Raw genomic sequence first — 45,956 nt, 5'->3', positions numbered from 1 at the left:
GAGCACGGGTGTCGAGCCGGTCCAGGATCGCCGCGACCGTGCCCGCATCGGCCGTCAAGCTCAGACACCCCATCCCGTCACCGACCATCCGCCCGAACACCCCACGCCGCGCTTTCGCGTGCGCCCGCCGCTCCTCCGCGCCCCTGGTGTCCACCGACGCGATGGCGCGAGTCAACCGGGTCGTGAAGCTCCGCTGCCCCACCACCCGCCCGTCCCGCGACGGAGCCAGCACCGACTCCTCCACCACCGCGACATCCACTTCCGACAGCTGAACCGTGTCGCAGGCGAGCTGCACCGCCCGGTACAGCGACGTGCCACCGGCCCGCAACGCGGCCAGTACGCGCCGGTGCCGCCGCGGCGCCGTCGCCAACGCCAGCCGCCGCGACACCTCACCGACCCCGACCCCGGTCGCCAGCGCGATCTCCTCCGCGACGACCCGCTCCGACGAGGCCAGTGCCGCCATCCGCACGGCACTCCCACCGGCTGGCAAGGCGGCGACCTGCTGGGCCTCGATGGTGTGCAACGCCCCGTACGCAGCGAGCAGGTCGGCCTCGACCCGCGCCTTCGCCACCTCGAGCGCCTCGACCTGCGCCATCACCCGCTCACCCGCCCGCAGCAGTCCCTCGGTCACCTCGACCGAACGAGCCCGGTCGGCCTGCTCACGGACCTCAGAGCGCGCCGCAAGGATCGACTCGAGGGTCCGCGCGAGCTCGGCCGGGTCATCGGCACGACTCACCCGCAGCAGGCGGAAGGGTCCGAGCAGGTCAGCGCGGGAGAGCTCGCTCGACGGCGCGATGTACGGCATACGACCCCTCCCCTCGGCGCTGCTTCGTCTACCTTCAGTAGAACATTTGTGCTACTACTGTGCAAGGGGTGGGGCGAATCTGTGGACAATGAATCAGGCTGTCACACAAGGCATCTCACCGCGAGAAGGACATCGACTCGGTGACGTCGCCGCGCAGCATGTCTCGCCGATCCAGCAGGTAGTTCTGGCGCATCAGCCATGGCGCAGCATCGCCCTGTTGCGGCAGCTCCCCCACCGCACGCTCGACGTAGCCCGACCGCAGCGGCAGCAGAGGCCGTCCGGACATCCCCTCCGGCGCCCGCGGGACGGCCACACGCCACCCGTTCTGCTCCATGTGGTTCAGCAGGCGACAGACATACCGGCTCGCGAGGTCGGCCCGCAGCGTCCACGACGCGTTGACGTAGCCGATGGTGACGGCGAGGTTCGGCACGCCCCCGAACATCGTCCCGCGGTAGACCGTGAGCTCGCCGGTGGGCCGGCGCTCCCCGTCGACGGTGAACTCGATGCCGCCGGCGACCTTGATGCGCAGGCCGGTTGCCGTCACCACGACGTCTGCGGGCAGCTCGCGACCCGACCCCAGGCGTATGCCGTCGGGCGTGAAGGTCTCGATCGTGTCGGTCACGACCTCAGCCCGCTCCGAGCGCACCGCCTCGAACAGGTCGCCGTCGGGCACGACACAGAGTCGCTGGTCCCACGGGTCGTAGGTCGGCGTGAAGTGGTCGTTCACCATCGCCGTCGACCCGAGCGATCGCGCAGCACCCTTTGACAGCAAGGCCTTTGCCACAGAGGGGCGTCGCCGGCTCAGCTCGTAGAAGGCCGTCGTCGCCAGGACGTTCTTGTAGCGGGAGACGACGCCTCCGGCGCGTGACGGCAGGACGCGCTGCACGACGTCGCGCACGCGGTCGCGCCGTGGCAGCGGGGTGACCCAGGTCGGCGTGCGCTGGAGCATCGTCACGGCTGCCCCGAGGTCGGCGAGGGCTGGCACCAGGGTCACGGCCGTGGCACCGCTGCCGATCACGACGACCCTGCGCCCGGCGACCGACACGTCCTCGGGCCAGAACTGCGGGTGCACCACGTCACCCGAGAACGCACCGATCCCCGGCAGCTCGGGGTCGTGCGGCCGGTCGTAGTCGTAGTAGCCGCTGCACAGCTGCAGGAAGTCGCAGGTGAGCTGCTCACGCAGGCCGCCCGCGCGCTCGACCGTCACCGTCCACCTGGTGTCAGCCGTGCACCACGAAGCCGCGACGACCTTCATCCCGAAGCGGATCTGTCGGTCGATGCCGTACTTGCGAGCCGTGTCTTCGAGGTAGGACAGGATCTTCGGGCCGTCGGCGATGGCGTCGGGGTCCGTCCACGGCTCGAAGGGGAACCCGAGCGTCATCATGTCGGAGTCGGAGCGGACGCCGGGGTAGCGGAAGAGGTCCCACGTGCCGCCGAGCGAGTCACGCGCCTCGAGGATCGCGTACGACCGGGTCGGGGCCTCGGTCTGCAGCCGGTAGGCGGCCCCGATCCCGGAGAGGCCGGCGCCGACGACGAGGACGTCCACGTGCTCGATCTGGCTCACCCCGCCATTGTGACCCACGCCGCGCTCACCTTACCCACCGGTAACCGAGCGGCTACGCTCGACCGCGTGACGGCAACCTCCACGACCTCCACGGCCTACCCCCACCTGCTCGAGCCGCTCGACCTCGGCTTCACGACGCTGCGCAACCGCGTCGTCATGGGCTCCATGCACACCGGGCTCGAGGACAAGGCCAAGGACTTCGACCGCCTCGCCGCCTACTACGCCGAGCGGGCGCGCGGCGGTGTCGGCCTCATCGTCACCGGCGGTTTCGCCCCGAACCTCGCGGGCGCCCTCTACCCCGGTGGCTCCGTGCTCGTCACCGAGCGCCAGGCCCGCCGTCACGAGGTCATCACCAACGCCGTGCACCGCGAGGGCGGCAAGATCGCGCTGCAGATCCTCCACGCCGGCCGGTACGCGTACCACCCCCTGGCCGTGTCGGCGTCGCGCACCAAGGCCCCCATCTCCCGCTTCACCGCCCGCGCCCTCACCGTGCGGGGCATCCGGAGCACCATCGACGCGTACGCCCGGTGTGCCCGCCTCGCGAAGCAGGCCGGCTACGACGGTGTCGAGATCATGGCGTCGGAGGGCTACCTGCTCAACCAGTTCCTCGCGCCGCGCACCAACCACCGCACCGACGAGTGGGGCGGCTCCCCCGAGAACCGCCGTCGCCTCGCCGTCGAGGTCGTCCGCGCCGTCCGTGAGGCAGCCGGTCCCGACTTCGTCATCGTCTACCGCCTCTCGATGCTCGACCTCGTGCCCGACGGCCAGACCTGGGACGAGATCGTCTCTCTCGCGAAGGAGGTCGAGGCAGCAGGCGCGACGATCATCAACACCGGCATCGGCTGGCACGAGGCCCGCGTCCCGACCATCGTCACGTCCGTCCCGCGCGGCGCCTTCACCCGTGTCACCGCCAAGCTGCGCCCCGAGGTCACGGTGCCGGTCGTCACGAGCAACCGCATCTCGATGCCCGAGCTCGCCGAGCAGGTCATCGCCGACGGCACCGCCGACCTCGTCTCGATGGCGCGCCCGTTCCTCGCCGACCCCGACTGGGTGACCAAGGCTGCAGGCGACCGCGCCGACGAGATCAACACCTGCATCGCCTGCAACCAGGCCTGTCTCGACCACACGTTCGCGAAGAAGACGGCGACCTGCCTCGTCAACCCGCGCGCCGTCCGCGAGACCACCCTCGTGCTCGCGCCGAGCCGTCGGAGCAAGCACGTCGCCGTCGTCGGCGCGGGCCCGGCCGGGCTCGCCGCGGCGGCGGCCCTGACCGAGCGTGGCCACCGGGTCGAGCTCTTCGAGGCGTCGGACGGCCTGGGCGGCCAGTTCGCGATCGCGATGCGCATCCCCGGCAAGGAGGAGTTCGCCGAGACGATCCGCTACTACCGGCGCCGACTGGACCTCGGCGACGTCAAGGTGCACCTCGGTCGCCGCGCGGCCGTCGACGACCTCACCGACTTCGACGAGGTCGTCGTCGCCACCGGCGCCGAGCCGCGCATCCCCGACATCCCGGGCATCGATAACCCGAAGGTCATCACGTATGCCGCTGCCGTCCGCGGGGAGGCGCCGCTCGGTGACCGGGTGGCCGTCATGGGCGCCGGCGGCATCGGCGTCGACGTCTCCGAGTTCCTCACCCACGTCGAGTCACCGATGACTGTCGACGAGTGGATGGCCGAGTGGGGCGTCGGCTCGCCCGACTCCTCACGCGGCGGGCTCGTGCCAGCGGCCCCGACGCCGTCGCCGCGCGAGGTGCACCTGCTCCAGCGCAAGGCCACCCCGATCGGCAAGGGACTCGGCAAGACGACCGGCTGGGTGCACCGAGCTGCGTTGAAGGCCAAGGGAGTCCACCACCACGTCGGAGTCAACTACGAGCGCATCGACGATGCCGGCCTGCACATCACGCACGGCGAGGAGCGCACGGACCCGCAGGTGCTCGACGTCGACACCATCGTCGTGTGCACCGGCCAGGAGTCGGTCAACACACTGGGACCCGAGCTGTCCGCGGCCGGCGTGAAGGTGCACGTCATCGGCGGGGCCGACGTCGCTGCCGAGCTGGACGCGAAGCGCGCCATCCGCCAGGCGACCGAGCTGGCCGCGACGATCTGACCTCGCGGTCCGGCGCGTGGAGCCTCCCCGACACACGAACTGCCGCCAGCCCGGTTCAGCCACGCGTGAGCCGAGCCCCTCTGCGGGACTTCGTGTGTTCGCGGGTCCGCGTCAGGGTCCGCCGAGATACGTGTCCACGAGCCGCGCCGCGTCGCCGGCGCCGTCCTCGGCCCGCACCCGTTCGCCGAGGACGTATGCCGCCCGGCGGGCCTGCGCGGACAGTGCGACCTCGAGCGCCTCGCGCAGTCGTGAGGGCGTGAGGTCCTTGCGCGCGATCGGTGGCGCCGCGACGCCGAGGTCGGCCATCCGTCGTCCCCAGTACGGCTGGTCCGCCGCGTGCGGGACGACCACCTGCGGCACTCCGGCACGCACGGCGGCCGCGGTCGTGCCGGCACCGCCGTGGTGCACGACGACCGAGCACCGAGGGAACAGCTCGCCGTGGCGCGTCACACCAACGCCGACCACGTCTGGCGGCAGGCCCCGACCGAGACGATCGAGCGACAGCCCGCCGAGTCCCTCGCTGACGATCCCGCGCACCCCCAGCGAGGCCAGCACCTCGACGACGCCGTGCACGACGGCGTCGGGGTCGGGCGTCGGCATCGACCCGAAGCCGACGTAGACAGGCGGCGCTCCCCGGGCGAGGAAGTCTTCGATCTCGTCACCGAGGCGCGACCGGTCCCCAACCGGCATCGGGTCGCCGTCGAACGCCTCCTCCCGGAACCAGAAGCCCGTCTGCCTCAGCGCCCGCGGCCAGTCGCGAGCACGCGGCACGACCCACGGGCTGGCACCGAGAAGGGTCGGCGTGCTGCTCGCGGCAGCGGAGTAGGACCGGAACGTGCGGCGCGGCAGGCCTTTTCGAGCCCGCACCAGATCGCCGGCGGGTCGGAACAGGTCGAGCGCCACGCGACCCGCGAGGCTGCTCCACCACAGATTGAGGGGTGACCGGTGGTGCGGCAGGAGCCCGAGCGCCACCGACTGGCCGTGGGCGCTCGGCCAGACCGGCGCGAAGATCGCGTAGACGTGTGGCTTCGGCGACCCGACCAGGAGGGCGTCGACGAGGTCGAAGGTCAGCGCTCCCGACACCACGGCGTCGGCCTGCTCGACGAGCCGCGTCACGTCGTCGGCGAGCGCCCCGGCCCGCTCGGCCATCACCTGGCGCATCAGCCTCGCCTCACGCACCTGGTGCGTCGCAGACCCGCGCAGGGACTCGCGACCGAGGCCGTCGCGCAAGGGCCCCTCGAGGTCGAACGAGAACGGCTCGAAGTCCACCCCGTTCCCGGTCACGACGTGACCGAGGTCGGCGGGCGCGGCGAGCGAGACGGCATACCCACGCCGCCGCAGGCGCTCCCCCAGCGCTACGAGGGGCTGCACGTCGCCGCGCGACCCCATGCCGAGGAGGAGCACCCTCACGTCAGGCCTCGCGGAGCATCGCGCGGACGCGCGGCACGACCTCCTCGGCGTAGAGGCGGATGCACTCCATCCGCTTGTCGTGCGGCAGGGTGCCCATGGAGTACTTGAGCTGGAAGCGGGAGACGCCGAGCACCTGGACGGTGTCGACGATCTTGGCCGCGACGGTCTCGGGCGAGCCGCAGTAGACGGCGCCGTCGGGACCGAGCTGGGCGAGCGCCTGCTCGTTCGTCATCGGCGCCCAGCGACGCTCGCGGCCGATCTTGTTCATGTAGGGCACGAAGTGCGGCATGAACTCGTCGATGGCCTGCTCGTCGGTCGCGGCGACGTAGCCGGGCGAGTGCACGCCGACCGGGAGCTCGGACTTGCCCATCTGCGTGAGGGCCTGGCGGTAGAGGTCGGCGAGCGGCGCGAACTGCCGCGAGGCCCCGCCGATGATGGCGATGACGACCGGGAAGCCGTAGTGCGCGGCACGGACGACCGACTGCGGCGTGCCGCCGACGCCGACCCACACCGGCAGGTGCCCGGATTCCGTTGCAGGCATGACCTGCTCGACGTTGACCGGCGGACGGATCGACCCCTCCCACCGCACGGGCTTCTCCGCGACGACGGCCGCCAGGAGGTCGAGCTTCTCCTCGAAGAGCGTCTCGTAGTCCGAGAGGTCGAGCCCGAAGAGCGGGAACGACTCGACGAACGACCCTCTGCCGACAGTGATCTCGGCGCGGCCGTTGCTGATCGCGTCGACCGTCGAGAAGCGCTGGAAGACGCGAATGGGGTCGTCGCTGCTCAGCACCGTCACCGACGTGCCGAGGCGGATGCGCTCGGTGCGGGCGGCGAGACCGGCGAGCAGCACGTCGGGCGCGCTGACGGCGTAGTCGTCACGGTGGTGCTCGCCGACGCCGAAGAAGTCGAGGCCGAGCCGGTCGGCCAGCTCGCCCTCGGCGAGCACCTCGCGCAGCACCGTTGCCGGGTGCAGCGGCGACCCGTCCGGCCCGAGCGCGATGTCGCCGAACGTGTCGAGGCCGAGCTCCAGGCTGTCCAGGGGTCCGAGAGTCATGCGCCCATCGTAGGTATGCCGTCGACGCGCCACGTGCGCGCGGCCAGCGGGTCCCAACGGCGCACCGACTCGACCGCGCCCTCCAGCTGCGGAACGCGACCCAGCACCTCGAGCGCCTCGCCGACCTGCGCGGCACGCAGCCCGCGCCCGAGGGTGACGTGCGGCACCCACCGGCCGACCTGCACCCGCTCCGGCACGTCGGTTGCGCCGACCATGGTCTCGGCGACCGATGCGTGGAGGCGGAGCAGGGCCTCGCTGGGCAGCACGAGGCGCGCCAGCACGAGGTGCCGCGAGCCGAGCACGGGGAGGGAGCCGAGGCGTACGGGCACCGGCGCGAAGCCCTCCAGCGCCCGCGCCAGACCGGCGTCGACGGCCTCGGGCACGCTGGCGGCGGCTGACAACGTCAGGTGAGGCGCGTTCGAATCGCCCCGGTGGTCGGCCTGGCTCGGCAGGCCGGCGTCGGCCAGCAGGGCCCACTCGCGGCGGACCTGCGCGTCGGTGGCCTCGTCGAGCACCCCCTCCACCGACTGCAGGGCCACGTCAGGCGACCTGGCTCGGCTCGGGCCATCCGTCGAGCTGCAGGTGCTCGGAGAGGAACGTGCGGACCTGCTCGAGCCTCGCCGCGCCACCGCGCGCGTGGTCGGCGTCGACGGGCACGACGAGGGTTGGCAGGTCGAGGGTCCCGATGAGGTCGAGCTCCATGGCTCGTCGGTGTCGCATGAAGTCGACGTAGCCCTCGAACCCGCGCAGGCCCATGCGACGCCCCAGGCCCTGCCCCGTGTGGTACTCCACGACCGCCTCGACCCACCCGGCCGCGCGTTCCGCCGCGACGGTCTCGAGGACGCGCAGCGGGTCGCCCGCGTCGAGGTAGACGAGCGCCGGACGGTGCTCCCGGACGGCCTCGACGAGACCGGAGACGTGGGCGGCGAGCACGGGTGCGGGCTGGTCACCGCGGGCCACGAGGGCGCAGCCGGGGTTCTGCAGCAGCACGCACTCCCAGACCTGGACCGGACCGGACACCGGCCGCGTCCGACCGAAGGCGCGCCAGCTCTCGGTGAGGACGCGCGCGTGCGCGTCGGGGGCCACCGAGCCGTCGTACGCGTCGTGCTCCCTGAGCCGCTCGACGAGGGACGAGGGCAGGGACGGGTGGAGGGCGTGGCGCACGAGCCACTCGTCACCGTGGCGCTCGGCGGCGGTGAGCAGGGCCGACGACGACTGCGGCTCAGACTCGGACGACTCGGCGGCGATCGCGAGCACCTGCTCGGTGCTGAGGACCGCGACCTGCTCGAAGTCGACGGGGTGGTCGACCCGACCCTCGGGCCAGTGCTCGGCAGGCACTCCCTGGCCGGCGAGCCAGCTCGCGATGTCCGAGGCCGTGGTGCTCTTGCCCGAACCGGGCAGCCCCTCGACGAGCACGAGTCCAGTCACGCCGTCACCCACAGCTTCCGTTCGCTCCGTCGCGAATCCCCACAGCCTCGCGCTCCGCCCGGTGGGCGGAAGCGCAGTCTAGAACGCAGCAGGGTGGTGCTGTCACCTCGAGGAACGGTCGTCGAGGCGCGCGAGAACGCCTGCGAGGGAGACGCGCTCGCGGTCGGTCAAGCCTCCGAAGAACTCCGCGGCACCCTCGCGCCGGGCGGCGTCGACCTGCGCGAGCACCTCCGCTCCCCGCGGGGTCAGCGACACGGTCATCGCCCGGCGGTCGGCCGGGTCGGGGGCGCGAGCGACCAGCCCCCGGGACTCGAGGCGGTCGACGACGTCCGTCGCCGACCGGGGGGCGATGCGCAGGTGGTCGGCGACGACACCGAGACGGGTCGGGCCATGGTGGCCGATCACCCGCAGGGCGCGCGCGTCGTGGGGCGACAGGTCGGGTCCGAGGCCGCTCGCCCAGCGACGACGCAGGGCACGGGCCGCGCCGAGCAGCAGCTCGTCGAGCGACGGCTCGTCGACCGAGGTCTCGCTGAGCGGCGCTTTGTCGGAAGGGGGGGCCGACGGGGACGGCCGGTGGACTGGGCACATGCCCGGCAGCATACGCGAGTTTGGCACTTGCCTCATAGTGAGGTAACCTCAGCATCATGATTCGGAGTCCACGAATGGAGTAGCTCTTGAACGACACCACCCACACCACCCGCGGCGGAGGCGGCCGCAACGGCATGCGCCCCGAGAAGATCGACGCGAACGACCGCGCCCAGCTGGCCGAGTCCCCCGTCTCCATGGCCCGCGTCGCGCGCCTGTTCCGACCGCACTCGCGCGTCGTCGCCGTCGTCACCGCGATCATCCTCGCCACCTCGGTCATCTCGATGGCCCAGCCGTTCCTGCTGCGCGCCGTCATCGACGAGGCCCTGCCCCACCAGGACGTGCGCCTGCTCCTCTGGGCCGTGGGCGGCATGCTGGCCGTCACGGTCGTGACGCAGCTGCTCGGCGTCGTCCAGACCTGGCTGACCACGACCGTCGGCCAGCGCGTCATGCACGGGCTGCGCGCCGACGTCTTCCGCCACCTGCAGCGCCAGTCCGTCGCCTTCTTCACCCGCACCCGCAGCGGCGAGGTGCAGTCCCGCCTCACGCACGACATCAGCGGCATGCAGTCGGTGATCACCTCGACCGCGACCGGGATCGCGAGCAACGTGACGACCGCCGTCGCGACGGCGATCGCGATGGTCGCGCTCAGCCCGCGCCTCTCGCTGCTCTCCCTGCTCGTCATCCCGCCGGCCGTCGTGCTGACCCGCCGCGTGGCCCTGCTCCGCCGTGACATCACGACCCAGCGCCAGCGCCGTCTCGCCGACCTGCACAGCCAGGTGGAGGAGGGGCTCACCGTCAGCGGCGCGACGCTCATCAAGACGCTCGGTGCGGGCGAGGCCACGGCCGACCGCTTCACCGCGACGTCCACCGACCTCATCGACCTCGAGCTGCGCTCGCAGCTCGCCGGCCGGTGGCGCATGGCGACGATGCAGATCGTCTTCGCCGCCATCCCGGCCCTCATCTACCTCGCCGCCGGCTTCCCCGCGACCTCCGGGGCATGACCATCGGCACGCTCATCGCCTTCACGACCCTGCAGGGCTCGATCTTCCGCCCCCTCATGGGGCTGCTCGACGTCGGCGCCCAGTGGGTCACCTCGATGGCCCTCTTCAGCCGGATCTTCGGCTACCTCGACCTTCCCGTCGACATCGCGGCACCCGCGAATCCCGTTGCGGTGCAGCATGACCAGATCCGTGGCGAGGTCCGCTTCGAGCGCGTCAGCCTGAGTCACGAGCCCACCGCCACCGAGCCGACGTATGCCGTCGACGACGTCACGCTGCACCTTCCCGCGGGCACGACCCTGGCGCTCGTCGGCGAGACCGGTTCGGGCAAGTCGAGCCTCGCCGGCCTGCTCGCGCGGCTGCACGACCCCCAGAGTGGTCGCGTCACCATCGACGGCATCGACCTGCGCGACCTCGACCCCGACGACCTCGCGGGCATGGTCGGCGTCGTCTCCCAGGACACCTACCTCGTCCACGCATCGATCCGTGACAACCTCCTGCTCGCCGCACCAGCCGCGACGGACGACGAGCTGTGGCGGGCCCTCGAGACCGCGCAGGTGGCGACGCTCGTCGCCGGACTGCCCGGCGGCCTCGACACCGTCGTCGGCGCCCGGGGCCACCGCTTCTCGGGCGGAGAGAAGCAGCGCCTCGCGATCGCGCGCACGCTGCTGCGCAACCCCCGCATCCTCGTGCTCGACGAGGCGACGAGCGCCCTCGACAACGAGACCGAGCGTGGGCTCCAGACCGCGATCGACCGGCTCATGGCCGGCCGCACGACGCTGACCATCGCGCACCGACTCTCAACCGTGCGCGACGCCGAGCAGATCGCGGTGCTCGACCACGGCCGAGTCGCCGAGATCGGCGACCACGAGACGCTGCTCGCCGCCGGAGGTCGCTACGCCCAGCTGGTGGAGGCCCGCGCGGACCTCGCGCCGGAGCCTCTCGCCGCCTGACCCCGGACGTGTGACACCGTGGGGCCCGTGGAGGCAACCGACCTGGACGAGGGCGCCCGCGGCGTGCTGCGCGAACCCGCCGAGCGTGTCTCGCGCCGAGCCGTCCTGATGTGGACCATCGAGTCGCTCTTCGTCGCCGCGGTGCTGCTCGCCGGACAGGTCGCGTGGTGGCTCATCGACTCGTCGACGTCGCGCACCGCCCACTGGGTCGTCTTCGTCTTCTGGTTGGTCGTTGCCGCCGGCTATGCAGCCGTCATGCCGCGCTGGCGCTACCGCGTCCACCGGTGGGAGGCCACGGGCCGGGCGGTCTACACCCAGACCGGGTGGCTCTGGCAGGAGCGCCGCATCGCCCCGCTCAGCCGTGTGCAGACCGTCGACCTGGAGCGCGGTCCGGTCGCCCAGCTGCTCGGGCTGGCCTCGGTCACGGTCACGACGGCCTCCGCTGCCGGTCCCGTCCGCATCCACGGCCTCGACCTGCCCGTCGCCACGACCCTGGTGCAGGCGCTCACCGCGGCGACCGCCGCCGAGACGGACGACGCCACGTGACCGAACCGACCGGGAGCGAACCCGTCGGCTCGTGGCGCCGGCTCGACGCGCGCATGCTCCTCATCCACCCGCTCGAGACGCTCGTCCGCTTCCTCCCGGCGCTCCTCGCGATCTTCGTCGCCCGCCTCGGCTCGCAGGGCGACGACCGGTGGGAGCTGGTCGCGCTGCCGGCGATCCTCGCGTTCGGCGTGCTGCGCTGGGCCACCACCCGCTACCGCATCGACGAGGGGCAGATCGAGCTGCGACGTGGGCTGCTCAACAAGCAGACCACCACGGCGCGGCTCGACAAGGTGCGCGCCGTCGACCTCACCGCGAAGGTGCACCACCGGGTGCTCGGCCTCGCCAAGGTCGAGATCTCGACCGCCGGCAGCGGCCACGACCACCTCGTGCTGGACTCGCTCGGCATCGACGCGGCGCGCGCCCTCCGGGCCGAGCTGCTGCACCGGGTCGAGGCGGTCGACCCGTCGGTGGCCGCTCTGCCCACCCCCACCGGCACGCCCGTGCCGATGGGCGAGGTGCCCGCCGATGCGCCAGGGTCGCCCGAGCCCGTCGACGAGCTCCTCGTGCAGCTCGACCCGGCGTGGGTGCGCTTCGCACCGTTCACGGTCACCGGGCTCGCGGGCGCGGCCGCCGTCGTCGCCTTCGTCTCGCAGGTGCTCACGCGCTACTCCGAGGAACGCACGACCTTCCGCGACGGCGCCCGGTGGATCGCGGGCCTGAGCTGGTGGGTCGACGTGCTCATCGTGCTGGTCATCGTGTCGTTCCTCGCCGTCGTGGGCTACCTGCTGACGTTCTGGGGCTTCCGCCTGACCCGCAACCGGCGCGGCACCCTGCACACCCGTCGCGGCCTCCTCACCAGCCGCGAGACGAGCATCGACGCCTCCCGCATCCGCGGCATCCGCCTCGACGAGCCCCTCGGCCTGCGTCTCGCCGGGGCCCGCCGGCTGAAGGTCGTCACGACCGGCCTGGCCCACGAGCAGGGCGGCGGGGGCGGGGGCGCGGACTGGCTGTGCCCGCCAGCCCCAGCCGCCGTGGTCACGCCGCTCGCCGCACTCATCCGGCCCGACGAGGCGGCCGTCACCGGGCCCGTCGTCGGGCACGGCCCGGCTGCGCGGCGCCGGAGGTTGACCCGGGCGCTCGTGCCCGCGGCCGTCCTGGCCGTCGCCCTCGTGCTCGCGTTGCGCGTGGGGGACTGGAATCCCGCGTTCCTCGTCCTCGTGCCGCTGCTGCTGGTCGCCGCCACTGCCCTCGGGCTGGACCGTTCGCGGGCGCTCGGGCACGCCGTCACCCCCGCGCACGTCGTGACGCGCCACGGGTCCCTCGACCGGCAGCGCGTCGTGCTCGACCGTCCCGGCATCATCGGGTGGACGGTCCAGCAGTCGCCCTTCCAGCGTCGAGCCGGCGTCGCCACGCTGGTCGCCACGACCGCTGCGGGCGCCCAGCACTACGACATCGTCGACGTCCCCGTCGAGCGGGCGTATGCCGTGCTGGCCGAGGTCAGCCCCGAGCTGGTGCGCGAGTTCACCTGACCGGCAAGCGGTTTCGGGCAAGCGCCGTCGGCTGCTCAGTCCTCGAAGACGCGCCAGCAGATGTCGTTGCGGCGCGCCTGGTCCTCCAGCACGAGAGCCCTGACCCTCGGGTGGAGCTGGTCGCGCTGCCAGTCGCGTTCGCGTCGTCCCGCCTCGATGTCGCGCTGGTCCGCTGCCTGGGCGGCCTTGATCGCGTAGGCCGCGGCGCCGAGGTCATGCTCCGGCACGTGGCCCACGCACGCGGCCTGTCCGGCGGCATACGCGGCGAATCGTGCAGCCCCTCGAAGGGGGCGGGCAGCGCCCATGGCGTGCCCACCGAGGGCGCGCGCATCCATCATCTTCAGGTCACCCGCCGCCCAGGCTCGCGCGGCCTCGACCGCCTCTCGCGGCCGGGGGTCCGACGGCTCCTCCTGCTCGAACAGGTGCAGCACGTGCTCGGCGCACGAGGCCGCCCACAGCGCCAGCAGCTGGTGGTCGGCGTCCGTGAGCGTGCCGCCGCGGCGGATCGTGACCAACCGCGGGTCACGCACGTCAGGCAGGATCACGCCGGCTGCTCGAGCATCCGGGCGATGGCGGCATACCCCTTGGGTGCGCGCGTGCTCGAGCGCGGTCACCCCCTCCTTGTCGGCGATGGAGCGGTCGGCCCCGGCGTCGAGCAGGATGCGGACGATCTGCTGGTGACGGGACCCGCCGTCGCCGAGGACCACCGCCTCGAGGAGGGCCGTCCAGCCGAGGTCGTTGACGTGGTTCACGTCGATGCCCGTCTTCACGACGCGACGCACGTAGTCGACGTGCCCACGCTCGCTCGCCGGGATGACCGACACACCGCCGTAGCGGTTGCGGATCGTCAGGTCGGGCCCGGCGGGCAGCAGCGCCTCGAGCATCGGCACGCTGCCCGTCACACCGGTGACGAGCCACGGGGTGTCGTGCCGGTCGTCGAGCGCGTCGGGGTCGGCACCCATCGCGACGAGCACCCTTGCGACGTCGACGTGGTCGCCGGTGACCGCCAGCAGCAGCGCGGTGCGACGGTTCCCGTCGCGGGCCTCGAGGTCGGCGCCCGCGCGCAACGCCGAGGCGACCGCGTCGGCGTCACCGCGCGCGGCTGCCGAGAGCAGCGCGGTGTCGGGGTCGGCGATGGGCTTGGCGGTGGTCGCCTTCACGAGAGCTCCTGTCAGTCGGTCGAACCCGCGCTCGCGGGCCATCTGCAACGGGGTGAGGTGTTCGCTCCCGGAGGCCCGGGTCAGCTCGACGCCGCCCGCGACGAGGACCCGGACAGTGTCGAGGTAGGTCGTCGTGTCGTGCCCGAGCCACACTGCCTCGTGGATCGCCTGGTAGCCGATGCGGTTCACGTGGTTGCGGTCGATGCACGCCTGCAGCAGCTCGCCGACGACGAGGCCGTGGCCCCGCTCCGCAGCGCGGATGAAGCCGGTGCCGTTCCAGCTGTCCTTGTCGTCGACCTTCGCGCCGTTCGCGAGGGCGAGTCGCAGCAGCGCGAGTCGTCCTTCGCTCGTCGCCACCAGGTATGCCGACTGCTGCGTCTCATCCTTGGCGTTGACGTCGGCTCCCCTGGCGACCAGAGCCTTCGCCCGAGCCAGGTCGTCCTTCCACGCGGCGTCGCGCAGGTCTGCGTCGAGCCGGGCCCGCTCGGCCGCCGTCGGCTTCGTCGGGGCGGTCGACGTGATCGGGCGGGACGTCGAGTTCACGGGGGTCTGCTCCGGTGTCGAGGCGGTCGTCGAGGTCGGTGTGGAGGGCGATGGCGCTTTCGGGGGCGCGGGCGAGGAGCAGGCGGCGACCGCGACGAGGGCGAGGGCCGCCGTCGCGACCCTCGCCACCTGCGTGCGCCGCATACGGCTCATCGTGCCACTGGGTCGGTGACGACCTCGTAGGGCGGGGCGGCCACGGTCTCGTCGAACTTGCTGTCCACGTAGAGGATCCGACCGCGCAGCACCTTCGCCGTCGTCAGCACCCGCGTCGGGCCGGTGGCCACCTGCGAGACGGGTCGCGCCGTGCGGCCGTCGGCCGAGAGCCTGAGCGTCGCGATCGAGCGGGCGAAGTTGCGCACGACGGTCAGCCGGGAGCCTTTGCGCACGAGGCCGTCGGCGTCGGTGAGGGCGACGTCACCGCTGGCGACGCGCGTGACCTCCTTCGTCTCGAGGTCGAAGCGCCACAGGATGCCGAGGTTGCCCTGGGCGACGACGAGGGCCGAGCGGTCGGCGGTGACGACGATGCCGCCGAGGTTGAAGCCGGCTGCCTGCGGGATGGTGCCGGTCGCGTCGGCCCAGAGGGTCGCCGACCAGTCGCCGCCGTCGAGGGCGACGCGGAAGACCTGCGGGGCGTTGGAGTTCGTGAAGTAGGCGGCGCCGTCGGGTCCGATGGCGACGTCGTTGAGGAAGACGTTGTCGCCGGGCGCGCGCAGTGCGGCCAGCAGCTCACCGCGAGCCGAGTAGACCCACAGGTCGGGACGCCCGGTGCCGATGCCGTTCGGGCCACCGGCGATGTAGACGCGTCCCGCCGCGTCGGTCGTGATGCCGCGCGCCGTGAAGCGGCCGTCGGTGCCGTCACCGGCGAGCCATTGGCGCGTCTGCGAATCGCGGGCCGTGCCGCGGTGGATCTCGCCGCCCGTCACCTCGCTGACGTAGAACACGCCGCGGCGCTCGTCGGCGCCGATCCCCTCGAACTTCGAGCCACCCGGGTCCCCCTCCACCTGGTACGCCGTGGGCCGCCCCGAGTGCGCCGAGTGGCCCGAGGCGGTGGCGGCCGGGCCGGCGACGAGCGGCAGCGTGGCGGCGACAGCGAGGGTGGCGAGTGCGGCGATGGTGCGCTTCATGGTGGTCTCCCTGTGGTGGTCTGGGGTGGTCGACGCTGGTCTCCACCACTGTCGCCTCGCGACGCACCCGCCCGCGTCGGGCGACCGGCCACACCCGGATAGCCGATCGGATGATGCCGCCCGGCCCCGTCCGTGCCTACGCTGCCCTCGTGCAGGAGGGCATCCTCGCTCCGGTGGCACGCCTCGACCGCTGGCTCGACGGCGTGCTGCTCGTGCTGCTCGTGACCTGCTCTGTGCGCTACCTGCTGCGCCACGACCTCGACCTCACGGCAGTGCTCGTCCTCGGCGGCGCACTGGTCCTCGGCGCGGCCTACTCGACGCGTCGCCTCGTCGCCGACCAGCACGTCTGGCCGACGGTCTGGATCGGCATGGTCGTCGTGCTGTGGGTGGCGCTGACGCTCGTCGCGCCGTCATTCGCGTGGACGGCGGTGCCCGTGGCCTTCGCAGTGCTCCAGGTGCTCCCCTTCGCGTATGCCGTCACGGTCGTCGTCGTGATGACTGTGGTCGTCAGCGTGGCCTGGAGCCGCATCACCGACGACGTCGACCCGACCGTCTTCGTGGGCCCGGTGGGCATCGCTCTCGTGACGGTGCTGTCCTACCGGGCGCTCGAGCGAGAGGCCCGCACCCGTCAGGCCCTGATCGACGAGCTCACCGAGGCGCAGGCCGATCTCTCTTCAGCACAACGACGTTCGGGCGCGCTGTCTGAGCGCACCCGGCTGTCGAGGGAGATCCATGACTCCGTGGGCCAAGGGCTCTCGAGCATCACGCTGCTGCTCGGTGCGGCCGAGCAGGACTGGGCGCGACGCCCTGACGTGGCCCGCGAGCACGTCACGGCCGCGGGGAGCGCAGCCCGCGAGGGGCTCGACGAGGTGCGCCAGATCGTCCGCGACCTCGCGCCGGCAGATCTCGAGGACGACGAGACCGGAGAGGCCCTCCCCGCCGCGCTGCGACGCGTCGCGGCCATCGGGGCGCACGGCCTGGACGTGCAGGTGCGTGTCCACGGCGACCCGGTCGGCGTTCCGCCCGCGGTCGCGATCGCGCTCGTGCGGTCCGCGCGCGGGGCCCTCGCCAACGTCGTCGAGCACGCGGAGCGCGACGCACCGTCGTCAGCCTCACCTACCTGTCGGACGAGGTGCTCCTCGACGTCCGCGACGACGGCCGGGGCTTCGACCCGACGCAGCTGAACCGACCGGGGGCCGACGTCGGCCGCGCCGACCGCGGGAGGGGGCTGGACGGCATACGTCATCGGGCCTCTGACCTGGGCGGGAGCGCCGACGTCGAGAGCGCGCCCGGCGAGGGCACGACGGTGTCGGTGCGCTTCCCCCTCGACGGGCAGGGGGCCTGGCATGACTGACGGGGCGTCGGTGCGCGTGGTCCTCGTCGACGACCACTCCGTGGTGCGGGCCGGGCTGCGGGCGCTCGTCGACGGGCAGGACGGCATCGAGGTCGTCGGTGAGGCGAACGACCTCGCGAGCGCCGAACAGGTCGTCGCCGCCGAGCGACCCGACGTGGTACTCATGGACCTCAACCTCGGCGACGGCGCGGGCGGCGTCGAGGTGACGACGCGCCTGAGGGGGCTGCCCCACGCGCCCAACGTGCTCGTGCTGACGACGTACGACACCGAGGCCGACATCCTGCGGGCGCTCGACGCGGGGGCGGTCGGCTACCTGCTCAAGGACGCGCCGCCCGACCAGCTCTTCGCCGGCATCCGAGCCACGGCCCGTGGCGAGACCGTGCTCGCGCCCTCCGTGGCGGCGAGGCTCGTCCGGCGCACGGCCTCACCGGGCCCGGTCGTCACGGAGCGCGAGGTCGAGGTGCTCGAGCTGCTGTCGCGCGGTCTCGGCAACCGCGAGCTTGCACGCGAGCTGCTCGTGTCGGAGGCGACGGTGAAGTCGCACCTGTCGCACATCTACACCAAGCTCGCCGTCGACACCCGCGCCGGCGCCGTCGCCGCAGCGATCGAGCGCCGCATCATCCGCCCGGGCGGCTGACGAGAGCAGGGGAACGCAGTCGTGCGCCCCACCCGCGAACGGGGGGACGCACGACGTGCGGAGGGGACGAGGGTCAGAGCCGCATCGAGGCGCCGACCTTCTCGGTGTGCTCGGTGACCTCGCGGGAGCCGCCGTCCGCGGAATCGTCCGAGGACTCGACCGGCGCGACCGGCTGGACGGACTCGACCGGGTCGGTCGGCACCATCTCGCCGACGCCCTCTCCGGGCGCGGTCTCCTGGACGGTGAGCGAGAAGTCGTCACCGTGCTCGCTGACGCCCGCGACGACGGCGTGCTCGACGGCCGCGACGGCATACTGGCGCCGGACGACCTGCGGGTCGCGCGAGAGGTCCTTCACGAGCGCGACGGCCAGCCCGACCATGATCACGAGGAACGGCAGGGCGGCGACGATCGTGACGTTCTGGAGGCCTGACAACGCGTCCTCACCGCCGATGAGCAGCATGATCGCGGCGACCGCACCGGTGGCGGCGCCCCAGAAGATGACGGTCTTCTTCGACGGCTCGAGCGTGCCCTTCTCAGAGAGCGTGCCCATGACGATCGAGGCTGCGTCGGCACCCGACACGAAGAAGATCGCGACGAGGAGCATGACGACGATCGCGGTGACCGTCGGCCAGGGCAGGTTGCCGAGCATCGCGAAGAGCGAGCCCTCGGGCGTCGACTGGCCGGCGATGTCCTGGCCACCCTGCTGCTGCGAGATGCCGGCGCCACCGAAGATGGCGAACCAGATGAGCGAGACGACCGACGGCACGAGCAGCACGCCCGAGACGAACTGGCGGATCGTGCGGCCGCGCGAGATGCGGGCGATGAACATGCCGACGAACGGCGTCCAGCTGACCCACCAGGCCCAGTAGAAGATGGTCCAGCCGGCGAGCCAGTCCTTCATGCCGTCTCCGCCCGCGGCATCGGTGCGCGCCGACATCATCGCGAGGTCCTTGAGGTAGGAGCCGATGGTGGTCGGGACGAGGTTGAGGATGAAGATCGTCGGGCCGACGACGAAGACGAAGAACGCCAGGGCGAGCGCGAGCACCATGTTGATGTTCGAGAGCCACTGGATGCCCTTCTCGATGCCGCTGACGGCCGAGAGGATGAAGCAGATCGTCAGCACGACGATGATGCCGATGAGCACGCCGTTTCCGACCTTGCCGATGCCGCCGACGATCTCGAGGCCGGAGCCGATCTGCAGGGCGCCGAGGCCGAGCGACGTGGCCGAGCCGAAGAGCGTCGCGAAGATCGCGAAGATGTCGATGACCTTGCCGGCCGGGCCGTTGGCGCGCTTCTCGCCGAACAGCGGCGCGAACGCCGAGCTGATGAGCAGCGAGCGGCCCTTGCGGAAGACGCCGTACGCGACGGCGAGGCCGACGACGGCGTAGATGGCCCACGGGTGCAGCGACCAGTGGAACATCGTCGTGGCCATCGCGGTCTGGACGGCCTCCGGGTTGCCCGCCGCGCCCGTGCCGGGCGGCGGCTTCACGAGGTGCGTGAGCGGCTCGGTGACGCCGTAGAACATCAGGCCGATGCCCATGCCGGCGGAGAACATCATCGCCACCCACGACGACGTGCGGAACTCGGGAGCCTCGCCGTCGCCACCGAGCGGGATGTTGCCGTACTTGCTCGCCGCGAGCCAGATGACGAAGGCGACGAAGCCGGAGGCGACGAGCGAGAACAGCCAGCCCGTGTTGTGCACGACGAACTCGAGGCCGCTCGAGGCGCTCGTGCTGAGGCTCTCGGTGCCGAGCGCGCCCCACAGCACGAAGCCGATGGCCACGGCTGCGGCGACGCCGAACACGACCTTGTCGACGCGGGAGGGCGCGGCCTCCTCGTGGTTCACCGGTGGCGGCTCGAGCGCCGGGTGCAGCGCTTCGTCGGAAGTCCTGGTCAGTTCACTCATGCATCATGACGGCCCCCCGACGAAGGGCGCCGTCTTCTCCTCACGTTGCGTGTCACAGATGTCTCGTTGAACCCGCAACCTTGCCCCCTTGGGCCGCCGAGAGGCAAAACGAGGGGCGTAAGTCAACGTGGGGCGTACCACAGAGGTTCCCGAAACCCCTTGCGTGGCAGTGGTTCCCGTGCCGGGCCCGTGCGGGGGTGAGATGGGACACGAGACGCCGCGACCCGGCATACCTCCTCGGTATGCCGGGTCGCGGCGTTGGTGCGGATGGTGCCGTCGCGCTCAGCGGCCGCCGACGAGCTCCGGCTCGCGCTGCGGGGCGTCGAGGTCGGAGGGCACGGTGTCGTGGCCGGCGTCGAGCATGCTCGACTCGTCGAAGCGGTCCTGGCCCGACAGCACCCGGGCCGCCTTGTCGCGGTCGATCTCGCCGACCCAGGTGCCGATGATGACCGTCGCGATGGCGTTGCCGGCGAAGTTCGTCAGGGCGCGCGCCTCGCTCATGAGGCGGTCGATGCCGACGATGAAGCCGACGCCCGGCACGAGGTCGGGGCGGTGCGACTGGAGGCCGCCGGCGAGGGTCGCGAGGCCCGCACCGCTGACACCAGCGGCACCCTTGCTCGCGATGATCATGAAGACGAGCAGGCCGATCTGCTGACCGATCGAGAACGGCTTGTCCATGGCCTCGGCGATGAAGAGGCTGGCCATCGTCAGGTAGATCGCGGTGCCGTCGAGGTTGAAGGAGTAGCCGGTCGGCACGGTGATGCCCACGACCGGGCGGGAGACACCGAGGTGCTCCATCTTCGCGATGAGCCGCGGCAGGGCCGACTCGGACGACGACGTCGACAGGATGAGGAGGAACTCGCGGCCGAGGTACTTGAGCAGCGACCACACGCCGAACCCGGTCACGAGCTTGAGGATCGACCCGAGGAAGGCGAAGACGAAGATGAAGCACGTCAGGTAGAAGGCACCCATGAGCACGGCCAGGCTCTTCAGCGAGCCGATGCCGGTGGCACCGACGAGGGCTGCCATGGCGCCGAACGCGCCCACCGGGGCGACCCACATGATCATTGCCATGAGGCGGAAGACGAGGCGCTCGAGGTGCTTGATGCCGCCGAGGATCGGCTCGCCGGCCTTGCCCATCTTCTGCAGCGCGAAGCCGACGAGGAGGGCGATGAGCAGGGCCTGGAGCACCGAACCGGAGGTGAGGGCGGAGACGAGCGTGTCGGGGATGAGTCCGAGCAGGAACTCGACCGGGCCCTCCGCCTTGGCGTCGACCTGGGACGTGCCGGCACCGGCAACCGCGGCCGTGAGGTTGAGTCCGTCACCCGGGTGGATGATGTTGCCGACGACGAGGCCGAGGCCCAGGGCGATCGTCGACATGACGACGAAGTAGCCGAGGGCGAGGCCGCCGACCTTGCCGACCTGGGCGGCCTTGCGCACCGAGCCGATGCCGAGCACGATCGTGCAGAAGATGATCGGCGTGATCATCATCTTGATGAGGTTGACGAACCCGGTGCCGAGCGGCTTGAGGCTCTTGCCGAAGTCGGGGAAGAAGTACCCGACCGCGATGCCGAGCACCATGGCGACGACGACGGCGATGTAGAGGAAATGGGTGCGGTCGCGCTTGGGGGTCGAGCCCGGGTGGGCGTCGACGGCGCTGTCGGCGGTGGAACTCACGGTGACCTCCGTTGGCTGGGTCCACGCGCTGGGCGCGGGACCGGTGAATGTGACGAGGCTGCCGTGCCCAGTGACTAGGGTCACGATTGTGTTCATTGAGTTCTCGCGGCAGGGCGTATGCCGTTGAGCTCGTCTCCCGGTCCCCTTACCCGCGCGCTGGGTGCGCCCGGTCGCTGGAGCGTCGCCGGCCAGACGTTCGCGCTGCAGGTGATCGTCGCCGTGCTCGTCGTGGCGGCGGGGCTCGCCGGGGCCTTCGTGCAGGCCCAGCGGGCCGGTGACCAGGAGGCCCTGGCCCGCGCGCTCGCCGTGGCCCGCACGGTGGCGGCCACCCCCGACGTCATCACGGCCGTCCAGGGGGCTGCCCCCACAGCGGCCCTCCAGGCGTACGCCCTGCGCGTGCAACAGCAGTCGCAGACCGACTTCGTCGTCGTCATGAGCCGCGACGCGATCCGCTACACCCACCCGGACCCGACCCAGATCGGCAAGAAGTTCATCGGCCACACCGAGGACGCGCTCGCCGGTGGCGTCGTCGAGGAGGACTACACCGGCACGCTCGGGCCGTCCTCGCGCGTCGTCGTGCCGGTCACCGACGCCGGCAAGGTCGTCGCGCTCGTCTCCGTCGGCATCCGCAAGTCGGCCGTCGGCGAGCGCGTCCGCGCCCAGCTGCCGGGGTTGCTCCTCGCCGGACTCGTGGCCGCCCTCCTGTCGGGGCTCGGGACGGCACTGGTCTCGCGGCGCATCCGCCGGCAGACGCACGGCCTCGGCGAGCAGCAGCTGCGCGAGATGTACGAGTACTACGACGCCGTGCTGCACGCCGTGACCGAAGGGCTCGTCATCACCGACCTCGACGGCAGGCTCCGGCTCGCCAACGACGAGGCGACGCGCCTGCTGGCGTTGCCGGACGATGCCGTCGGGCGACCCGTCGCCGACCTCGGGCTCGGTCCCGCCCTGACGGCCGCACTCACCGACGACGCGTCCCACGAGGACGAGCTGCACGTGACGTCGGCCCGCGTGCTCGTGCTCAACCGGGGTCCGGCGCGCTGGCAGGGGCGCCTGCTCGGCCACGTCGCGACGCTGCGCGACCGCACCGACCTCGAGGCCCTCACCGGCGAGCTCGACTCGGCGCGGGGGCTCACCGAGGCGCTGCGGTCCCAGGCGCACGAGTCGGCCAACCGGCTGCACACCATCGTCAGCCTCATCGAGCTCGGCCACGCCGACCGCGCCATCGCCTTCGCCACCGACGAGCTCCAGGTGTCACAGCTGCTGACCGACCGCGTCGTGGGCTCGGTGGACGAACCGGCCCTGACCGCAGTGCTGCTCGGCAAGGCGGCCGAGGCCCACGAGCGCGGGATCGCCTTCGGCATCGAGCCCGGAGCGCGCTGGCCGCGTGACGTCGCGCCGACGCGCGACGTCGTGACCATCGTCGGCAACCTCATCGACAACGCGCTCGACGCCGTCGGCGGAGAGACGGGTCCTCCGCGACCGGACAGGCACGTCACCTTCGACTCCTGGGTCGACGACGCGTACGCCGTCCTCGAGGTCTCCGACGACGGGCCGGGGCTGCCGCCGGGCGGCGTGGAGGACGCCTTCCGCCGCGGGTGGTCGACGAAGGACCAGGGCAGCGCCGGTCGCCGCGGGATCGGGCTGGCGCTCGTCAGCCAGACGGTCGAGCGGCTCGGCGGCAGGCTCGAGGTCCACGGACCACCCGGGGCCACGTTCACGGTGCGGCTGCCGGTGGGGGCAGGAGGTGAGGACGATGGGTGACGAGGGACTGCTTCGCGTGCTCGTCGTCGAGGACGAGCCGATCGCGGCCGAGGCCCACAGCGCCTATGTCGGCCGGGTCGCCGGCTTCGAGGTCGTGGCCACCGTCGGAACCTCGCAGGCAGCCCTGAAAGCCCTGCAGGACAAGCCGATCGACGTCGTACTGCTCGACATGAACCTGCCTGACCGGCACGGCCTCGACGTCGTGCGCGCGATGCGGGCGGCCGGTCACCGGGCCGACGTCATCGCGGTGACCTCCGCCCGCGACCTCGACGTCGTGCGCGCGGCCGTGTCGCTCGGTGTCGTGCAGTACCTGCTCAAGCCGTTCGTGTTCGCGACGCTGCGCGACCGCCTGCTGGCCTACCGCGCCTACCGCGAGCAGGTGTCGAGCGGGGCCGAGCTGGGCACGCAGGCCGAGGTCGACGAGGTATTCGCCGGGGCTCGTGCCGCCACGGAGGCACGGCTGCCGAAGGGCATGGGCGAGGAGCTGCTCGCACGGGTGTCGCAGACGCTCCGCGATGCCGACGGCGGTCGCTCGGCGACGGAACTCGCGGAGTCGCTCGGCGTCAGCCGCGTCACGGCGCGTCGCTACGCCGAGCACCTCTGCGAGAGCAGGGTGGCCGTGCGGCGATCCAGGTATGCCGGGGCCGGGCGGCCCGAGGTCGAGTACCTGTGGGCGCGGTGAGCCACGGTCGAGGCCCGTCGGCTTCGGCTCGCGCGTTCACAGGCCACACCCACACCGACCTCAGAAAGGGCCCAGAGTCCGTCCAGCAAGGTCGCAGCCATCGCCCAGCGTGCAGTCACGGTCACCTGTTTCCCTGACGCCATGGGTTTGACCGACTCAGGACTGCCTGTCGTCGTCGGCGTGCTCGCCGTCGTCGTCTTCGTCCTCGTCGCCGCGGGATGGCCGCACCCGCGCCGCAAGCCACTGCGGATCGCCGTGCGCGCCGGGCAGGCCCTGCTGCTCAACGGCCTCGTCCTGCTCCTCGCCGGCGTGCTCATGAACGACCAGTACCTCTTCTACGTGTCGTGGGCCGACCTCTTCGGATCCGGTTCGGAACAAGTCGGTCACGTCGTCAGGGCCGGCGACCCGCACGCCGGCGGCAGCGTGCGGTTGCGCGGAGCGCTCCACGGATCGGCGGTGCTCCCACCGCTACCCAGTCCGGGTCAGCGCGTCCAGACCTACACGGTGACGGGAAAGCAGTCCGGCCTCACGGGCGAGGTGATCGTGCTGCTGCCCAAGGGATACGACCCGACGAAGGCGACGACGTATCCGGTCATCGAGTCGCTGTCGGGCTATCCGGGCACCCCGCGCTCCAACTTCCGCGGCTTCGCGCTCGACACGACCTTCCAGGACCTCGTGGACCACCGTGCGGTCCGTGCCCCCATCATCGTCATGCCGCAGATCAACACCCCGAACTCGCTCGACACCGAGTGCGTCAACGCGCCGGGCCGCACCGGACTGCAGACGGAGACCTGGCTGGCCCGCGACGTCCCTGCCTGGGCGGCCGCCCACCTCAAGGTCTCGGTCCAGCGGAGCTCGTGGGCCGCGATGGGATTCTCGTACGGCGGCTGGTGCGCCACGATGCTGGCGATGCACCACCCGAACACCTACGGCGCGGCGATGTCGCTGATGGGCTACTTCCGTCCGGAGTTCGGACCCGCGTACGACCCGCTGACCAAGGGTGTCGGCAACTACGACCTCGCCCACCTGGCCCGCACCGACGCGCCACCGGTGTCGCTGTGGCTGATGGCGAGCAAGGACGACCCCACGGCCTACCCCCAGCTCGTCGCGTTCCTCAAGAGCGTCCGGTCGCCCATGTCGGTGACGTCGGTGGTGCTGCGCACCGGTGGCCACCGCGTCGACACGATTCCGCCGGTGCTGCCCGAGATGCTGTCCTGGCTGCGCGGCGCGCTGCCCGGCTTCATCCCCTGACGCCCCCCGACGCCGGGACCTGCCGACCGAGACGCGCGAGCACCCGCTCCTGACGGTCGGCACCCTCCGTCGCGGACACGGCCGGACGGCATACGCCCTCGTCGTAGAGGTGCTCACCGAAGCCGTCGGCCGACTGCTCGACGACGTCGAGCTCAGCGTCGGTCAGGCGCTCGTCGAGGCCGGCGGACGTGGCGATGTCCCAGCGGTGGACGAGCAGGTCGAAGCCGTAGAAGTGCACGAGCGACCGGCCGACGGTGGTGGTGCCGAAGACGCCGTCGTACGCGTGGTCGCGCACCTCGGGGTCGGCGAGCAGCTGCTGCACGAGAGCGTCGTGCGCGTGCCACGTCGCTGCCGCGTCGGAGTCGGTGGTCCCGGGAGCGGGCTCGAGCCGGGCGCCGAGGTCCGGACCCTGCTTCTGCAGGAACTCACGCTGGCTCGTCATGACGTGCTCCAGCACGTCGCGGGCGCGCCAGCCCTCACACGGGCTCGCGGCGTCCCAGTCGGCGGTTTCCAGCCGGTCGACGACGGTGGTGAAGGGCGCGGCGAGGCGCGCATACGCGGTGGTGATGTCGTTGGTGGTCATGCCGCCGACGGTAGGCAGCCCACCGTCGGTGGGTCTTGATACTTTCCGACACGTGACAACCGCACCGGGCAGACCTGGCGGGCACACGACGACGCGCGACGAGGTCGAGCGCGCTCACCTCGTCGACCCGACCGACCACACGTGGTCGATCGCGCGCGCCTCCGTCTCGCCCGGCCTCGGCGACCTGGCCCGGCGCTTCTGGATCCCCGTGTGGGACGTGCCGCCGGGGCGAGACTCCCAGCAGCAGGTGCTGCAGTACCCCGTCTGCCTGATCGTCGTGTCCGACACGTACGCGCGCTTCTACGGCGTCGTCTCGGGGCTGTCGACCACCGTCCTCTCGGGCCGTGGCTGGGCCGTGGGGCTGATGCTGCAGCCGGCGGCGGGGCACCTGCTCACGCGGGCGCCGGTGCGCGAGATGACCGACCGCTTCGTCGACCTCTCGTCGCTCGCCACCATGGAGGGCGGCGGACTGACCGGAGGCATCCGGGAAGCCATGTCACCCGACCCCGAGTCGCCCGCGGCACAGGCCGAGGCCCGCGACCTGGTCGAGGCCGCACTGACCCACCTGCTCCCCGTCGACGAGGAAGGCCTGCTCGTCAACGCCATCGTCGAGGACGTCGAGACCTCGCCCGAGCTGCTCCGCGTCGACGACCTGTGCGCCCGGTTCGACGTCAGCGAGCGCACGCTGCAACGCTTGCTGCACAAGCGGATCGGGCTCGGGCCGAAGTGGCTGATCCGCCGTCGCCGGCTGCAGGAGGCAGCCGACCGGCTGCGCGACTCCGACGCCGACCTCGCCGGCATCGCGGCCGAGCTCGGCTACGCCGACCAGGCGCACTTCACCCGCGACTTCCGCCTCGCGACGGGCCTGACGCCTGGTGAGTTCGCCGCGCGGTTCCGGTGACGATCACGGTGGTGAGGAACCGGGCGATGATGGCGACATGAGCACGAGCATCACCATGCAGTTCTTCGACGGCTGCCCGGGCTGGACCTTGGCGCGCAGCAACCTCGAGGCCGCCGCTCTCGAGGTCGGCGTCGAGCTGGACGTCACGGAGCAGCGGGTGGAGACCGTCGAGGACGCCGAGCGGCTCGGGTTCGTCGGGTCGCCCACGATCCTGATCGACGCCATGGACCCGTTTGCCCAGGCCGAGGCACGGCCGGCCCTGGCCTGCCGGTTGTACGACACACCGGACGGCCCCTCCGCAGCTCCGACGGTCGCCCAGCTCGTCGCCGCGCTGACGTCGGCCCGACCGATGGGAGACGACGCGCTCCCTCTGTGACGTGCCATCAATTCCGTTGATGGAGAAGGGAGTCGGTGTGGACAAGCCTTTCGACTTTGTTCGTACACCTGTACGATTGGAGCATGGGCAGCGCGCAGCAGATTGAGCAGGACTGGGACCACGTCACGTCCCTGGCCGCCGACCTGCACGACGCCCACGCCCGCCTCGTCGACTTCGTCGCCGCCGTCCTGACCGAGGGCTCCTGGCAGGCCGCCGGCCTGCGCTCACCCGAGCACTGGCTCATGCTCCGCGCCGGACTCTCCCGCGGACAAGCCGCCGCGATCCTGCTGCTGGCCCGCCGCGCCGACGAGCTGCCCGCCACCGTCACCCAGCTGCAACGCACCATCCCCCGCTACAGCTTCACCCTCCAACCCGCCACCGTCGACGACCACGGCCACGTCCTGCCCGGCGAGCAGGACCACGACGAGGCCCCAGGGCCCGTCGAGCCGGCAACACTGACCATGGGCTACACCGACGGCCGGTTCCGGCTGCGCTACGACGCCCCCGCCCACCTCGGCGCCCTCGTCGAAGCAGCCCTTGCCGAGGCCAAGGACCACCTCTTCCACACCGCCAGCGCCGGCAACACCAGCAACGACGGGGACGTGCTCGACCCCGACCACCACGTCACCGACGGCGGCCCACCCCGGATCACCTGGGCCGACGCCCTGACCGTCCTGGCCACCCGCTCCCTCGACCACGCCGGCACCAGTGGCACGAGTGGCACCAGGAGCGCGGCCCGGCGGGCCCGGTACCGCGTCCAGGTCCACCTCGACACCGACGGCGGCTGGCTCACGGGCCAACCCGCCTGCCCCGCCACATCGTCGACGGCCTCACCTGCGACGGCACCCTCACCCCCGTCTGGCACACCCAAGGCCACCCCGTCAACGTCGGCCGCAGCCACCGCGTCGTTCCCCACCGCACCCGGGTCCTCGTGCTCGACCGCGACCGCGGCTGTCGCTACCCCGGCTGCACGACCACCCGCGTCCTCGAGATCCACCACCTGACCCACTGGCGCGACGGCGGCCCCACCGACACCATCAACCTGTTCGCCCTGTGCCCCTTCCACCACGACGGCCACCACCGCGGCCAGTTCACCATCACCGGCGACCCCACCCGACCCGACGGCCTGACCTTCACCACCCGACACGGCCTCCACGTCGGCCCACCCGCACCACCACCCGACACACCCCCGGCCAAACCCCAACGGCAGGAGCGACCCCGCTCACGCCTCGACCGCCACTACCCCGCCCCCACCGGCGGCACCCTCCACCTGCACCTCGTCGACCTCACCCCCACCTGACGGGCCCCCGCGACGCATCAAAGAATTTCTGGAGGTCAGCCCCCTACGGTTCAGGTGCTGGTGTTGCGGCGTGCACGGCGAGGGGCGGAGGTGAGCCGCGTGGTCGGACAGCTGGTGATGGCCGGGGTCTCCCACACCCACGCAGCGCAGGACGTGCTGGAGCGAGCGGCGGTGCGCCCCGCCGACCTGCCGGCCGCCCTGGACGAGCTCCGTGACGCCGGGTACGGCGAAGCGGTGGTGCTCTCGACCTGTAGTCGCACCGAGCTGTATGCCGTCGCCCAGCCGGGCCGGCACGGCGGACGCGACCTCGTCGACCTGATGCGCGCTCGTGTGGGACTCACCGGCGATGTCGCCGGACCGACCCTCGAGGTGAGGACTGGTTCAGAGGTCGTCGAGCACCTCTTCGCCGTCGCGGCCGGCCTGGAGTCGCGCGTGGTGGGCGAGGCGGACGTGCAGGCACAGGTGCGGCGCGCCTATCGCGTGGGACGGGGTGCCGGGATGACGGGTCCGCTTCTGCAGCGGCTCCTCCCGGCGGCGGTGCGCAGTGCCGAGGAGGCCCACTCGCGCGTCCGGCTGGATGAGCACGGCCGCTCGCTCGCGTGCCGAGCCGTCGACATCGGGCTGGAGCTGCTCGCCGCCGCGCGCGCTCCACGCACCCTCGTCGTGGGCTCGGGCCAGATGGCGACGACGGCGGTCGGCAGGCTGTCGGAGCTTGGGCGACAGGTCCGCGTCGCCGCCCGCAACGAGGACTACGCCGCAAAGCTCGCGGGCCCGGGCGCCGTCTGCTCGCTGGCCGCCCTCGTCGACGAGATCAGGAACGCAGACCTGCTGATCTGCGCGACGTCGGCGTCGCAGCCCGTAGTGTCGGCTGACCAGGTGCATGCCGCCATGCAGGGCCGCACCCACCCCCTGACGGTGGTGGACCTGTCGGTCCCGCGCAACGTCGACCGAGCCGTGACCGCGGAGCCGGGGGTCACGGTCGTGGAGCTGGCGGCCCTCAACGACGACGCGCACGACGACCCCGTTGTCCTGGCCGCGGTCGAGCAGGCGCGGGCGCTGGTCCACGACGCGGCCGCGCGATTCGTCGACGACCTGGCCGCTCGTGAGGCGGGACCGCTCATCCGTGCGCTTCACGAGCAGGTGAAGCAGCGGTGCCGCGAGGAGATCCTGACCGCCGGTCTGGGGTTGACCGCGGAGGCGGCAGAGCAGGTGGCGCACGCGGCTGCCGGCAGGCGGCTGCATGCTCCGACCCTCGCGCTCAGGGCAGCAGCCGCCTCAGGTGACCGCGCGGCACTCGGTCGCCTCGCGGAGTCGCTCGGCCTCGCGCCGCGTGCTGCGTTCTGAGACTCTCAGCTGGCGAGCACGTGCGCCTTGCCGTGCGTCTGCCGGCGCAGGGCCGCGGCGGTCTCGGCCGCCACCGCCGAAGCCAGCCCTGCGGGGGTGTCGTCGGCCGGTTCCGGCACGATCCGGCTCACGATCCCCTGCGCCGCCAGGTCGAGCACCCCGACCTGCTGGAGCTCGGCCATCTCGGCGGCATGCGTCACGTCACCGTGCACGATGACGCTGGCGCCCTCCGGCGGGAGCGGCGAGAGCCAGGCGTTCTCGGCGGCGATCACCTCGCGCGCCGGCAACAGTGCGAGCGCGCCACCGCCGCAGCCCTGCCCGAGCACGACCGACACCGTGGGCACGGTCATCGTCGTCAAGGTCGCGATGCAGCGGGCGATCTCGCCGGCGATGGCGCCCTCCTCCGCGTGCGGCGACAGCTCGGCGCCGGGGGTGTCGATGACCGTGACGAGCGGCAGGCCGAGCTCTTCGGCCAGACGCATGGCCCGGCGCGCCTCGCGCAGCGCTCCCGGTCCCATCGGCGTCGACGGCGACTGACGCGACCGGTCCTGACCGACGACGACGCACGGCTGCCCGTCGAGACGGGTCAGGGCCACGAGCATGGTCGCGTCGCGCTCACCCTCGTCGGTGCCGTTGAGGCGGATGGTGCTGCTGGCACCGTGGCGCAACAGCTCGCGCACCCCGGGCCGGCCGGGGCTGCGAGTGAGCTCGATCGACTCCCAGGCGCTCAGGTGCCGGCTCGGCTCGCCCTCGCGCAGCTCGAGGCGGGGCAGCGTCGGACCGTCGACGAGCACGCCCAGCGCCCGGTCGACGAGCATCGGCAGGTCCTCGGCCGCGACCACGGCGTCGAGCACGCCCTTGGCCGTGAGGTTCTCCGCCGTCTGCACGTCGCGCGGGAACGCCTTGCCGTTGAGCGCCTCGTAGACCTTGGGACCCAGGAACCCCACGAGGGCGCCCGGCTCGGCGACCGTCACGTGGCCCAGCGACCCCCACGACGCGTACACCCCGCCGGTGGTCGGGTGACGCAGGTGAACGAGGTACGGGAGGCGAGCGGCCCGGTGCGCCATGAGCGCCCGCGAGATCTCGACCATCTCGACGAACGCCGGCGTGCCCTCCTGCATGCGGGTCCCACCGGAGGCCGTCGAAGCGAGGACGGGCAGGCCCTCGGCGGTGGCGCGGTGCACGGCGGCCGTGATGCGGTGCGCGGCAGCGCGCCCGATCGACCCGGCCAGGAAGCGGAACTCGTTGACGATGACGGCAACCGGCCGACCGCGTACGAGCCCCCGGCCCGTCAGCACCGACTCGTCGGTGCCTGCCCGGGCGGCGGCCGCCTCGAGCTGGAGCCGGTAGCCCTCAGGCTGCTCGCTGATGTCGATCGGCTCGTCCCACGACTCGAACGACCCGGTGTCGAGCACGAGGTCGAGCAGCTCGTTGGCGGTCCATGGACGGCGCGCCATCACCCCTCCTTCAGCCAGGTGCGGATCGCCGCGCCGTCCTCGTCGAGCGTGGGCGGCGCCGCGTGGTCGCGGCGCGTGACCTCGGTGCCGTCGCCGTCGAAGAAGCGCAACGGCGGGCCGGGAAGGGTGAGCGCGCCGAGCGTCGGGTGCTCCACCGCGACGAGCAGCCCCTGGCTCGCAGTCTGGTCCCACGCGTACACCTCGTCGAGGGTTCGCACCTTCCCGGCCGGCACGCCGACCTCCGACAGGCGCGCGAGCAGTGGCTCGGCGTCCCAGTCGGCGAAGACGCCCTCGAGCACCTCGATGACCCTTGCCCGGTTCGCCACGCGCTCGGGGTTGGTCGAGAGCCCCTCCGCAGCCGGGTCGAGCCCGAAGGCGGCACAGAGCCGCTGCCACAGGCTCTCGCTGCCGACGGCGATCTGCACCGACCCGTCGCGGCAGTGGAAGAGGCCGTACGGCGCGATCGACGGGTGGTGGTTGCCGGCCGACCGGCCGACCTCACGGGCGACGGTCCAGCGCGTGCCCTGGAAGGCGTGCACCCCGACGACGGATGCCAGCAGGGAGGTGCGCACGACCGTGCCCTTGCCGGTGCGGTGGCGCTCGTTGAGGGCGGCGACGACGCCGTAGGCGCCGTACATCCCGGAGAGCAGGTCGGCGATCGGCACGCCGACACGCTGGGGGTCGTCGGGCCCCGACCCGGTGAGCGACATGAGGCCGGCCTCGCCCTGGGCGATCTGGTCGTAGCCGGCGCGCCCGCCCTCGGGACCGTCGTGGCCGAAGCCCGTGATCGACAGGACGACGAGGCGCGGGTTGCGCTCCATGAGCGACTCGATGCCGAGCCCCAGCCGTTCCAGCACGCCGGTGCGGAAGTTCTCGACGAGCACGTCGGCACGGTCGACGAGCGCGAGCAGCACGTCGCGGTCGGCGTCGTCCTTGAGGTCGAGGGTGATCGACTCCTTGTTGCGGTTGGCCGACAGGAAGTAGGTCGACTCGCGCCGCCCCTCCTCGCCCACGAAGGGCGGGCCCCAGCCGCGGGTGTCGTCGCCGCGACCGGGCGCCTCGACCTTGATGACGCGAGCCCCCTGGTCGGCGAGCATCATCGTCGCGTGCGGCCCCGCGAGGGCACGCGAGAGGTCGACGACGAGCACGTCGGAGAGGGGGCCTGCGTCACGGGTTCCTGCAGTCATTGCGTCACCATCCGGGGAGGATCAGGGCGGCCCACACGAGAAGCGGGCCCGCGAGGACCACGATCACGCTGTAGGTCAGGATCTGCTTGTAGTACACAGGCTCGCTGATCGTGTCGGGCCGGTTCGCGAGCATCAGGGCGCCGTTCGTCGAGAACGGGCTCACGTCGACGATCGTCGAGGCGACCGCGAGCGCCGCGACGAAGGTCGCAGCACCGATGCCACCGTTCGCGATGAGCGGCACGGCGATCGGGATGATCACCGGGAGCAGGGCCGTCGACGACGCGAACGCCGAGACGACACCGCCGACGTAGCAGAGCACGAGCGCGCCGATGACGACGGCGCCGAGGCCCGCAGCCCAGTTGCCCACGAACTCGGGGGCCTTCGCCTCCGTCAGCACGGCGGCATACGTGCTCACACCCGCGACGAGCAGGACGGTGGGCCACGCGACCTGCTTGATGGCGTCCTTGTGCTGGTTCGGTGCGAGCATCGCGAGGATGACGGCGGCGGTGATCGACACGAAGCCGATGTTCTTGTCGAAGGCGAGGGCCACGACCGCGACGGCGGCGAACGCGACGAGGGTGAGCACCTGGTCGCGCTTCACGCCCAACGTCTCGGTCGTGCGGGTCCGCGTCAGCGTGGCGGTGGCCGTGCCGCCGGACCCGGAGCCGGATCCGGAGCCAAGAGAGCCGCCGGAGCCGGCCGGACGACCGGAGCCTCCGGTGCCGCCGTCGCTCTCCACGATGTCGCCGAACTCGTCGGCGCGCTGGCTCATCAGGCGGCGACCGCCGAGGACGAAGAAGAGGACCACGGCCATGGCGAGGTTGACGCCGAGGCTCGCGAGGAAGACCGTCATCTCGCTCGAGGGCAGGTTGTTGTCCTTCATCACCGAGTTGGTGATGGTGCCGTAGATGCTGATCGGCGAGAAGCCGCCGCCCTGGGCACCGTGGACGACGAACATGCCCATGAGCAGCGGGTGGATCTTGTAGCGGGCCGCGAAGCCGAGGGCGATCGGGCCGATGATGGCGCAGGCGGCGGGGCTGGCGGCTCCGATGGCGGTGAGCAGCGCGGTCACGAAGAACATCACCCACGGGATGAGGGCGACGCGGCCGCCGACCGCCTTGACCGCGGACCTGACGATGAGGTCGACCGTGCCGTTGTTCTTGGCGATCGCGAAGAGGTAGGTGACGCCGATGAGCGTGAGGACGAGGTCACCACTGATCCCGGCGAGGATCTCCTTCTCGCTCAGCTGGAGCGAGTAGACCCCGACGAGCCAGGCGGCCACGTAGGCCAGGGCTCCCATGTTGATCGGCAGCAGCGTGCCGATCACGAAGAGTGCGACGAGCGCGATGATCGAGACCCATTCCGGTCCCATTGAGTCCTCCGTCGGTCGCGGCCAGCGCGCCTGGTTCCACGCCCTTGTGACGAGGCTCATGGCTGGCTCAGTGGCCTAGCCAATAGGTCAATTGTCCACGTGTCAATAGAGTGGCCTCATGTCGACATCGGGCATGTCCCGCCTCACGCGGACCCGCCTCTACGAGCAGGTGGCCGAGCAGATCACGACCTGGATCGACGAGAACGGCCTCACCGCCGGTGACCGCCTGCCCCCCGAGCGAGAGCTCGCCCAGCGCCTCGGAGTGAGCCGTGCGACGCTCAGCCAGGCCCTCGTCGCGCTCGAGGTGATCGGCGTCGTCACGGTGCGCCACGGCGACGGCACGCTCATCTCGGACGCCCCCGGGCCGCGCCGGATCGTCGAGGCCATCCGCGCCCACGCCCACCGGCTGCCCGAGGTCATCGAGACCCGTGACGCGCTCGAGACGAAGATCGCCGCGCTCGCCGCCATCCGCCACACCGCCGACGACCTCGCCCGCATCGACGAGGCGCTCGACGAGATGCGGCGCGACGTCGAGGCCGGCGGCCGAGGCGTCGAGGGCGACGAGCGCTTCCACGGCGCCGTGACCGCGGCAGCCCACTCGCTGCTGCTCGCCCGGCTGATGGACGAGATCCGCGACCTCATCCGCGAGACGCGCATCGAGTCGCTGAGCCAGCCCGGACGCCCCGCCGACTCTCTCGTCCACCACCGCTCGATCGCCGACGCCATCCGCTCCGGCAACCCCGAGGCCGCCTCGGCCGCCATGCACGCCCACGTCGTCATGGTCAGCGACGTCGCCGTGCTGCGAGACGGGACGTGACGCCCCTCGAGATGCTGGCCGTGCTCGGCGCAGGTCTCGGCGCCGGCATCCTCACCTCGACGGTGGGGGTGGCCTCTCTCCTCAGCTTCCCGGTGCTCCTCGCTGTCGGCCTGCCGCCGGTCGTGGCCAACGCGTCCAACACCGTCGGCCTCGTCCCGGCCGGCGTGAGCGGGTCGTTCGGCTACCGCGAAGAGCTGCGCGAGCACCCTCGCATCACGTGGACCGTCGTCATCACGTGTGCGCTGGGGGCGGTGGGGGGCGCCGTGCTGCTGCTGGCCCTCCCCTCGAGCGTCTTCGAGGCGGTCGTGCCCTGGCTGATCCTCTTCACCTGCCTGCTCGTCGGCGTGCAGCCGTGGGTCGCGCGGTGGCTGAGGTCGCGCGGCGGTGAGGACGTCGGTCCACGCACCCGGATGGGCCCGGTGACGACGTTCTTCGCCCTGCTGACCGGCGTCTACGGCGGCTACTTCGGGGCCGGCTCGGGCGTCATGATGGTCGCCGTGCTCGGGCTCGGCCTCGACCTCGACCTGCGGGTCGTCAACGCCCTCAAGACGCTCGCGATCTTCGCCGGCAACGTCGTGGCCGGGCTCATCTTCGTCGTCGTCGCCGACCTCGACTGGCGCGCCATCGCGCTGCTCGCGTCGGGCTCGGTCGTCGGTGGCTACGTCGGGGCGCGCGTGGGCCGCCGCCTGCCGCCGACGCTCTTCCGCGTGCTCGTCGTCATCGCGGGCGTCGTCGCCGCCGTCCTGCTCCTGCGCTGAGGCCCACCCGACGCGTACGCCCTCTACCCGGACGAGGTATGCCGTCGCCCCCGGTCGCGAGGAATCACCTCGTCCCAGCTGCGCCGCGTGGGGGTCGAGGTATGCCGTCGCGTCCGGTCGCGAGGAATCACCTCGACCCAGCGGTGCCCTCGGGCACGACCGCCCCCGCGGCGACGAGGCTGCCGGCACCGATGTGCGCGCCGTTGAGCACGACCGACCCCATGCCGAGGAGGCAGTCGTCCTCGACGGTGCAGCCGTGCAGCACGGCCCGGTGGCCGACCGAGACGCCGGAACCGATCGTCGTCGGATGGCCCGAGTCGGTGTGGACCACCACGCCGTCCTGCAGGTTGCTGCGCTCGCCGAGCACGATCGGGTCGAAGTCGGCGCGGAGCACGGCCGTGTACCAGACGCTCGAACCCGCCAGGAGGCGTACGGCTCCGACGAGGTCGGCGCTCGGCGCCACCCGGGCGGTCGGGTCGACCTCCGGGGTGGCGCCGTCGAGCGTGACGATCACGTCAGTGCGCCGAGACCGTGGCCGGTGCCGACGGACCCGACACGTGCAGCTCGGCCGTCGACATCTTGCGGCGGATCCACGGCACGAGCGCGAGCAGCACGCCTGCGACGACGAGCGTGATGACGCCGTTGACGACGTAGAACGTCGCGTCGCTCAGGCCACCCATGGCCTGGATCAACTGGGCGGCGATGGCCTGGCCGGCCGAGCTGGCGAGGAACCAGAGGGCCATCGCCTGGCTCGCGAAGGCCCGCGGCGCAAGGCGCGTCGTGGCCGACAGGCCGACGGGCGAGAGGCACAGCTCGGCGACCGTCTGCATGACGAAGACGCCGCCGAGGATGTAGACGGGCGCGGTGTTGCCCTGGTAGCTCGCGAAGGCCCAGGCCATGGCGAGCGCCGAGAGACCGATGATCGTCACGCCGATGGTGAACTTCATCGGGGTCGACGGGAAGCGCCCGGCACGGCGGGTCCAGATCCAGCCGAAGATCGGCGCGAGCAGCACGATGGCCAGCGGGTTGATCGACTGGAACCACTCGGGGTTCACCGAGACGCCGGCCGTCTCCGTGACGGTGTTCTTCGCGGCGAAGATCGCCATCTTGCCCGCGGCCTGCTCGAAGATCATGAAGAAGAGCATCGCGCCGACCCACAGCGGGAGGTAGGCCGCCAGGTGCGACTTCTCCTCGCGCTCGACCTTGGGGCTGCGGAACATCATCGTGAAGTAGGCGATGGGCGTGGCCACCGCGACGATCGAGATCGCGTCGATGACCTGGTCGAGCACCGTGTCGCGCCAGAGGCCCGCGAGGGCGACGATCGCCACGAAGGCGACGAGCACACCGACGGCGAGCACGGCGACCCGGCTGCGCTCCTCGGGTGCGAGGGGGTTGGGCACGTCGTCGACGGCCGTGCCGAGGGCGCGACGCCCGACGACGAACCAGACGATGGCGATGGCCATGCCGACGGCTGCCGCCGAGAAGCCGGCGTGGTAGCCGTAGTGCTCGCGCAGCCAGCCGACGACCAGCGGCGAGAAGAACGAGCCGATGTTGATCGACATGTAGAAGATCGAGAAGCCACCGTCACGGCGGCCGTCGTCGGCGCGGTAGAGCGTGCCGACCATGGCTGAGACGTTGGGCTTGAGCAGGCCGGTGCCGAGCGCGACCAGCGCGATGCCGAGCCAGGCCGTCGCGGTGGCGGGCAGGGCCAGGCAGACGTGGCCGGCCATGATGACGACCGCGCCGTAGAGGGTCGAGCGACGGGCCCCGAAGACACGGTCGGCCGTGAAGCCGCCGATGATCGAGAGCAGGTAGACCGAGGCGCCGTAGATCGAGACGACCGCGGCACCGGTGGTCTGGTCGATGCCGAGGCCGCCGTTGGCCGCGGTGTCGACCAGGAAGTAGAGCAGGATGGCGCGCATCCCGTAGTAGGAGAAGCGCTCCCACAGCTCGACGAAGAAGAGGGTCGACAGGCCCCGCGGGTGCCCGAAGAAGGCACGGTCACCGGGGTCGGAGCCCCGATCCGGGGTCGGCGGACGGTCTGAGGTCTGTGTGGTCATGCTTCGCTCCCAGCCCCTCGTGAGGGCAGTTGGACGGGTGGACAACCCATCCAAAGTAGGTGCGGGCGCGTGCCGGACTCAAACCGTGGACGTGCGGGCGACCCCTCGTCGAAGGGCGAGGGCGTCCTTGACGAGGCCGGTCGCGAGGGCCGCCCCGACCCCCTCCCCCGCACGGATGCGCAGGTCGAGGAGCGGCTCGAGGCCGAGGTCGCGCAGCACCGCGGCGTGCGCCTTCTCACGCGACCGCTGGCCCGCGACGAGGTGGGCGGCGACCGCGGGCTCGGCCCGCACCGCTGCGAGGGCGCACACCGACGTGGCGAGCCCGTCGAGCACCACGACGCCACCGGCCTCGGCCACACCGAGCACCACGCCGGTGAGGACGGCCAGCTCGCCGCCTCCGAGGCGCTGCACGACCTCGTGGGGGTCGCGGGTCGCGCCGACCCGGGCGAGGGCGCGGGTGACGACGTCGCGCTTGCGCTCGATCATCGCGGCGTCCGCCGACGAGCCCTTCCCGACGACGTCGTCGGGCGGGAGGGCGAGCAGAGCGGCCGCGACGGCCGCCGCCACGGTGGTGTTGCCGACGCCCACCTCGCCGAGCGCCACGGGACCCCCCTCGGCCAGAGCGCGCCCACGCTGCTGGCCGAGCGCCAGCAGGGCGGCATACGTGCTCTCGTCGAGGGCGTCGGTGGTGACGAGATCGCCTCTGCTGCAACCGATCCCGGCGTCAATGAGCTCGACCTCCAGGCCGGCCGCGTCGGCGGCGACCGCACCCATCGACGTGCCCTCGCGAGTGGCTCGGGCGACGTCGGCGGTCACCGACGGGTCGAAGGCTGTGACGCCGTATGCCGTCACGGCATGGTCTGCAGCCGCGACGACGAGGGTGCCCCGGCCGTCCACGGCCGGCAGCGCGGTGACCCGGTCGAGAACGGCGTCGAGGACCCCGAGCGAGCCGGGGACGGTGAGGAGGTCGTCGGACCGGTCGCGGGCGCCGACGACGTCGCCCTGGTCGGGAGCGCGCAGGTGCGAGACGGGGGCATCGCGTTCGGTCCAGCGCTCGTGCATGACGACCTGCTCGAGCGGCAAGCGGCGGCTCCACCCGGCGCGCTCGAGGCCGGGCTCGGGCGGCCGCTCGTCGGGCCACCCCAGACAGAGCCAGCCGAGGGTCTCGACGCCGTCGGGCAGGCCCAACAGCGCCTTGAGCTCGGCCGGCTCGAACAGCGTCACCCAGCCCAGACCGAGGCCGTGGGCGCGCGCGGTGAGCCACATGTTCTCGATCGCGGCGGCGCACGACCAGAGGTCGGCGTCGGGGAACGTCGCCCGTCCGAGCACCCCGGCCGCAGGCGTACGCCGGTCGCAGGCGACGACGACACCGACGGGCGCCTCACGGATGCCCTCGAGGCGCAGGTCGAGCAGGCCGCGGGCCGACTCCTCGGCCATGCCCGCCGCCTGGCGCAGCCGACACCGGTCGGCCATGAGGGCTGCGGTGTCGCGCGTCTGCGCCTCCGTGACGACGATGAACCGCCACGGCTGGCTGTGGCCGACCGACGGTCCGCGGTGGCCGGCCGTGAGCACGGCCGTGAGCACGTCGTCGGGCACCGGGTCGGGGCGGTATCGCCGGATGTCACGGCGGGCGCCGACCACCCGCTCGAGCGAGGCGAGGTCGTCGTGCAGCGCCCAGGCATCGGGGGCCTGCGCACGCTCGGCCGCCGACGTCGCGTCGCCGATGGTCGGGACGGGCCTGCGGTAGCTCACCCGGCGACTCTAGTTCGGAGCCGTCTCGATCCACCCGCGGGTCGCGCCCAGCACCCGGCTCCCGTCGGTGTCGGCCAGAGACATCCCGACGAAGGCCGTCGCACCCTCCGAGGTCTGCCAGCGGAAGCGGTAGTCGCCCGACAGGGCCGCGTCGGCGATGGCGGCTGCGGCGTCCGTGGAGCTCTGGGCGTTGGCGAACGCCCCGGCCGAGCGGGCGAGGTAGGCCGCGAGCTGGGCGGCATACGGGTCGTCGGGCACCTCGTCCGCGCGGGCGACGTTGCCGACGAAGTCGCTCGCGACGGCGGCCGGCTCGATGACGGAGACCCGTACGCCGTGCGGCAGCATGACGACCGCGAGCGACTGCATGAAGCCCTCGACGGCGAACTTCGCCCCGCAGTAGGCGTCGGCGAACGGCTGGCCGACGGCCCCGCCCACGCTCGTCACCGTGAGGACCGTGCCCGTCCCGGCCTCCCTCATGTGCGGCAGCACCAGCTTGGTGAGCGCGACCGGGCCGAGGTAGTTGACCTCGAGCTGGTCGCGGACCTCGTCGAGCGACAGCTGCTCGGCGGTGGCGACAGCGCCACGGCCGGCGTTGTTGACGAGCACGTCGAGGCGGCCGTGGTCCGCGACGACGTCCTCGACGCACGCCCGGGCGGCGTCGTGGTCGGTAACGTCGAGCGCGCGGACGTCGAGCTCGACGCCTGCCTCGCCCGCGGCCTCGGTGAGTGCGGTCGCCCGCGACGTGTCACGCATCGTGGCGACGACCGTGAGGCCGCGGCGAGCCAGCTCGACGGCCGCGTGCAGGCCCATCCCCGAAGAGCTTCCGGTGACGAGGGCGACTCGGGCACTGTTCTGCTCGCTCATGCCGCGACGCTACGCCGCGACCGCTCCCCAGTCGACATCACACCCGACATCACGCCTCGACGTCGTCGAGGCCCTCGATGACGATCTCGAGCAGGCGGGCGAGCTCGTGCCGCTCGGGCGTCGACAGGCCGCGGAGGGTGTCGCTCTCGACGACGTTCGACTCGCGCACCGCGGCGCTGAAGAGGGCCCACCCGTCGGTCGTGAGCGACACGAGCGTGCGGGTGCGGTTGGTCTCATCGGGCCGGCGCTGGAGCAGGCCCCGTCCCGACATCTTGTCGAGGCGGTGGGTCATCGACGACGGGGCGACGTTGGAGAGGTCGGCGAGCTGGCTCGGGGTGAGGCACGTGTCGCCGGCCCTGGCGAGCGCGGCGAGCACCGACCACTCGCCCTGGGTGAGGTCGAGGTCGGCGAACTGCCGGACGTACCACTGGTCGAGCTTCTTCGTGACGGCATACACGGCGGTGATGACGCGCTGGACCGACTCCTCGCCGCCGGCCGCGACGTAGGTGGCGACGTCGGTCGCATGCTCCTGCTGGGCGGACCGCCGTCGCTTCGCTGCCATGGAAACGCATTGTTCCATCCCTCGCCGCGCTGCTACTGTTTCGACGTCGAACTTCGAATACGAAATATTCGAGGTCGAAACTGCGTTGTTCAGCGCGTCCTGCTCCTCAGACCCCGGAAGGGTGTGATTTCCCGTGCGCACCAAGCTCCTCGTCCTCGCGTCGTCCATCGGCATGCTCGGATGGGGCACCGTGCTGCCCTACCAGTACGCGTACGCGGCCAACACCCGCGGCTGGGGCGCCCTCGCCGCCGCGCTGGCGAGCACGCTCTTCTCTGTCGGCGCGCTCGTCGCGGCGCCGTTCGCCGGGCGGCTCAGCGATCGCTACGACCCCGTCGTCGTCGCCGTCGTCGCCAAGCTCGTCGCGGCTGCCGGTGTGGGCAGCCTGGTCTGGGCCGAGACGCCCGCGAGCTTCCTCGTCGGCATGTTCGTCTTCGGCTTCGGGCTCACGGCCTCCGCTCCCGCCGCCTCGGTGCTCGTGCTGCGGTGGGCCGGCAGCGACGACCGTCGCAAGGTCTTCGCCTACAAGTTCACGGCCGAGGCGATCGGCATGGCGGTGGGCGCGTTCGTCGCCGGCCAGTTCGTCGACCTGGCGCGCCCGGACGGCATGACGACCGCGTTCGTCGCCGCCGGCGCCGGCTTCGCCCTGTCGGCCGCGATCATCCACGTCGCCGGCATCGGGGCCCCCGCAGAGGTCGCCCCCGACCTCGCCGCGGGTGAGGCCGAGCCGCGTCTCGGCACCGTCGAGGCGCTGCGACGGATCTTCGCCGTGCCGGCCCTGCGCTGGACCGCGGTCGTCGCCGTCGCCCTGGCGCTCGGCTTCTACGCCCAGTTCGAGTCGGGCCTGCCGGCGTACGCGTTGACCGTCCTCGACGTCGACGAGTCGGCCATCGGGCTGGCCGCTGCCGTCAACTGCGTCGTCATCGTCGCGCTGCAGGTTGTCGTCGTGCGGCTCACGGCCCGCCGCAACGCGGCGAGCCTGCTCATGGTCGTCGGCGGCGTCTGGGTGCTCTCGTGGGTCGTCCTGTCGGTCGCCCAGCTGACTCCCGACGTGGCAGCGGCGCTGTTCGTCACGACCTTCGGCATCTTCGCCGTGGGCGAGACGATGTACGCCCCCGTGCTCAACCCGCTCACGGCGAGCCTCGCGCCGCAGGGCCTCGTCGGCACGACGCTCGGCACGTTCACCGCGATCCAGACGACCTTCTCAGCCGTCGGGCCGCTCGTCGCCGGCGCGCTGCTCGGCCTCGGGCTCGCGAACGGCTTCCTCGGGCTGCACATCGTGATCAGCCTCGTGGCCGTCTACGGTGCCTGGCGACTGCGGGCCGCACTGCGCGCCGGCACACCCGCGCATGAGACCGTTGCGGACCCGGTCCCTGCGACGGCCCCGGTCATGGTCGCCTGACCGCAACGACTGTTCGAGTGCCCAGTTCCCCACACGGACCGACGTCGGGAAGTGGGCACTCGACGGTGACGGAACATCGAGTGCCCAGTTTCCGACACACGGGTCGACGTCGGGAAGTGGGCACTCGACTGTGGGGTCGTCAGGCGACCGGGGTCAGCAGGCAGCGGCCGGCCAGCCCGACGCTGCGGTCGAGCCGGTTGAGGAACTCGCTGCGCAGCGGCTCGACTCCCTGCAGCTCCCAGAGCACGCGGGCGTTGGTCCAGGCGGCGTCGCGCGCACGCGAGATGCTCCACGACGCGACGAGGTTCGTCACCGGGGCCGCGACCGAGTCGAGCTCGAGGTGGATGCCGTCGAAGAACGAACGGCGCACCTGCTCCTGCACCGACTCGAGGATGCCGGTGATCCGCTGGTAGTCGGCCTCCACCCCGGTCGCGTCGAGGTCGGTGCCGAGCTGGCGACAGGTGCGCACGAGCGCCAGCGGCAGGTCGTGGTTGATGTGGGCGTTCATGCCCGCGAGCGCGAACTGGATCGAGAGGATGCCGGGAGCGCGGCGGCACTCCATGACCGGCCCCCAGGCGTGAGGGGCGCCGCCGGGAGCCAGCGCCTCGAGGTAGAGGCCGGCGAAGACGACGTCGAGCCGCGTCATGAACCTGGTGTCGCCGAAGTCCCCCGCGGACACCCGGTCACGCACGAGCTCGGTGACCTGCACGTACATCTCGTGGAAGGCCCGCACCCCGTCACCGCCGGGAAGCGAGGCTCCAGCGGCCCGCATCCGCTCGAGCACCTCGTCGATCGTGGCCGCCTGACCCGGTGGCACCGGATCGACGCGGCTGCCGAGGCCGGCGCGGACGGCGCCGACGAGGTCGCTGAACCATCCCATGCCCGGGACCGTAGCGGCTCACCGCGCGTTGAACGCCTCGATCCGCTCGATCGCCTCGCCGACGGCCGTGCTGCCGGCAGCGAAGCTGAGCCGCACCGAGCGACCGCCGGCCCGGTCGTCGAAGTCACCACCCGGCGTGATCGCGACGCCGACCTCCTCGAGCAGGGCCCGGGCGTATGCCGCCGAGCTCCCCCAACGCTCGAGGCGGGGCCCGAGGTCGGCCCAGTAGTAGAACGCGCCGTCCGGCGGCGCCGACGCTCCCCAGCCCAGGCGGGCAGCATTGTCCAGCAACAGCTTTCGGGTGCGGGCGAACTCCTCGACGGCCTCGTCGCACTCGCGGTAGGACTCCTCCGCGAAAGCCGACACGGCGGCATACTGCGCCGGCGCCGGCGGGCAGAGCGCCACGTTGCCGGCGAGCGCGTCGACTGGGCGCGCGAGGTCCTCGGGCAGCAGCAGCCAGCCGAGACGCCAGCCCGTCATCCCCCAGTACTTGCTGAACGACGAGACGACGACGGCGCTGTCGTCGGTCTCCCACGCGCAGACGCCACGGGGGTCGGCCGCGCCCGGCTCTGGATAGGTGACGCCGTGGTAGATCTCGTCGCTGACGAGGCGGACACCGTTCGCCGCGCACCAGCCCGTGACGGCCGCGAGCTCGGCGCGGTCGACCATGGTTCCAGTGGGGTTGGCGGGCGAGGCGACGATGAGCCCGGCGAGCGGGCCGTCCGACTGCGCCGCGTCGAGCAGGGCCGGTGTCGGCTGGTAACGGGTGTCGGGGCCGCAGTCGATCTCGACGACCTGGCAGCCGAGCGCGGTGAGGATGTTGCGGTAGGCGGGGTAGCCGGGCCGGGCGAGCGCCACCCGGTCGCCGGCCTCGAAGGCGGCGAGGAAGGCGAGCACGAAGCCGCCGGACGAGCCGGTCGTGATCGCCACCCGGGCCGGGTCGACGTCGAGGCCGTACCAGCGGCCGTAGTGGGCCGCGACCTCCGCGCGCAGCTCGTGGATGCCCAGGGCCGAGGTGTAGGTGAGCGCACGGCCGGACCCGTGGATGCGGGCGGCCGCCTCGGACACCAGCGACGGCGCCCCGCCGGACGGCTCGCCGGCGCAGAGCGACACGACGTCACGCCCGGCGGCGCGCAGCACCGCCACGCGGTCGAGCACGTCCATCACCTCGAACGGCGGCACCTGCGAGCGCCGGGAGGGACGGAGGGCGCGGGGCGGGTGGCTCACCCGGCCAGTCTGCCCGACGCCGGACCGCCGGAAACACGGCGTTCACCCGAGGTGGTTAGCCTCGGGTGCATGACGACCGCGTACCACGCCGACTCCTCCGCCCTGGTCGACAAGGAGGTGCTGACGTGGGAGGCCTTCGGCACCGCGGTCCGCGAGCTGGCGACGCTCGTCGCCGACTCGAGCTTCCGGCCCGAGGTCCTCGTCGCGGTGGCCCGTGGCGGGCTCATCCCGGGCGGCGGGCTGTCGTACGCCCTCGGCATCAAGCTGACCGACGCCATCAACGTCGAGTTCTACACCGACGTCGAGGAGACCCTGCCCGACCCCGTGCTGCTCGCGCCGCACCTCGACACCGACAGCCTCAAGGGCCGGCGGATCCTCGTCGTCGACGACGTCGCCGACTCGGGCCGGACCCTCGCGCTCGTGCTCGACCTGCTCCAGGAGCACGGCGCGGAGGCCCGCAGTGCCGTCATCTACGGCAAGTCGCGATCGGTCGTGACGCCCGACTACGTGTGGCGACAGACGGACCGCTGGATCGTCTTCCCGTGGTCGGCGGAGCCGCCCGTTTCCGGGGCACTGGTGGGCACCACCAGCGAAGGCTGAGGGCGCGCCGCACCCTCGTCCGCTGAAGATTCCGGACGTAGTGTGCAAGGCATGGACCTCGGACTGCACCTGGCCAACTTCACGTGGAGCGGCGGCTCAACCACGTTCGTCGACGACCTCGTGCGCACGGCGCGCACAGCCGAGGACGTCGGCTTCACCAAGCTGTCGGTCATGGACCACGTCTGGCAGATCCGGGGCGTCGGGCCGAAGGAGCACGAGATGCTCGAGGCCTACACGGCTCTCGGCTTCCTCGCCGCGGTCACCGAGCGCGTCGAGCTGCTCGCCTGGGTGACGGCCGCCGTCTACCGCGAGCCGGGCCTGCTCGCCAAGGAGGTCACGACGCTCGACGTGCTCTCGAAGGGCCGGGCCTCGCTCGGCATCGGCGCGGCCTGGAACGAGGAGGAGTGCGTCGGCCTCGGCCTGTCGTTCCCACCCACGGCCGAGCGCTTCGAGCGGCTCGAGGAGACGCTCCAGATCTGCCTGCAGATGTGGAGCGACAGCGACGAGCCGTACGAGGGCAAGCACTACAACCTCGGGAGCACGCTCAACTCGCCGCAGTCGGTGCAGCGGCCGCACCCGCCGATCCTGATCGGCGGCGGCGGCGAGAAGAAGACGCTGCGGATGGTGGCCCAGTACGCCCAGGCCTGCAACCTCTTCGACTCCCCCGAGCTGGCCCACAAGCTCGAAGTGCTGCGTGGCCACTGCGACGCCCTCGGGCGCGACTACGACGAGATCGAGAAGACGGTCATGAGCCGCATCGACCCCGGCCCCGACGGCGCGAACGTCGACGCGACGCTGGAGCACCTCTCCGAGCTGGCCGACCTCGGGGTGACCCACCTGCACACGATGGCCGGCGACGGGTCACGCACCGACTGGCTCGAGATCTTCGGCGAGCGGATCATCCCCGAGGCGAAGAAGCTCCGGGCGCGCTCGGGGTCTTGACGGCAGTTACTGCGATGTCGCACCATCAAGGTGCTGCGACATCGCAGTAACGTCGCCCGGCTCGGGCGACGCCTGGAAGTGAGGGACCGTCATGACAACCGCCAGCCCCAGAGAAACCGCCCCGGCAACCAGAGGGACCGCGGCCCGCACCGTCCGTTCGGCGCCTCCGAGCCACCATTTCGTCCGGTGGCTCGCGACCACGACGGCCAGACTGGCGAGCTGGCGCGTGTGGCTGACCACGGCATTCGTCTTCGGGGTGTCCGCCGGCCTGCTCTTCGCCTCCACCGCCCCGTTCGCCATCCCCAGCGTCGAGGCCGCCTGCGGCCAAAGGCCTCCGGACGTGCGGCCCTTCACGAGCGCCGCTGACGTGACCGCCTTCCTGGACGCCTGTGGTGCGGCCGGTCGCGACGCCTACCGGTTCCTGCAGCTGGCAGACCTCCTCTACCCGGCCGTGTTCGCCCTGTTCATGGCCGCGTCGATGGCGCTCGTGCTCGCT

At 72.1% G+C, this 45,956-nt stretch carries 40 protein-coding genes and 4 pseudogenes (1 of these 44 cut by a window edge); 21 read left to right on the top strand and 23 right to left on the bottom strand.

Annotation, left to right across the window (positions count from 1 at the left end; all coding sequences use genetic code 11):
- A pseudogene (locus AC1DE0_RS20520) lies at positions 1-805 on the bottom strand (hypothetical protein); the annotation flags it as partial.
- 115 nt (positions 806-920) lie between these two features.
- Complete coding sequence (locus AC1DE0_RS20515) at positions 921-2,369, bottom strand: flavin-containing monooxygenase (RefSeq protein ID WP_478105068.1); 1,449 nt, start codon at positions 2,367-2,369, stop codon at positions 921-923.
- A gap of 66 nt (positions 2,370-2,435) precedes the next feature.
- On the opposite strand from AC1DE0_RS20515, the gene AC1DE0_RS20510 reads away from it, so the two are divergent.
- Positions 2,436-4,475 (top strand): oxidoreductase, encoded by a 2,040-nt coding sequence (locus tag AC1DE0_RS20510; RefSeq protein ID WP_478105066.1) that lies wholly within the window; start codon positions 2,436-2,438, stop codon positions 4,473-4,475.
- Between the two features lie 111 nt (positions 4,476-4,586).
- On the opposite strand, the gene AC1DE0_RS20505 is transcribed toward AC1DE0_RS20510, so the two are convergent.
- The 5 genes from AC1DE0_RS20505 to AC1DE0_RS20485 form a co-directional block, all read right to left on the bottom strand.
- Positions 4,587-5,885: a glycosyltransferase gene (locus AC1DE0_RS20505; RefSeq protein WP_478105064.1), complete on the bottom strand. Its 1,299-nt coding sequence runs from the start codon at positions 5,883-5,885 to the stop codon at positions 4,587-4,589.
- A gap of 1 nt (position 5,886) precedes the next feature.
- Positions 5,887-6,939: an LLM class flavin-dependent oxidoreductase gene (locus AC1DE0_RS20500; protein ID WP_478105060.1), complete on the bottom strand. Its 1,053-nt coding sequence runs from the start codon at positions 6,937-6,939 to the stop codon at positions 5,887-5,889.
- Positions 6,936-7,478, bottom strand: a complete 543-nt coding sequence (locus tag AC1DE0_RS20495) for a 2'-5' RNA ligase family protein (RefSeq protein ID WP_478105058.1) — start codon at positions 7,476-7,478, stop codon at positions 6,936-6,938. The genes AC1DE0_RS20500 and AC1DE0_RS20495 overlap by 4 nt, the downstream gene beginning before the upstream one ends.
- A 1-nt stretch (position 7,479) precedes the next feature.
- On the bottom strand, positions 7,480-8,367 hold the full coding sequence (locus AC1DE0_RS20490; RefSeq protein ID WP_478105056.1) for a P-loop NTPase family protein: 888 nt from the start codon (positions 8,365-8,367) through the stop codon (positions 7,480-7,482).
- 102 nt (positions 8,368-8,469) lie between these two features.
- Positions 8,470-8,955 carry a MarR family winged helix-turn-helix transcriptional regulator gene (locus tag AC1DE0_RS20485; protein WP_478105054.1) on the bottom strand — a complete coding sequence of 162 codons (486 nt, stop codon included), beginning with the start codon at positions 8,953-8,955 and terminating at the stop codon, positions 8,470-8,472.
- Between the two features lie 134 nt (positions 8,956-9,089).
- Here AC1DE0_RS20485 and AC1DE0_RS20480 point away from each other — a divergent pair.
- The 3 genes and pseudogenes from AC1DE0_RS20480 (at position 9,090) to AC1DE0_RS20470 (ending at position 12,981) form a co-directional block, all read left to right on the top strand.
- A pseudogene (locus AC1DE0_RS20480) lies at positions 9,090-10,906 on the top strand (ABC transporter ATP-binding protein).
- A 27-nt stretch (positions 10,907-10,933) separates the two neighbouring features.
- Entirely contained in the window at positions 10,934-11,452 is a 519-nt protein-coding gene (locus AC1DE0_RS20475) for a PH domain-containing protein (protein WP_478105051.1), read from the top strand.
- Entirely contained in the window at positions 11,449-12,981 is a 1,533-nt protein-coding gene (locus AC1DE0_RS20470; RefSeq protein ID WP_478105048.1) for a PH domain-containing protein, read from the top strand. The genes AC1DE0_RS20475 and AC1DE0_RS20470 overlap by 4 nt, the downstream gene beginning before the upstream one ends.
- A gap of 35 nt (positions 12,982-13,016) precedes the next feature.
- Here AC1DE0_RS20470 and AC1DE0_RS20465 read toward each other — a convergent pair whose 3' ends face one another.
- From AC1DE0_RS20465 to AC1DE0_RS20455, 3 genes and pseudogenes are all read right to left on the bottom strand, one after another.
- Positions 13,017-13,526 carry a putative immunity protein gene (locus AC1DE0_RS20465; RefSeq protein ID WP_478105074.1) on the bottom strand — a complete coding sequence of 170 codons (510 nt, stop codon included), beginning with the start codon at positions 13,524-13,526 and terminating at the stop codon, positions 13,017-13,019.
- Positions 13,527-13,646: 120 nt separating this feature from the next.
- A pseudogene (locus AC1DE0_RS20460) lies at positions 13,647-14,183 on the bottom strand (ankyrin repeat domain-containing protein); the annotation flags it as partial.
- 650 nt (positions 14,184-14,833) lie between these two features.
- The gene (locus tag AC1DE0_RS20455; RefSeq protein ID WP_478105045.1) at positions 14,834-15,808 is read right to left on the bottom strand and encodes an SMP-30/gluconolactonase/LRE family protein; all 975 of its coding nucleotides are present in this window, start codon (positions 15,806-15,808) and stop codon (positions 14,834-14,836) included.
- Between the two features lie 149 nt (positions 15,809-15,957).
- Between AC1DE0_RS20455 and AC1DE0_RS20450 the strand changes: the two genes are divergently transcribed.
- The 3 genes from AC1DE0_RS20450 to AC1DE0_RS20440 are packed head-to-tail and all read left to right on the top strand — an operon-like array spanning position 15,958 to position 17,799.
- Entirely contained in the window at positions 15,958-16,992 is a 1,035-nt protein-coding gene (locus AC1DE0_RS20450; RefSeq protein ID WP_478105041.1) for a sensor histidine kinase, read from the top strand.
- Positions 16,941-17,162, top strand: coding sequence for an ATP-binding protein (locus AC1DE0_RS20445; RefSeq protein WP_478105037.1), 222 nt, complete (start codon positions 16,941-16,943; stop codon positions 17,160-17,162). The genes AC1DE0_RS20450 and AC1DE0_RS20445 overlap by 52 nt, the downstream gene beginning before the upstream one ends.
- Positions 17,155-17,799, top strand: a complete 645-nt coding sequence (locus tag AC1DE0_RS20440; protein WP_478105033.1) for a response regulator — start codon at positions 17,155-17,157, stop codon at positions 17,797-17,799. Before AC1DE0_RS20445 ends, AC1DE0_RS20440 begins: the two co-directional genes overlap by 8 nt.
- A 73-nt stretch (positions 17,800-17,872) precedes the next feature.
- Here AC1DE0_RS20440 and AC1DE0_RS20435 read toward each other — a convergent pair whose 3' ends face one another.
- Together AC1DE0_RS20435 and AC1DE0_RS20430 are read right to left on the bottom strand one after the other, a co-directional pair.
- Positions 17,873-19,705, bottom strand: coding sequence for a BCCT family transporter (locus AC1DE0_RS20435; protein ID WP_478105030.1), 1,833 nt, complete (start codon positions 19,703-19,705; stop codon positions 17,873-17,875).
- A gap of 282 nt (positions 19,706-19,987) precedes the next feature.
- Positions 19,988-21,382, bottom strand: a complete 1,395-nt coding sequence (locus AC1DE0_RS20430; RefSeq protein ID WP_478105027.1) for a cation:dicarboxylate symporter family transporter — start codon at positions 21,380-21,382, stop codon at positions 19,988-19,990.
- 123 nt (positions 21,383-21,505) lie between these two features.
- On the opposite strand from AC1DE0_RS20430, the gene AC1DE0_RS20425 reads away from it, so the two are divergent.
- The 3 genes from AC1DE0_RS20425 (at position 21,506) to AC1DE0_RS20415 (ending at position 25,079) form a co-directional block, all read left to right on the top strand.
- Positions 21,506-23,146, top strand: a complete 1,641-nt coding sequence (locus AC1DE0_RS20425; protein WP_478105023.1) for a sensor histidine kinase — start codon at positions 21,506-21,508, stop codon at positions 23,144-23,146.
- Positions 23,139-23,828, top strand: a complete 690-nt coding sequence (locus AC1DE0_RS20420; protein ID WP_478105021.1) for a response regulator — start codon at positions 23,139-23,141, stop codon at positions 23,826-23,828. The genes AC1DE0_RS20425 and AC1DE0_RS20420 overlap by 8 nt, the downstream gene beginning before the upstream one ends.
- 141 nt (positions 23,829-23,969) lie before the next feature.
- A complete protein-coding gene (locus AC1DE0_RS20415) occupies positions 23,970-25,079 on the top strand; it encodes an alpha/beta hydrolase (protein WP_478105017.1) in 1,110 nt (369 codons plus the stop codon).
- Here the strand turns inward: AC1DE0_RS20415 and AC1DE0_RS20410 are convergent.
- Positions 25,069-25,662, bottom strand: coding sequence for a maleylpyruvate isomerase family mycothiol-dependent enzyme (locus AC1DE0_RS20410; protein WP_478105014.1), 594 nt, complete (start codon positions 25,660-25,662; stop codon positions 25,069-25,071). The two genes, AC1DE0_RS20415 and AC1DE0_RS20410, sit on opposite strands and share 11 nt — an antisense overlap.
- 52 nt (positions 25,663-25,714) lie before the next feature.
- Here AC1DE0_RS20410 and AC1DE0_RS20405 point away from each other — a divergent pair, with 52 nt between their 5' ends.
- The 5 genes from AC1DE0_RS20405 (at position 25,715) to hemA (ending at position 29,583) form a co-directional block, all read left to right on the top strand.
- On the top strand, positions 25,715-26,563 hold the full coding sequence (locus AC1DE0_RS20405) for a helix-turn-helix domain-containing protein (RefSeq protein ID WP_478105010.1): 849 nt from the start codon (positions 25,715-25,717) through the stop codon (positions 26,561-26,563).
- 37 nt (positions 26,564-26,600) lie between these two features.
- On the top strand, positions 26,601-26,939 hold the full coding sequence (locus AC1DE0_RS20400; protein ID WP_478105007.1) for a thioredoxin family protein: 339 nt from the start codon (positions 26,601-26,603) through the stop codon (positions 26,937-26,939).
- 83 nt (positions 26,940-27,022) lie between these two features.
- Entirely contained in the window at positions 27,023-27,943 is a 921-nt protein-coding gene (locus tag AC1DE0_RS20395) for a hypothetical protein (RefSeq protein ID WP_478105003.1), read from the top strand.
- Complete coding sequence (locus AC1DE0_RS20390; protein WP_478105000.1) at positions 27,871-28,239, top strand: HNH endonuclease signature motif containing protein; 369 nt, start codon at positions 27,871-27,873, stop codon at positions 28,237-28,239. The genes AC1DE0_RS20395 and AC1DE0_RS20390 overlap by 73 nt, the downstream gene beginning before the upstream one ends.
- Positions 28,240-28,329: 90 nt before the next feature.
- Positions 28,330-29,583: a glutamyl-tRNA reductase gene (gene hemA / locus AC1DE0_RS20385; protein WP_478104997.1), complete on the top strand. Its 1,254-nt coding sequence runs from the start codon at positions 28,330-28,332 to the stop codon at positions 29,581-29,583.
- A 5-nt stretch (positions 29,584-29,588) separates the two neighbouring features.
- On the opposite strand, the gene AC1DE0_RS20380 is transcribed toward hemA, so the two are convergent.
- From AC1DE0_RS20380 to AC1DE0_RS20370, 3 genes are read right to left on the bottom strand one after another with little or no spacing between them, the layout of a single operon-like run.
- Entirely contained in the window at positions 29,589-31,040 is a 1,452-nt protein-coding gene (locus AC1DE0_RS20380) for a carboxyl transferase domain-containing protein (protein ID WP_478104993.1), read from the bottom strand.
- Complete coding sequence (locus AC1DE0_RS20375) at positions 31,040-32,227, bottom strand: CaiB/BaiF CoA transferase family protein (RefSeq protein ID WP_478104989.1); 1,188 nt, start codon at positions 32,225-32,227, stop codon at positions 31,040-31,042. The genes AC1DE0_RS20380 and AC1DE0_RS20375 overlap by 1 nt, the downstream gene beginning before the upstream one ends.
- A 4-nt stretch (positions 32,228-32,231) precedes the next feature.
- Entirely contained in the window at positions 32,232-33,599 is a 1,368-nt protein-coding gene (locus AC1DE0_RS20370) for an SLC13 family permease (protein WP_478105072.1), read from the bottom strand.
- Between the two features lie 118 nt (positions 33,600-33,717).
- Between AC1DE0_RS20370 and AC1DE0_RS20365 the strand changes: the two genes are divergently transcribed.
- Entirely contained in the window at positions 33,718-34,416 is a 699-nt protein-coding gene (locus AC1DE0_RS20365; protein ID WP_478104986.1) for a FadR/GntR family transcriptional regulator, read from the top strand.
- Positions 34,413-35,174 (top strand): sulfite exporter TauE/SafE family protein, encoded by a 762-nt coding sequence (locus AC1DE0_RS20360; protein WP_478104983.1) that lies wholly within the window; start codon positions 34,413-34,415, stop codon positions 35,172-35,174. The genes AC1DE0_RS20365 and AC1DE0_RS20360 overlap by 4 nt, the downstream gene beginning before the upstream one ends.
- Before the next feature lie 145 nt (positions 35,175-35,319).
- Here the strand turns inward: AC1DE0_RS20360 and AC1DE0_RS20355 are convergent.
- The 5 genes and pseudogenes from AC1DE0_RS20355 to AC1DE0_RS20335 all read right to left on the bottom strand — a co-directional run.
- A pseudogene (locus AC1DE0_RS20355) lies at positions 35,320-35,688 on the bottom strand (gamma carbonic anhydrase family protein); the annotation flags it as partial.
- A gap of 1 nt (position 35,689) precedes the next feature.
- The gene (locus tag AC1DE0_RS20350; RefSeq protein ID WP_478104979.1) at positions 35,690-37,234 is read right to left on the bottom strand and encodes a peptide MFS transporter; all 1,545 of its coding nucleotides are present in this window, start codon (positions 37,232-37,234) and stop codon (positions 35,690-35,692) included.
- 78 nt (positions 37,235-37,312) lie between these two features.
- Positions 37,313-38,986, bottom strand: a complete 1,674-nt coding sequence (gene bluB, locus AC1DE0_RS20345) for a 5,6-dimethylbenzimidazole synthase (protein WP_478104976.1) — start codon at positions 38,984-38,986, stop codon at positions 37,313-37,315.
- Positions 38,987-38,995: 9 nt separating this feature from the next.
- Positions 38,996-39,850, bottom strand: coding sequence for an SDR family NAD(P)-dependent oxidoreductase (locus tag AC1DE0_RS20340; RefSeq protein WP_478104975.1), 855 nt, complete (start codon positions 39,848-39,850; stop codon positions 38,996-38,998).
- 49 nt (positions 39,851-39,899) lie between these two features.
- A complete protein-coding gene (locus AC1DE0_RS20335; RefSeq protein WP_442291351.1) occupies positions 39,900-40,412 on the bottom strand; it encodes a MarR family winged helix-turn-helix transcriptional regulator in 513 nt (170 codons plus the stop codon).
- Positions 40,413-40,545: 133 nt separating this feature from the next.
- Here AC1DE0_RS20335 and AC1DE0_RS20330 point away from each other — a divergent pair, with 133 nt between their 5' ends.
- The gene (locus AC1DE0_RS20330; protein WP_478104967.1) at positions 40,546-41,811 is read left to right on the top strand and encodes an MFS transporter; all 1,266 of its coding nucleotides are present in this window, start codon (positions 40,546-40,548) and stop codon (positions 41,809-41,811) included.
- Positions 41,812-41,950: 139 nt separating this feature from the next.
- On the opposite strand, the gene AC1DE0_RS20325 is transcribed toward AC1DE0_RS20330, so the two are convergent.
- Both AC1DE0_RS20325 and AC1DE0_RS20320 read right to left on the bottom strand, forming a co-directional pair.
- Positions 41,951-42,691, bottom strand: coding sequence for a DUF5995 family protein (locus AC1DE0_RS20325; protein ID WP_478104965.1), 741 nt, complete (start codon positions 42,689-42,691; stop codon positions 41,951-41,953).
- 18 nt (positions 42,692-42,709) lie between these two features.
- Entirely contained in the window at positions 42,710-43,855 is a 1,146-nt protein-coding gene (locus AC1DE0_RS20320) for an aminotransferase class I/II-fold pyridoxal phosphate-dependent enzyme (RefSeq protein WP_478105070.1), read from the bottom strand.
- A gap of 132 nt (positions 43,856-43,987) precedes the next feature.
- Here AC1DE0_RS20320 and AC1DE0_RS20315 point away from each other — a divergent pair, with 132 nt between their 5' ends.
- The 3 genes from AC1DE0_RS20315 to AC1DE0_RS20305 form a co-directional block, all read left to right on the top strand.
- A complete protein-coding gene (locus AC1DE0_RS20315; protein ID WP_478104962.1) occupies positions 43,988-44,518 on the top strand; it encodes a phosphoribosyltransferase in 531 nt (176 codons plus the stop codon).
- Positions 44,519-44,569: 51 nt separating this feature from the next.
- Complete coding sequence (locus AC1DE0_RS20310) at positions 44,570-45,460, top strand: LLM class F420-dependent oxidoreductase (RefSeq protein ID WP_478104959.1); 891 nt, start codon at positions 44,570-44,572, stop codon at positions 45,458-45,460.
- Positions 45,461-45,686: 226 nt separating this feature from the next.
- A protein-coding gene (locus tag AC1DE0_RS20305; RefSeq protein ID WP_478104956.1) for a hypothetical protein crosses the window boundary here: on the top strand, positions 45,687-45,956 show its 5' portion. It continues 255 nt past the right edge of the window; the window shows 270 of its 525 coding nt (coding positions 1-270); the start codon lies at positions 45,687-45,689; its stop codon lies beyond the right edge, outside the window.

The sequence above is a fragment of the Terrabacter sp. 05T424 genome (assembly GCF_056396225.1).
This window is presented reverse-complemented; position numbering and strand designations above follow the sequence as displayed.

Coding starts and splice junctions, on each gene's coding strand:
- AC1DE0_RS20500 (WP_478105060.1), bottom strand. CDS start 6,939: ATGACTCTCGGACCCCTGGACAGCCTGGAGCTCGGCCTCGACACGTTC.
- AC1DE0_RS20485 (WP_478105054.1), bottom strand. CDS start 8,955: ATGTGCCCAGTCCACCGGCCGTCCCCGTCGGCCCCCCCTTCCGACAAA.
- AC1DE0_RS20455 (WP_478105045.1), bottom strand. CDS start 15,808: ATGAAGCGCACCATCGCCGCACTCGCCACCCTCGCTGTCGCCGCCACG.
- AC1DE0_RS20440 (WP_478105033.1), top strand. CDS start 17,155: ATGACTGACGGGGCGTCGGTGCGCGTGGTCCTCGTCGACGACCACTCC.
- AC1DE0_RS20435 (WP_478105030.1), bottom strand. CDS start 19,705: ATGAGTGAACTGACCAGGACTTCCGACGAAGCGCTGCACCCGGCGCTC.
- AC1DE0_RS20420 (WP_478105021.1), top strand. CDS start 23,139: ATGGGTGACGAGGGACTGCTTCGCGTGCTCGTCGTCGAGGACGAGCCG.
- AC1DE0_RS20415 (WP_478105017.1), top strand. CDS start 23,970: ATGGGTTTGACCGACTCAGGACTGCCTGTCGTCGTCGGCGTGCTCGCC.
- AC1DE0_RS20410 (WP_478105014.1), bottom strand. CDS start 25,662: ATGACCACCAACGACATCACCACCGCGTATGCGCGCCTCGCCGCGCCC.
- AC1DE0_RS20400 (WP_478105007.1), top strand. CDS start 26,601: ATGAGCACGAGCATCACCATGCAGTTCTTCGACGGCTGCCCGGGCTGG.
- AC1DE0_RS20395 (WP_478105003.1), top strand. CDS start 27,023: ATGGGCAGCGCGCAGCAGATTGAGCAGGACTGGGACCACGTCACGTCC.
- AC1DE0_RS20380 (WP_478104993.1), bottom strand. CDS start 31,040: ATGGCGCGCCGTCCATGGACCGCCAACGAGCTGCTCGACCTCGTGCTC.
- AC1DE0_RS20375 (WP_478104989.1), bottom strand. CDS start 32,227: ATGACTGCAGGAACCCGTGACGCAGGCCCCCTCTCCGACGTGCTCGTC.
- AC1DE0_RS20370 (WP_478105072.1), bottom strand. CDS start 33,599: ATGGGACCGGAATGGGTCTCGATCATCGCGCTCGTCGCACTCTTCGTG.
- AC1DE0_RS20365 (WP_478104986.1), top strand. CDS start 33,718: ATGTCGACATCGGGCATGTCCCGCCTCACGCGGACCCGCCTCTACGAG.
- AC1DE0_RS20350 (WP_478104979.1), bottom strand. CDS start 37,234: ATGACCACACAGACCTCAGACCGTCCGCCGACCCCGGATCGGGGCTCC.
- AC1DE0_RS20340 (WP_478104975.1), bottom strand. CDS start 39,850: ATGAGCGAGCAGAACAGTGCCCGAGTCGCCCTCGTCACCGGAAGCTCT.
- AC1DE0_RS20335 (WP_442291351.1), bottom strand. CDS start 40,412: ATGGCAGCGAAGCGACGGCGGTCCGCCCAGCAGGAGCATGCGACCGAC.
- AC1DE0_RS20325 (WP_478104965.1), bottom strand. CDS start 42,691: ATGGGATGGTTCAGCGACCTCGTCGGCGCCGTCCGCGCCGGCCTCGGC.
- AC1DE0_RS20320 (WP_478105070.1), bottom strand. CDS start 43,855: ATGGACGTGCTCGACCGCGTGGCGGTGCTGCGCGCCGCCGGGCGTGAC.
- AC1DE0_RS20315 (WP_478104962.1), top strand. CDS start 43,988: ATGACGACCGCGTACCACGCCGACTCCTCCGCCCTGGTCGACAAGGAG.
- AC1DE0_RS20310 (WP_478104959.1), top strand. CDS start 44,570: ATGGACCTCGGACTGCACCTGGCCAACTTCACGTGGAGCGGCGGCTCA.